This is a genomic window from Limnothrix sp. FACHB-1083 (genome assembly GCF_014696485.1).
Taxonomy (GTDB): Bacteria; Cyanobacteriota; Cyanobacteriia; order CACIAM-69d; family CACIAM-69d; genus CACIAM-69d.
Window position 1 is genome coordinate 1 of record NZ_JACJQD010000013.1, and the last position, 57,671, is coordinate 57,671.

The window sequence follows — 57,671 nt, forward strand, 5'->3', positions numbered from 1 at the left end:
AGTCCGATCAATTGTTTTGTGCATCTGCTCAGTGGGCTGATTGCCTACTGTCATCAGCCCAAGAAACCGTCCCTCGATTTGGCTGCGCTGGGAATTGAGCTGCCTGCTTAAACCGAACTGACGTTAAACTAGGGCGATCGCCAGTCAAAATGCGCTCAGTTCTGCTTAGAATCCCATCTCTTCTGAATGGTGTTAAACCCTTCTAGCTATGTGGAACCTCATTGGCTTATTGATGATTTCCAATATTTTTATGACCTTTGCTTGGTATGGTCATTTAAAAGATTTGAAGACTGCACCCCTGTGGGTTGCAATTGTCGTAAGTTGGCTGATTGCTTTTCTAGAATATTGTTTTCAAGTACCTGCCAATCGCTTGGGCACGCAATACTTTAATCTACCGCAACTCAAGGTTTTGCAGGAGGTTATTACGATGGTGGTGTTTGCTGGATTTAGCGTTTGGTATATGAAAGTTCCCGTGACACGCAATTACTTTCTAGCTGCTATGTTGCTGGCGGGTGCTGCTTATTTGATTTTTAGTGATCAAACCAAATCTTAAGCAAACAAAATCTTAAAATCGTCGCCACCGAAACTTAACCGTTCAAATTTAGCCAATCCCAGTCGCCTAAATCATCATGCCTAATCGCCTTGCTAGTAGCCAGAGTTTATATCTACAAAAACACGCGAATAATCCCATTGACTGGTGGCCTTGGTGTGAGGAAGCCCTTGCCCAAGCGAAACAGGAAAATAAACCGATTTTTTTGTCCATTGGCTATTCCAGTTGCCATTGGTGCACGGTGATGGAGGGTGAAGCCTTTTCAGATCCGGCGATCGCGGATTACCTGAATGCGAATTTCTTGCCCATTAAGGTCGATCGGGAAGAGCGCCCCGACATCGACAGCATCTATATGCAAGCGCTGCAAATGATGATTACCCAAGGGGGCTGGCCGCTGAATATTTGGCTGGATCCCTACGATTTAGTGCCGTTTTATGGGGGAACCTATTTTCCGGTGGAGCCGCGCTATGGCCGGCCAGGATTTTTGCAATTGTTGCAAGCGCTGCGCGATCACTACGACCAACAGCCGGAGCAAGTGGCCCAAATTAAGGGGCAAATTCTGGCGGCCCTGCAACCAACGGTGGATTTAGCTGCGGGGGCCAATTTGTTCGATCGCACCCTGGTTGAGCAAGGTTGGCAGGAAAATGCAGCGGTTTTGGCCGAAGGGCGATCGAGCAATCGATTTCCAATGATTCCCTATGCGGATTTTGTGTTGCGGGGCTATCGGGTCACCAGTCCCGAGCCTTGGAGCGACCAAATTCCAGAAGCCCTGCGCCCCAGTTTGCAACGGGGGGTGGCCCTGGCCCTGGGCGGCATCAACGACCATGTGGGCGGCGGCTTTCATCGCTACACCGTTGATCCCACCTGGACAGTGCCCCATTTTGAAAAAATGCTCTACGACAATGGGCAAATCGTGGAGTTTTTGGCGAATCTGTGGAGTGCGGGGGCCCAAGATCCCTCCCTGCGATCGGGAATTTTTGGGGCGATCGACTGGCTCCGCCGTGAAATGACCAATCCCGATGGCGGCTTCTATGCGGCCCAAGATGCCGACAGCTTCACCGATCCCGCAGCGGCGGAACCGGAAGAAGGTGCATTTTACGTTTGGGGCTGGGATGAGCTGGAATCTTTGCTGGAACCGGAAACCCTCTCGACATTGGTAGAACAGTTCACGGTTTCAGTGCCGGGCAACTTTGAAGGTGTGAATGTGTTGCAGCGGCGATCGGGCGGGACTTTGCCGGATGGGGTGACAGAGGCGCTCGATCGCCTGTTCACGGTGCGTTACGGCCAGCCCCGCGCCCAGTTGGCCCAATTTCCACCCGCCCGCAACGCCACCGAGGCCAAAACCGTCGCTTGGCCCGGTCGCATTCCTGCTGTCACCGACACCAAAGCGATCGCCGCTTGGAATGGTCTGATGATTGCCGGGTTGGCCCGGGTGGCCGCCGTGTTTCAGGACTTGCCCGCCTACCAGTTAGCTGCCGGAGCAGCCCACTTTTTGCAAACTCATCACGGTGCGGGCGATCGCTTCTATCGGCTGAACTACGACGGACAACCGGCGATCGGGGCCCAAGCAGAAGACTACGCCGAAGTGATCCGCAGCCTGCTGGAACTGCACCAGGCTGCAACAGCCCTGATTGCCACGGGGCAAATTACTCCCTCAGAGGCGGATCAGTGGCTAGCCTTGGCGACCCAACTTCAGGCGGAATTTGATCAGCACCTGTGGGATGCCGATCATGGCGGATATTTCAACGCGGACGATCGCCCGGATTTAATCATTCGCGAGCGGAGCATCATCGACAACGCCACCCCCGCCGCCAACGGCACAGCCCTGGGCAACTTGGTGCGCCTGGCCCTGCTCACGGAAAATTTGACCTATCTCGATCGCGCTGAACAGGGCTTCCGCAGTTTCCATCGTTTCTTAGACGAGCACCCCCGCGCTTGTCCCAGCTTGCTGGCAGCCTTCGATCAGTTCCAGCGGCCCGTGCTGGTGCGGGCCAAGGCGGAAACCCTGGCCCTCTTGGCCCAGCAATATTTGCCCACTACGGTTTTGCGGTTGGATCAGCAATTACCGCCAGGGGCGATCGCCCTGGTTTGCAAAGGGCTAACCTGCCTGCCTGCCGCCACGGATCAAGCTCAACTCTGGTCTTTGCTGAAGCAATGCCAGGGGTAGGCTTATGGCGGTTAATCCCGGCCAGAGATGCCAGTGCTACTACAAGCGATCGAACCAGCCCTAGCGATTCAGGTATTTCATCGCCAAGCCCATCAAATCCGACATATCAATATCCCCATCCCCGTCACTATCCAAATAGCCACCGAGGAGCGAATTGCCTTGCTCGTTGGACTTTAAAAAGTTCAGCATCAGGGGCACTGCCATCGGCAAAATCGGTTCGATCGACCCGGCGGGCAGCCCTGTGCGGGTCTCAATTTCCCCCAGCATTTGTTCCACCTGGGGTTGATTCAAAAACGCCTCGATTGCCGCCGCATTGGGTTCCGTGCCGCCCAATTGATCAACCAACGCTTGGGTTTGCTCAAAACCATTGGCCGCCTGGTTAGCCTGCAAGCCCTCTTTCAAATATTTCGCCACAATTCCCATCACCGCTTGGGTGTTCGCCAAGTCCAATCCCCCTTGGCTGCTGATGGCTTGGAAGGTTTGCAACATGGCTCCCAAGTCCCCTGAACCACCGGCCAGGGCAGGATTTCTCAGCAGCGAAGACAACATATCCAACATGGTCGAATCCTCAAGTTTTCCAATCAAGATCGCAAGCAGGCGTTAATTCCCAGGTTTTGATTCCCAGGTTTTAATTCCCAGATTTTAATTTCCAGGCTTTGATTTCCATCAACAGCCGTTGATTAACCCCGTCGCGACAAAAACAAACAAGGGCAAGGTCTGTGGAATCCTTGCCCCTGCTGTTGATTTTATGCGCGCTTTTGCAATGACTCCAGACGGCGCTTCGCCACATCATTTTTGGGATCGGCCGCCAAGGCTGCTTCATAGGCTTCCAAGGCTTGCTTCACCAGTTGTTTTTTCTCGTAGGCAAATCCCAAGTTATTCCAGGCGGTCACGTAGCCGCCGTTGAGTTTGACGGCTTCTTTGTATTGCCGAATGGCCAAATCAAACTGCTCTTGGGCCACGTAGGCAAATCCCAAAGCGTTGTAAACAATGGCCAAGTTATCGGTGGATTCTTCTTCACCTTTCTTGAGCGATCTCTGGAATTGCTCGATCGCCTGGCCATACATTTTTTTATCCATGTAAATACTGCCCAGTTCATAAAACGCCTGAGCACCTGCTTCCCCACTGCTGGCGGCTTTTTGCAAGCGGCTGAGGGTATTTTCTAGGCGACGAGTTTTGAACACCTGACGCAGTACGAAAAAGGCCACGATCGACAGCAGCCCCACCAAAATTGAAATATAGACAATACCAACTGAGCCTTCCATAGGGATTAAAGCAAGAGGATTGAAAGGGGGACTCGTTAATTAAAAAAATTGAAATTGCTAGGGCTTGTCGTTGACCAGCAGCTACATCAATAGCATCGCATCAATAGCAAAGGGCGCGATCGCCCGCGCCCTCACTATCCAGAAGGATCGATGTTGCTATCACGCCTGAGCACCACTGGCCATCGCCATCATTTTGCTGAACGAAGTGCTGAATTAAGCTACACCCATTGGCTGGATTGATTCGCAAAATCAAGCGATCGCACCCTTAGCCCGCAGCTTTTGCCTTGGCAGCTTCGGCCACCTTGCCAAACACTTCAGGATCCAGAACAGCCAACTGGGCCAGCATTTTCCGGTTCAACAGAATATCAGCCTTCTTCAGGTTGCCCACCAATTGGCTATAGCTCGTGCCATTGATCCGAGCAGCAGCGTTGATCCGTGCAATCCACAGGCGACGGAAATCGCGCTTGCGGCGGCGGCGATCACGATAGGCGCTCCGCAGGGCCTTCATTACCTGCTGGTTAGCGGTGCGGAACAGACGCGAGTGGGAACCACGGAAGCCCTTGGCGAGCTTCAGAATCTTTTTGCGGCGTTTGCGAGCAACATTGCCGCGCTTAACACGTGCCATAGGGGTTGACTTTGCTTGAAACTAAAGCAATACAGAAAAAACAGAGGAAAGCGGGGAAGCGCCGATCGAGATAGCGGCAACTAGCATTGACAGGTTCCCCGGGCAAAAGCTGCGAGGATTTTGTCCTTAGAGATAAGGCAACATGAGTTGCACGTTGTCTGCATCGCGCTCGTGCACCAGAGCCGCACCGGCCAAACGACGCTTACGAACAGCGCTCTTCTTTTCTAGAAGGTGGCTACGCAGGGCGCTCCGGCGGGCAAATTTACCGCTACCGGTCTTGCGAAAGCGCTTGGCGGCAGCTTTGCGAGTTTTGAGTTTAGGCATGGACTTACCTCGGGGTTGGGCGCTTGGTTGGCGCGATTTCAAATCCTATCACTGCTAGCCCCATTGCGTAAATGATCGACCTGTGCGGTCAAGGGGGCGCTGGGGGCAATGAAGCCTCCGAGGTCGATCGCGCTAATTGGTTGAAGGGTAACAGGGCCTAGGGTTCGTCGCTGGCCATGTCGTCGTCGTCATCCAGCTCGTAGCCCGTTTCTTCGCCCACGAGCATATCGGCGATTTCTTCGTCGCGCTCGTTGTACTCAAAGTCCCGTTCATCGCGATCGCGCAGCCGACCTGATGATTCCAGCCAGTCCAAGATCGAAGCGTTGGTTTGGGCCGGGATCACGCCCGCACGAGCACGGCGCGGTTCTTCACGCAAAGCAGGAGTGTTCATCAATAGTTTAGGGATAGGTTGCTAGCGATATGGTGGATAGGGGCTTGTGCCTGTTGGGCTGGAAGCGGATCCTAGTGTTTCCACAAGAGGCCTCCCCTGTCAAGTGTGCCACGATCGCTCCGCCGCGTCCTACTGGATTGTTGAATTCATCATGCTGGGAAAATCAGATTTGCTTGCGGCCCTGGTGGGTCAAAACTTGGGTTTAAAAACCACGACCTCTGACAAGGCGGCTATTTTGGCGCTGATTACGCGGCTGGAGGAACGCAACCCAACCCCCAGCCCGATCGAACAGCCGGCCAAGCTCGCGGGCGATTGGCAACTGCTTTACACCACCAGTCGAGAACTATTGGGTATTAATCGCCCCCCGATCGCCAATTTGGGCGCGATTTATCAATGCATTCGCCCCGATCGACAAACGATCTATAACTTGGCGGAACTCAACAACAACTTCCCTTGGCTGGAGGGCTATGTGGCGGTGGCGGCCAGGTTTGAGGCTTTGTCGGCGGTGCGGGTGGCGGTGCGTTTTCAGCGAATTGTGGTGGGTTCCCAGCGGTTAGCAAACTATCGCCAAATTACCGATTGGGTCGATCGGGCTGAACAGGGCGATCGGTTTCGAGCACTGAATTTCACCCTGAACCCCGTCCAGCAACAGGGTTGGTTAGACGTGACCTATTTGGATGATGATTTGCGAATTGGTCGGGGCAACGAAGGGAGTGTGTTTGTGCTGCGGCGAGTCTAGGTTTTTGCCCCAAGGGTTAAGCAACAGCTATTCACTCAAGCGGCTCGATCGCTCCGTGCTGCGCGGATCCAGGGCATCCCGTAGCCCATCGCCCAACAGATTAAAGGACAGCACTGTCAGCACCACCGCGATCGCCGGGGGCCAAACCAACCAAGGCTGCAACGTCAAAATCGAAGCATTGGTTCCCAAAGACAATAGATTGCCCCAGGAAGGATCGGGCTGCTGAATCCCCAGCCCCACCAAGCTCAGCACCGATTCCGCCACAATGAAACTTGGCACGGCCAAAGTTGCGGAAATAATCGTGTAGGTGGCCGTTTGGGGCAACACATGCAACACCACAATCCTGAGGGTCCCTGCCCCCATGGCTCGGGCCGCTTGCACAAAGGGCCGCTCCTTGATGGACAACACTTGGCCGCGAATCACCCGTGCCAGTCCCGACCAACTGATGAATGATGTGATGGCCACAATCAGGAAGAACCGCTGGGCACTGCTCAGGCCGGGGGGCAAGACGGCAGCCAAAGCCACCAACAGGTAAATGCCCGGAATGGTCATCAGCACTTCCGTGAGCCGCATGATTGTGCTGTCAATCCAGCCGCCAAAGTAGCCGGAAATGCCGCCAACCAACAGCCCGATCGGGAAAGAAATCGCAATTCCTACTAGTCCAATGCTGAGGCTGATGCGGCTGCCATAGACCAAGCGACTGAACTGATCGCGCCCTTGCTCATCGGTTCCTAACACATTCCAGCGCCCGGGCCCATCGGTGCCAAATAGATGCCACCGAGCGGGGATCAATCCCCAAAGCCGGTATTCAGGGCCCGTGGTTAGCAGTCGCAGTCGAGAAGGCTGCGATCGATCCACCCGCAAGGGGCGATCGCCCGTCTGCAAATCCGTCGCCCCCAGCGTTGTGGGATAAACATGGGGCCCCAAAAACTGCCCAGCCTGATCCTGCCAATGAATCACCGTGGGTGGCAGCAGGGCCCCCTGCGCTTGGACGCTGTAGGGGTCATAGGGAGCCACAAACTCCGCAAACAGGGCAACGGTGTAAAGCAATCCAAGCACGATCGCGCCCCAGCGTGCCAGCGGACTTCCCTTCAGCTTTTGCCACCATTTCATCGTTACGGAGGCCCCTTAGAATGTTAAGAAATGAATCTGTGCTGACCAATCTTAACTGACCAGCCCCAGCGGGTTTTCCCGGCCGTCCGGCGCTGCCCAGCCTCACCGCCTCGATCGCCCCATTTTTCCTTCCCCTATGACCGCTTCCTCTGACCTCGACCAGCCCCACATCACCCCGCCGGCCATGCCGTCGCCCGAGCCGATCGACCCGATCGACCCCAATGATGAGCTGCCCGATGAAGTGGAAATGTCCCTTTTTGAGCACCTAGAGGAGTTGCGATCGCGCCTCTTTGCGGCCCTGGGGGTGGTGGTGTTGGCGATGGGCGTTTGCTTCGTCTTTGTCCGGCCGATCGTGCGGCTGTTGGAAGCCCCGGCCAATGGGGTGAAGTTCCTGCAACTGACACCCGGTGAATTTTTCTTTGTCTCGATCGAGGTCACTGGCTACTCGGGTTTGCTGCTGGCAACCCCCTATATCCTTTACCAAATTATTCAGTTCGTCCTGCCCGGCCTCACCCGGCGCGAGCGGCGGTTAGTGCTGCCCGCCGTTGTGGGATCCAGCGTCCTGTTCATCATGGGCTTAGTGTTTGGTTACCAAGCCCTTGTGCCAGCGGCCCTCAACTTCTTCGTGAGCTATGGCGGCGATGTGGTCGAACAGGCTTGGTCGATCGAGAAATACTTTAAATTTGTGCTGCTTCTGCTCTTCAGCACGGCCCTCACCTTCCAAATACCCGTTTTGCAAGTGATGCTGGGTTTATTGGGAGTGGTTTCCTCGGGGCAAATGCTGGCGGGGTGGCGCTACGTGCTGTTGGGCGCGGTGATCCTGGGCGCGGTGCTGACTCCCTCCACCGATCCCCTGACCCAGGGACTCTTGAGCGGCGCAGTCCTTGGCTTGTATTTCAGTGGTGTTGGGGTGTTGCGCCTGCTGGGTCGTTAATTGGGTTGTTAATTGGGGTCTTGATTCTACCGAGGCATTTCCCCCGTGCCCCACGTTGAGGGCCGCCCATCCTGCAAGGGGTCTAAAGAAAGCGACCTAAAAAAGCGACCTAAAAAAGCGACCTAAAAAAGCTGATTCACCAAACTTTCCAAGTTCACGTAGGGTTGACCGCCCGATTCTTGTACCGGGTTGCCGCTGCTGAGAACGCGCGTGTTGAACAGTCGCTCCAACACTTCACGGGGATCGTTCGATCGGCGGTTGGTTTGGCTGAGGGTAAAAAGCACGTTGTTGCGATTGCAGCCCGATCGCATGTTGCCCACACTACAAACCACCGTGTGGCTATTCACCCGTCCCACGGTTAAGTAGATATTACTGAGGCGATTACCGTTCTCCCGCAGCACGCCGTTTAACCGGCTGGTGACTTCGCCGCAACGGCGCTGGGGGGTGTAGCCCGCATCGCTAAATTCTTCACTGGTCCAGGCAATGACCGGAGCTGTGCGCCCATTTCGCTGAACCGCCACGGTGGCGTAATAGCCATTGACCTGTTGGCATTGGAAGGAGGCTAAGGATTTAATAGCGCCGGCTCTGGCGGTTTCGGCGGTCATCCAAGGCAGGTTGAGGGCCACCAAACCAGCGATCGCCCATTTCATAGCTGACTTCATCGAAAACTCCTGGGTCTGAAACCCCGTACTTTGAGGATGACTTGGCGTTAAGTTTGACTGTATACCGGGGAATATTCGGGAATTCAAGTCTGCGGAGCGAACAGAAAACCGTAACTCCCGCAATCCTTTGAAATCAGGTCAGCACATTGGAGTAGCTTACGAAGCGCAATGGCTGGGGTCTATGGCCTGAAAGGGGAGCGGATTTCGGCACTATCAAGAACAGCACCACCTGAACGGCATTTCGTTGATAGCTTCTCAGACGTGCTAAACCCCCAAAAAGCTCCCAGGGATCTCTAACCCGGGGTCTCAAAATCCCAAGGACAGGGGCGCATGGTTACTGATCCTCAGGACGATCAACGCTTGCGCAAAGCGAGGCAGCAACTTAATCAAAAGAATCGGCAAAACGCCACAGGGGCGCAATGCCGATCCGAGGGCTGTTCCGTTTGAGCCGTCTATTCGATGATCAGGGCGCGATCGACCACCGATCGCGGCGTTTGACCAGTGGGCGAAGCGGCCGGCTCCGTGGGGGCCAGCGTTGGCGATTGGCTAGACAAGGCTAGGGACTGCTCAGGGGTCGATCGATAGCTCGCCATTTGCCAGCTTGGTTCCTGCCAGCCCGTGCTGATGGAAGCCAAGGCCGCCGTCACCACCGCCGCAATCGCGGAGCCACCAACCCATTGCAGGCGCTGTTTCCGGCGATCGAGCTTGGCCAACACGCCTTGCACCGTTTGCTCGATCGGGGCCGCAGCGGGCACCGGGATCTGAGTGATCGATCGGCTCAAACCACCCATCGTTCTAAAAACCTGTTGCACCGCTGAATCCGTCGCTAACCAGGCCTCAACCTGCTGTCGCTCTTCAGGGGTGACTTCATCATCAAGATAGGCACTGAGCAACTCAAACTGCTCAAGGCCAATGGGGGAACCCGAACCCCAAGATTCCGTAATCGCAGGATCGGAGTTTGGGTCGAGGTAATCCTGCTCTAGGCGATCGCCGTCTAGGTCTTGGTTGAGGCTGCGATCAGAATCCGATGCCGCAACCCGAGACCAGAACGCTTCGGACCAATCAGGGTCTTGTCCATGGGGACGCATTTCAGAAGTCATAGCAGCACCACAGCCCTTAACAAACCAATCACAACAGCACTCGCGACACACCGTTCAATCACACAAGACCTTGGAACCTGCTAATTGGTTCCAGCTTTAGTCTAAATCTTTAGGAACCGAGATTTCTACCCTGAAACTCTTTCAATGATCAGCATTCGATCGCTGATTTCCTGATGACTTCGCTCGGTTTTTTCTTGGGTATTTGGCAAGTTCTCATTGGAACATCCAAGCAACCGGAACTTTACCGATTCAACCCGTTTTTTGGGTATACGGAGTAGCAAATATAACCTCAAACTTCTCCGCAATTCAAACCCCAATTCAAGCCCTAACTCAAGCCCCTATTCAAACCACTGGCTTAGTCCATTGAGATTAATGGCTCAGCACTAGTGATTGAGGTAATTTTGCAGTTGCGTTTGCAAGCGGGCCCGGGCCCGAGCAATTCGCGATTTCACTGTGCCCAATGAAACCCCGGTCATTTCCGCAATTTGCTCGTAGGGCAAATCTTCAATTTCCCGCAGAATGATCGTGGTGCGGAAGGCTTCAGGCAAATCGGCGATCGCCTCTCGCAGCTTCTCGTAGAACTCTTGCGAGGATAGGTTCTCTTCGGGGCTGGGGTCAGGGGAGGCAATTTCCCAATCCAGTTCGCCATCGTCCAGTTGCCGCGTGGCATCTAAGGAGACGGGGGCCCGATCGCGCTTCCGTTTGCGCAATTCGTCATAAAACAAATTGGTGGCAATGCGGCTCAACCATCCCCGGAACTTTTCTGGCTCCTTGAGGCGGTGGAGGTGGCGATAGACCCGCAACCACACCTCCTGCGCGAGGTCTGCCCGATCGGACCAGTCCGGCGCAAGGTGATACAGCACGCGATCCACATGGGGCTGGTAGCGCCGCAGCAGTTCTGAAAAAGCAGCCCGATCGGGCTGCAAGCCTGCTTGGCAACGCAGCACCAAATCAGTGCTTGATAATTTCTGAGGCGGCACAGGCGTTTGGGGCAAGGCGGCCTCGATCTTGGACCAGGGCACGGGCGGGGAGTAGCTCATACGCGCATCTGGGTTGATGGATATCCCATGCTTTCCAGACGCGGGGGTGGTCTTCAGAGTTCCTGGCTTAAGGATTTTGCGATCGCTCGGGTCTAAAATCACCCGTTTTGGCGCAAGCTTTGGCGACTAGCGGCAACCCGTCGCTGGGCTGAGAACCAGCAGCGACGGGCAAAACGAATTGAATAACCGGGGCCTAGCGTTTGGTACTACCGGGCACATCGGCCTCGAAGGCCGGGGCCGAAGATTGCAACAGGGCGCTAACTTGCGAGAGCACATCGCCGCTGGGCTTGCCAAGGGGTTGCCGCTCTGGGAAGAATTCCGGCTTGGATTGGCTGTGAACAATGGCTTCGTTCACCTGGCTGGCAATGAGGTCTTGGAGCTGTTCCTTGGCCCGTTGGCGTTGGTAGTTGGCTCCCTCCTCGGTGGTGGCATAGAGGGGCGGCAAGCGATTGAGGGCATAGGCAGCAATATCGCCCACATCCAAAGCCCGATCGCTGGTGGTTTCAATTTCCGCGACTCGGGTAATGGCCTCCGTGAGCACCAATTCTTCCATGACGTTGATAAATTGCTTGCGCGGCAGCACAACCACTTCACCAGTCAGCAACGCACCCATCAATCGATCGAGAGCCATATACTCCTCGATCGATAACTCGGAAGCTGTATCGCAAATCCGCCCCACTTCCGCTTCCATGGCCGGAGTCAAATAGCCATCGCGTAACGCTTGTTCAACAATTTTTTCGATGCTCATAACTCTGCGTGATACCAGGATTCGAGGTCAGTCGGGGTCAGATTGACGGGACTTATAGACAGGGTAAAGTATGCGCGGAAAGCCAGCGACCTAATCCCTCCCTCAAGACGTAATGATGATTTGACGTAATGATGATTTGGAGGTGCGGTGCGATTTTCTGCCGTAGCCACTCACACCGGTCTAGAAACGGTTTGATCTAGAAATCCAATCTAGAGGCAAACGTTTTCCATCACCATTTTTTTAATCACCATTTTTGGGTGGCCATTCTTTCACAATTTTCCGCTGCTAATTTGACGTTTGCCAACTTAACCCTACGGCCGATGGCTACCCCGCTCCCATTTAACCTTGCTGGTTTCTCCCTCAATCTCAGGGAACGGCAGGCAGGCGATCGCCCGCTAAGTAATTGTAACTAGCTCCTCAAGGCATCAAACCCAGTCATGGCAGTGGTTTTGGAGCAAGTTCCCCGATCGCCACGGGCCACCACCGGAACCGAACCAAACTGAGTTCGGTTGCTGGCTGCTTAACAGTAAGTTACATTTGGTTAAGACTCGGGATCGCCCGAGCCGCATAACAGGCACATAACAGGCATTGATTGAGGGGCAACTCATCAGATGAAATTCTCTTGGAGAGTCGCGCTGCTGTGGACGTTGCCCGTCCTGATCGTAGGGTTTTTCCTATGGCAGGGCGCAGTTTCGGGCCCCACAGCAGACATGGGTAAAAACGCGGCGAATACCCGGATGACCTACGGCCGCTTTTTAGAATATTTGGATGCAGGCCGGATTGTTGAAGTTGACCTGTATGAGGGTGGCCGCACGGCGATTGTCGAGGCTGTCGATCCTGAGCTGGATGGTCGTCTTCAACGTTTGCGGGTTGATTTGCCCGTGGCCGCGCCAGACTTGATTGCCAAGCTGCGCGAAGCTGGGGTGAACCTGGATTCGCACCCGATGCGCAACGATGGGGCCCTGTGGGGTCTCCTGGGGAATTTGGTGTTCCCAATTTTGCTGCTGTCGGGGTTGTTTTTCCTGTTCCGGCGATCGAACAACGTTCCCGGTGGCCCTGGCCAAGCCATGCAATTTGGCAAGTCGCGGGCCCGGTTCCAAATGGAAGCCAAAACCGGCGTGATGTTTGATGATGTGGCCGGCGTGGACGAGGCCAAGGAAGAACTGCAAGAAGTTGTGACCTTCCTGAAGAAGCCGGAACGCTTTACGGCGGTGGGCGCACGAATTCCGAAGGGCGTGTTGTTGGTGGGCCCTCCGGGAACCGGCAAAACCCTGTTGGCCAAGGCGATCGCCGGGGAAGCGGGCGTACCGTTCTTCAGCATCTCCGGTTCGGAATTTGTGGAAATGTTTGTGGGCGTGGGTGCTTCCCGCGTGCGCGACCTGTTCAAAAAAGCTAAGGAAAACGCCCCCTGCATCATCTTCATTGATGAAATTGATGCGGTGGGTCGCCAACGGGGCGCAGGCATCGGCGGCGGTAACGATGAGCGTGAGCAGACCCTGAACCAAATGCTGACCGAAATGGACGGCTTTGAGGGCAACACGGGGATCATTGTGATCGCAGCAACCAACCGCCCGGATGTGTTGGATTCGGCCTTGCTGCGACCGGGCCGGTTCGATCGCCAGGTGACGGTGGATGCGCCGGATGTGAAGGGCCGTGTGGAGATCCTGAATGTCCACGCCCGTAACAAAAAGCTGGCGGATGAAATTTCCCTAGAGGTGATCGCCCGTCGGACTCCTGGCTTTACGGGGGCTGACCTGTCGAACCTGCTGAATGAAGCAGCTATCTTGACGGCTCGCCGCCGCAAGGACGCAATCACGATGCAGGAAATCGATGATGCGGTCGATCGGGTGATTGCTGGGATGGAAGGCACGCCCTTGGTCGATAGCAAGAGCAAGCGCCTGATTGCCTATCACGAGATTGGCCACGCGATCGTGGGGACGCTGATGAAGCACCACGATCCGGTACAGAAGGTGACCCTGATCCCGCGCGGTCAAGCTCGCGGTCTGACCTGGTTCACCCCCAGCGAAGATCAGATGCTGATTTCGCGATCGCAAATCATGGCTCGGATTTCCGGTGCTTTGGGCGGTCGTGCGGCGGAAGATGTGATCTTCGGTGATGCGGAAGTGACCACCGGGGCCGGCGGCGACCTGCAACAGGTGGCCAACATGGCTCGGCAAATGGTGACCCGCTTTGGGATGTCGGACATTGGCCCAATTTCCCTGGAGACCCAATCGTCTGAGGTGTTCCTGGGTCGCGACTGGCTGACCCGATCGGACTATTCCGAAGAAATCGCAGCCCGGGTGGATGCCCAAGTGCGCTCGATCGTGGATCACTGCTATCTGGAAGCCAAGCGGATCGTTCGCGAAAACCGGACAGCGATCGATCGCCTGGTGGATCTGCTGGTGGAAAAGGAAACGATCGATGGTGATGAATTCCGCCAAATTCTGGCCGAATACACCACGATTCCGGACAAGGAGCAGGCCTCAACCCAGTTGGTGTTTTAGGCTAAGCCAACCTTGAGGATGTAAGCCACAATTTCAGTGAAATGACCGGGAGCGATTGACCAACGGGGCGATCGCTCCCGGCTTTTTTGCGGGATCGCCTGCCCGATCGCCCCGAGCAACACCTGGGTGCGATTAACCAACAGGGGCGATCGACTGGATTTTTCAAGCGATCGGGATCAGCAGTGCAGGATCAAAATTCAGCATTGGCAATTAGCCGATCCTGTGCCACAACAATTCTTAATGGATTTTTGATGAGGATTTTGCCAGTCGATCCGGGTTCGGAATTCCAAGGAGCGGATCGCCGATCATCAGGATTCGTGCTTTAATGAGCGCCTAAGGTTGCCCATCCCGTATCTAATCAAGCGGGTCATGGTTTTAGCCCCTCAGCGCGGTTTCCTAACATCGTGATCGCCCATGCTGCAACACCGTTAACGACCATCTTCGCGCGATGCCCAGGGTCTACCTCCGGGGAGTCAGGGAATGATGGAAAACGTTAAATCGGGAACGCGGCACGGATAGAAGCGATGCTTGGACAGATGGTGTGTGTGTGGTGTGACGAGTGAGTTACTGGTTTTGTCGTGGATGCTAAATTTCCAGTTCAAAAATCCTTTGCACTAACCGGCACGCAGCTATTTTTGCTGCTGACGGGTTGCCTGAGCGCTGCCGCAGTGACAATCGATGGCCTGTCTGGGCGATCGCCCTACGGCCTGGAATCGCTCACCTTGCCGCTGGTGACAGCCGCCGCTGTGACCGCTGCGATCGGGTCTTGGGTAGTGCCCCTGTTGCGCCGTCTCAAAACCGGCCAGGTGATTCGAGAAGATGGCCCCCAATCCCACTTTGTGAAAGCGGGAACCCCCACCATGGGCGGCATCTTCTTTGTGCCCACGGCCGTGGTTTTGACCCTACTTTTAGGAATAGGTTGCGGTTGGTCTGGTTCCCAGTGGGCCGATGCACTGGCGGTGGGAGCCTTGACCCTGGCCTATGGTTTCATCGGTTGGATTGACGATTGGCAGGTCTTGCGCCGCAAATCGAATAAAGGCATTACCCCGCGCCAAAAGCTGGCGCTGCAAGTGCTGTTTGGCGGATTGTTTTGCCTCTGGTTGGGGCTGACAAAATCTTGGGATTTAACAACGGTGGCCCTGCCCTTGGGGTTTGCGCTGCCCTTGGGAATTTTGTTTTTCCCGATCGGCTGGTTCACCCTGGTGGCGGAAAGCAACGCTACAAACCTCACCGACGGCTTGGATGGACTGGCGGGCGGCACTGGGGCGATCGCCCTCTTGAGCCTGGGAGCGATTGTTTACCCCACTTCTCCAGCCCTGGGTCTCTTCTGTGCTTGCCTGTCGGGAGCCTGCCTGGGTTTTTTGGCCTATAACCGCAATCCAGCCCGCGTGTTCATGGGCGATACGGGATCTTTGGCCCTCGGCGGTGCGTTGGCTGCCGTGGCCCTGTTGACCCACTCGCTCTGGAGTTTGGCCATTGTTGGCGGGGTGTTCCTGGCTGAAACCCTTTCGGTGGTGTTGCAGGTGAGCTATTACAAAGCCACCAAAGGCCCGGACGGCAAGGGCAAGCGGCTCTTCAAGATGGCCCCGCTGCATCACCATTTTGAGCTTTCTGGCTGGTCAGAATTGCAAGTGGTTTCCACGTTTTATCTGGTGGCTGCGGCCCTTGGTGCTCTGGGACTCTGGTGGCGTTGATCATCCCCTTCGTTGCAGTTGCATATTGATCTGGTTGCTAGCGCAATTCCCTACCATCCAAGACTCAAGCCCTCAGAAACGCCTGAAACGATACCTGAAATAACGCCTGAAATTGCGGGGCCCCGGGCCCCGTTTTTTGTGGGGCAATCATCCCGTGGAATGGCAAACTCAACAGTATCCTGAAGGGGGCAAGCTGCCGGGGCTGTGGCGATCGCCTGACCGATCGAGCCGATGGCCTGGATAAACCAGCGAATTGAGTCAGCGAATTGAGTCAGAGCATCAAGCCCATTGGTTAAGCAGCATGATTTTTGGATGTTCCTTGGCGTTCTAGCAAGCATGGACGATTCTGATCTGGATTCGAGGGAACCGGTGAGCGCAGAGGGGCGATCGACCGTTGCCATGGAGCCGGAGTCTTGGCCCATGGTGTCCGTGATTGTGCCGATTTATAACGGCGAGGCGGACTTGCCTCCCTTGGTTGATTGCCTGTTGGCTCAGGACTATCCCCCCAGCCAAGTGGAATTTATTCTGGTGGACAATCGCAGCGGCGATCGCTCCTGGGATTGGCTGCAGCGGGCCCAGCAAATGGCTAGCGATCGGGGATGGCAACTGCATCCTCTTCAGGAATTGACGATTCAGTCGTCCTATGCGGCGCGGAACCGGGGAATTCGGGTAGCGCGGGGGGAAATTCTGGTGTTTACGGATGCGGACTGTCGCCCTCGGCCGCAATGGCTGCGATCGCTGGTGGGAGATTTTGCTGATCCCGCGATCGGGATGGTGGCTGGGGAAATCACGTCCCTGCCGGGCCATACCCTACTAGAACGCTATGCCGATCGCCAAGAAACCCTCTCGCAAAAACACACGATCGACCATCCCTTTTTGCCCTATGGACAAACGGCGAACCTGGCGGTGCGGCGAGAAGTTTTCCAGGTGATCGGGCTATTTCGTCCTTATCTGACCACCGGAGGCGATGCGGATTTGTGTTGGCGGATGCAACAGGCCACAGACTGGGCGATCGCCTTTGCACCGGGGGCCATTGTGGAACACCGCCATCGGGCCACCTGGCAGGAATTTGCCAGTCAATGGCGGCGCTATGGCCGCTCCAATCGCTACCTACACCAGTTGCATGGTGTGCCGCTGATGCGTCGTCGATCGGCTCGCCAGGAATTGCGCCGTTGGGTGCGCTGGAGCCTGCGAGAGTTGCCCCTGGCTTTTGGGCGCTGGCTGTTTAAGAGAGGCTCCCTACTCGATGCCCTATCAACGCCCATTGAACTGTTGGGCAGTCGTGAACGTTGGCGCGGGCAAGTGCGGGCCAAATTACCCGATCGCGCGGATTGGATTGAGCCATTTGAGGCATTGAAATGAACTGTCGCTGAACCTTTTGGGTTCGCTTCTGAGATAACCAATTAGCTTGTTAACTTGGCTCGGAATTGATGAGCTTAGATTCGATCGAGCACTGCAATACCCAACAAATTCAGCCCCAGTTTCAGGGTGCGCGCCGTGGCATCACAGAGCACTAATCGGGAAGTGCGATCGGGTTCTGCGGCATTCAAAACCGGGCAGCGATCATAGAATTTATTGAATTTTTTGCTCAGTTCAAAAAGATATTCACAGAGACGATTGGGCATCAATTCCGCCGCGATCGCCTCTAGAACTTCATCCAGTCGCAAAAGATGCTTGAGCAATGCCCACTCGCTCTCGTCACTGAGGATGAGTTCGGCACTGTCCAAGTTCTGGAAATCAATTTCACCCTTACGGCTAATGCTTTGAATCCGAGCGTAGGCATAGAGCATATAGGGTGCTGTGTTGCCCTGAAGCGCCAACATTTTGTCGTAGCTAAAGGCATAGCTACTGGTGCGGTTTTGGGACAAGTCCGCATATTTCACCGCGCTGAGGCCCACAATTTGCGCCACCTGCTCAATGAACTCGGGAGTTTCACTGCGCTCTTCTGACTGCAACCGCTGTTCCACGTCGGCCCGCGATCGATCGATCGCCTCCGCCAACAAATCCTTCAGTTTCGGTGTATCTCCCGATCGGGTCTTCAGCTTTTTGCCGTCCTCACCCAGCACCAAACCAAAGGGCACATGCACCAGTTCCACTCCCGCCGGAACCCAGCCTGCCCGCTCGGCCACCTGAAACACCTGGGCAAAGTGGTTTGCTTGCCCCGAATCGGTGACGTAAATGATTCGATCGGCCCGGTCTTGGGTGGTGCGATAGCGAATGGCGGCCAAATCCGTTGTGGCGTAGTTGTAGCCCCCATCGGACTTTTGAACAATCAGGGGCAGCGGGTTCCCGTCCTTATTCACAAAACCGTCCAGGAACACGCAGCGGGCCCCCGCATCCTCCACCAGCAGGCCCGCCGTTTCCAGGGCGCTCACCACCTCCGACAGCAGGGGGTTATAGAACGATTCTCCCCGTTCCGTGAGTTGAATATCGAGCAGGTCGTAGATTTTTTGGAATTCCCGCCGCGATTGATCGCAGAGCAATTGCCAGGCGCGGCGGCTGTCGGGATCGCCGCCCTGCAAGCGCACAACCTCTTGGCGCGATCGCTCTTTGAAATCCTCGTCCTCATCAAACCGCTTTTTCGCTTTTTGATAGAACGCCACCAGATCGCCCAGGTCGATCGCATTGGCGTTGGTGAGGGCTTCCGGGGCCACTTCCCGCAGATGGGTAATCAACATCCCAAACTGCGTGCCCCAATCGCCCACATGGTTCAGCCGCAACACGTCGTGGCCCAAAAACTCCAAAACCCGGGCCAGCACATCGCCAATGATCGTGGAGCGCAAATGGCCCACATGCATTTCCTTGGCAATGTTGGGGCTGGAAAAGTCCACCAAAATGCGCTGCGGTTGCGCTACGGGGTCAATGCCCAGTCGATCGCTCCCTTGGCTGGATCGCAATTGCCCCAACAGGTAGTCGGCCTTGAGGGTCAGGTTAATGAAGCCCGGCCCCGCAATGGTAGGGGATTCGCAGAAATCCTCGATCGCCAAGGCCGCCACGATCGCGCTGGCGACCTCGCGCGGTGGCTTGCCCCACTGTTTCGCTAAGGACAGGGCCACATTGGCTTGGTAATCCCCAAACTTGGGATTGCTGGCCGGAACCAGCATCGGATCCGTGCCAACCAACTCCGGGCCAAAGGCTTTGACCAGGGCGGTTTCCAGGGCTGAACGAAGGCGGGCGATCGCGTCTTTCACCGGCAAAAAGGGGAACGGTTTCCAGAAAAAAATCTCGCCCACAAGATAAGGCGCGGGGCGTTCGGCCGCGGCCAAACGTGGAGTTCCCCGCGCGCGAAGAGCAAAGGGCAATAGAAGATTTTACTGGAATTGGGGGAGAGCGAGGCCGCCCGCAAGCCGGATTCTGTTGGCTAGGTCAGTTGCGATCGGGTTAGCTAGGGCTAATTAGACTGCTGGCCCTAGCGATTCCGGCAGCGCACCCGCTCCAGATCGCCTTCAACGTTGCGGGGAATCCGCCGTAAATCGACACCGGAGCGGTAGAGGGTTGCAGAATCCCAAAGCTTGGCCCCTTCAAGGTTGGCCCCTTCAAAGTTGGTGTTTTCGTCCACGATCGCCCCGCCCAAGTCCACATTGCGCAGATCAGCTCCCCGCAGGTCAGTTCCGCTGAGGTTGGCATCCACAAAATTGGCAAACCGCAGCTTGGTGTTGCGCAGGTTGGCACTGGCCAAGTTGGCGCAGGTGAAGTAGCTGCCCTCAAAGTTGCTGTCGGAAAGATTGGCCAGTTGCAGTTGGGCCTGACGCAGCCGCGCATTGACCCGACTGATGCCGCTGAGGTTGGCTTCCTGAAGATCGCAACCTTGGCAACTGCGGGCGCTGCCGCTGATGAACTGCTGGGGATCGGTGGTGTTTTGGGCCCAGGCCACGCTGGCCAAGCTGCCTGCCAACAGGAAGGTGATCGCGGCGGTCCAAGTTTTGTGGGACGTTTTCATGGGTTGACCTCTCAGCAAATCGGCAAGGATGGACAGGGTACGCGCCTTAGGCAGACATCGGTGAAACGGCTGTAATGGCAGGGAACGATCGCGCTAGGATGCTTATCGGTGTCCCCCAGAGTTCCAACCTATGCGAGTTTTACGCTTGTTCCAACTGTTGTTGGCCTTGGCTGGCTCGATCGTGACCGGTCGTCAATGGGGTTCGGGTCAGGGTCAGCACAGGGAGCACCGCAGGGAACCACAGGGGCGATCGGCGGTGACCGCGATGGGCAACCGGGTGAGTCGCTCTGGGTCAATACAACTCGATCGCCAGTTCGCCCGGATCGCTTGCGGGACAATATTCAAACCGATATCTCAATTCGTAACTGCCCGTTGGCTCCAAGTCCAGGGGAGGCTTGAGTCAGAAGGGGCTGAACGCTTTCAATGGCGGTGCTTGCAGGGAATGGGGCGCAGCTTGGCGATCGGGCTGATGGGATTCCTGATTTGTGCCAGTTGGGCAATTGTGCCAATGCCGAGTTTGGCCGATGAGTTGCCCCTTGAAGCCCGCGTTCAGGCCGCGCGATCGCTCTTTGACCAAGCTTTTGAGGCCACCAATGGCGGGCAATTTGCCCAGGCCGAGCGTTACTGGACGCAAATTTTGGAACTTTTTCCCGACAATGCGGAAATTTGGAGCAACCGGGGCAATGCCCGCGCCAGCCAAAATCGGCTTCAGGAGGCGATCGCGGACTATAACGAAGCGATTAGCCGTGCTCCCAATGCGCCGGATCCCTACCTGAATCGGGGGGCGGCTCGGGAGAATGCGGGCGATTTGACGGGGGCGATCGCGGACTATGACCACGTGTTGGAATTGGATCCCAATGATGCGGCCGCCTACAACAACCGGGGCAACGCGGAGGCGGGCCTTGGCCAATGGGCGATCGCGGTTGACGACTATGCCCAGGCGGAGCGCTTGGCTCCCGATTTTGCGATCGCCCGGGTGAACCATGCCCTCGCCCTGTTCCAGGTAGGCGATCGGGCGGAGGCCTTGCGCCTGTTGCGGAATTTGGTGCGGAAATATCCCACCTTTGCCGATGCGCGGGCGGCCCTGACGGCGGCCCTGTGGGATGCGGGCGATCGCGGCGAGGCCGAAAGCCAGTGGGTCTCGGTAGTGGGTCTCGATCGGCGCTACAAGGATTTGGAGTGGGTGGCGAAGGTGCGCCGTTGGCCGCCCGCCATGGTGACCGCCCTGGAAAAATTCCTCAAGCTTTAACCTCTAGAGCAATCCAGCGGGCAAGAACTGGCATTGTCCAGCCCTGCTGGATTGAGGTGAAGTTGAGCGAGTTGCAGTTGAGCGAACTGGCATTTAGCGAGCGGCTGCCCGATCGCGCTTGAGGCGATCGAGCAACACTTGTGCATCCTTCAACAGTTGAGTGCCCCAGAGGTTGTCCTTCAGGTACTGCAAATCCGCATAGCGCTCATCGGTGTCCAAAGCTTCCTGGGCCAGGGCCAACCCCTTCAGGCAGTTGGGATCTCGGGCTTGGCTTTGGCAACCGGCAGCGGTGTAGGTGGCCGTGGCGATCGCCAGTTTGGGTTCTGCGGCGGTTGGATCCACAGCCAAAGCCGCTTCCCACTCCTTGAGGGCATTGTCCCGATCGCCCAACTCATACAGCGCCAAGCCGATGTTGTTTACCGCTGGCCACATCCGTGCTTCCAGGGTCACCGCTTGCCGAAACTGCTCGATCGCCTGCTGGAACCGGCCCATGGTTAGGTAGACATTCCCCAAGTCAAACCGGCCCGTGGGCGAGTCCTGAAGCTTGAGGCCCGCCTGCAACGTGGTTAGCGCCTCATCCCAGCGCTTCTGTTGCCCGTAAGCCGACCCTAACGCCAACAACACCGATGGATCTTCCGGAGCCAAGGCCCGGGCCGATTCCAGCACCTGAATGCCCCGATCGATTTGCTGAGATTGGAGATATAAACCGCCCATCAATCGCAAAACCTGCGGATTTTTGGGAGCGAGATAGGCCGCCACTCGAATGCGGGCCAGGGCCTCATCGTATTGCTCAAACTGCACCAAACGCGCCGCATCTTGGGCTAGATCCAAAGCCTGCTCAGACCACTGGGGATCAATTGGCGGTGCATAGGGCAGCAACACTTCCGCCCGGGCCGGCATGGATAGCCCCATGCAACCCCAAAGCACAGCCAGAACCTGGAGCGCTCGGATGCTCTGTTGTTTCAAGCTCAGTTTGCCCAGTTTACTCACAGTCCTGTTTATCCAATGCTGCTGACAACGATCGCAAGGCCATCTTAGCAACCTGAATTAATCCGGCGGGCGGTTAATCCGGCGTAGCGGGTGAACAGGGGCACAAAACTGGGTTGGGTTCAGGACTTGATCGCCCAACATCCCTGAAATTCCGCGCGATCGCAGGTGTTGCCAGGGAGGGGATTGGCCCAATTTCAAGATTCCAGACGCTCCTTCAGGTGCTACTTCAACAGTTGCCGCACCGTGTCAATCAGCTCTTCCGGTTGGAAGGGCTTGGCGATGTAAGCATCGGCCCCTTGTTTCATGCCCCAGTAGCGATCGAACTCTTCGCTCTTGCTGGTGCAAAGCACCACGGGCACATCCTTTCGGTTGTTATCCGACTTCATCCAACGACAAAATTCATAGCCATTCATCCGGGGCATCACAATGTCTGTGATCACCAAATCCGGAGCACTGGCCTCAAATTGCACCTGTGCCTCTACCCCATCGCCCGCCAAAACCGTCGTCATGCCGTGTTTTTGGAGGAGTGCGGCAATCATCTCGCGCATCGTTGCGCTGTCATCGACAATTAGCACCTTACTCACGACATCCTCCTTCGCAGTTGGCGGCGGTTGCTGACCGCCATCCCTCGCAATCGGGCGAGTTAACCACCCATGATATGTACCACAACTTCGCGCGTGCGACCGTGCTGTCGATGTTCCCAGAGATAGATTCCCTGCCAAATCCCCAGTCCCAGTTGACCATGCACGATCGGAATTTGTTCAGAAGTGTGGGTCAAGGCGGTGCGAATGTGGGCCGGCATGTCGTCGGGCCCTTCGGCACTGTGTTGGTAGGGAGCCGATTCGGGGACGAGGCCGGCGAGGAAGGCTTCCAGGTCTTGTAACACGTCAGAATCGGCGTTTTCCTGGATCACCAGGCTGGCGGAGGTATGCTGCACAAACAGCGTACAGAGGCCGGTGGTCACTCCCGATCGCGCCACCAGTTCCGCGATCGCGCTGGTGATGTTGTGCAACCGTTTGCCTTGGGTTGAAAGGCGCAGCACCTGTTGCACATGGGTCGTTTGCGATCGCTGGTCGATCGCCCCAACCGAAATGACAGTGGCGGAGGCGCTAGAACGACTCATGGAAACTGGAATAGGGACTGAAAAAGTTCTGCATGGAGCGATCGAAATATTTCAAAAAGCAATTATTCACAAACAACCACGAACAATCACAAACAATTATTCATGGATCCGGATCGGTCGCTCTATTCCGATGCAATGCCGCCATCAAAAATAGGGTTGACATCCTCCCCACCGCAAGCGAACGGGGATTCCCAAACCTCGCGATTTGGGTTTCTGCTTCATCGTGCCAGCCCTCTGAGATTGGTTCTCTTCGGGTCTTGCGGTTGCTCCACAGACTGAAACCGCTAGCCCAGCGGCCACCTGTAATTTAGCATGACCTGAAAGGGCGGGGTTTTAGACCTAAATTTTTCTATAAATCGATTTTTGGCGAGATTTATGGACAGGATTTCCGCCATTGCCCCCGTGGTCTAGTGGTTATTTTGGACGATCGCTCCCCATCGTTCCTAGCGGCAACGGGGCAATGGGAGCCATGAATTTTTGGAATTCGTGCCTGATCGCGCCGATCGCCGTTGGGTCAAGGGAATTCGCCAGCGGCGGAACTCCGCAATCAAAAAGCTCGCCACTGTACGGAAAAATAGAGGCCATTTTCCTGCCAGGTGTCTTGGTCTGGGTTGTCCACCTCCACCAGGGGAATGGCGTAGTCTAGGCGCGCTGTGAATCGATCGCCCTGTTGCCATCGGAGGCCCAACCCGAGACCAACGAGGGTTTGGGGATCGGGATCGGGTCGATCGCCCCGGTTCCAGCCGGTTCCCACATCCAGAAAGGGCACAATTTGCATCACCCCTTTAATTTTGGGCGCGCGGAACAGGGGCAGGCGCAATTCAGCCGACCCAAACAGCCCGTCATCGGTCAGCAGCAAGTCTTGGCGATAGCCCCGAACGCTTTCAAATCCCCCTAGGCCAAACTGCTCCACGGGCAAGAGCGGGCGATCGGCCCATTGGGCCTCACCCCGCACCAGCAGCAGCGTATCGGGCGCAAATTGGCGCACCCACTGGGCCTGGCCACGCCAGGCCAAGAATTGACTATCGGGCGACTCGCGATTGATGGTGGAGTCAAGGGCATCCAGTCCCAAACTTAGTTGCGATCGCAAGGCCAAAACGTAGCTTTCGCTGCGACTGGTCCACTCGTGAAACCACCGCAGGGCGGTGACGCTGGTTTGTCCTTGGTCATCGGCTCCCGGGGAAAGGGGAAAGTCAATGCCGAGCAGACTGGTTTGGCTGTCCAGGTGCGAGAGGGTCAAGCCCGTGACGACTTCATAGTTGGGCTGCTGCACCAGGGGGCGGCGATAGGTCAGTTCGTATTGGTAGGAGTCGGCTTGGATGTCGAGGGGGCCGAAGGGATCTTCAACAATGCTGCTGCCGGTCCATTGGAAACGGGCCCCGATCGTGCTGTTGCGGCTGTCGATCGGGATGGTGTAACTGGCTTCGATCGAGTCGCTGCCGTCGGTGTTGGTGTAGCTGAGGCTGATGCCATCGCCTAGCCCCAGCAGGTTGGCTTGGGTGATGGTGGCGCGTCGCCGGACTGTGCCCACGCTGGGCGATCGCCCATTATCCACCGATAGATCGCCATGGAGGCTGTCGGCTTCCGTGAGGGTGATCCGCAGCAGGTTCGTGCCCGGCTCGGTTCCCGCCGAAAGTTCTGCGGAAACGGTCTCAATGAGCGGGTCAGCCTGCAATAGTTGCAGAGCGGTCAGCAGGCGATCAACCTGAAGCGGCGGCTGGGTGGCCCGTTCAATGCGCCGTTGCACGTAGCTGGGGCGCAGTCGCCGTAACCCCTGCACCTCGATCGCCTCTAGCCGACCTTCCAGCACCCGAATTTCCACAATGCCCTGGGCTGGATCAATTTCCTGGGGCGGCAAAAAGGCTCCAGAGGTCTTGTACCCTTTGTTGACATATTGCTGCGTCACCGCCGATCGCGCTTCCAGCAACTCCGCAAAGGTGAGAGGGCGATTGGTGTAGGGCTGCAGCAGGGTCGCAAATTCACTATCTGTAAAAATCGTGCTGCCCGTGACCCGAAAGGCCTTCACAACAATTTGACCGGGAATCGGCGGCAGGTCAGAAGGCGAGGTAGGCTGCTCGATCGGGGGCGGCTGCAAAGTGGGTGGGGGTTGGTCTGGCTCCGGAATGGTGATCGAATCCGGCAGGCGATCGGGACGGGGCAAAGGGGGAGTTTGGGCGATGGCCGCCACGGCCCCAGCGCCCAAACAGCCCAAGCTCGCCAGCGATCCCAGCAACCACCACCAATGGAGATCCGCACAATGCCTGAAAGCAGGCTTCAAGTCACGGTTCTTATGGTTCAATTCAGGCTTTGAGATGGGGGATCTAAAGACTGGAGATCTGAAGGCCGGAGATCTGAAGGTCAAAGATCTCAAAGCTGGAGGTCTAAGCGCTGGAAATTGCAAAGATAGAAATTGCAAGGCTAGATATCGCAAGGCCATAGGTTAAGAGACTGATCGACCAAACGATCGCACCAACCGTAACAGATCAGGCAATCGGGGTCGAGCCATCTGCAATCCTTGGCCACAACCCGTTTGTGTTCAAAAGTGGGGAACGGGGTTGCTCCAAAACCGTCCATCACAATCATGCTTTGGCGGAAGCTGTCGCTCTAGCGCTTGCATTGCTCAAAACGGGCGATCGCCAGGGCTGTCAGGTCGGCCAATCCCGGGCCTTGGTGGGTACTGGCCGCATTGGGTAGGCTACCGGGCGGAGGCAGGGGTGCGGGAGCCTCCTGGGCCGCCCACTCCTGGGCTAGGCTCGTGGGAGCGGCTATGGTGGCCAGACGAGATTGGGTGCGCAATCCCAACTGACCGTCGCTATAGTCGCTCCAGAGGCGATCGACTTCCAGCAGCAAATCACAGTCCGTCTGCATCAGGCTGTCCACCTGAGCATTAGGAGCCAAAATTTGCCAAGTCAAGACATTGGCCGTTTGCCAATGGCCGCTGGCCAACTGCTCCGCAAGACGGCTGAGGGTCTCGTTGCGAGGCCGCATGACCACCAAGGCCGCAGCCCCGGCCCAAAGCAGGATCGCAATGACCGATAAACGCTTGAAATTCACGGCCGATGTCATGACTGTTCCCGGTTGCCCCTCCATTGCGCCAGGACAATTGGCTGCCTCAGCGGTTGTTAGTGTAGTGGCCGCTGGGCTTGGGTAAGTTGACACGAGTGAATGATGCTGGGGGCTGTTTAACAACATAAGAAGCTCGTCTGCGAGAGAGCCTTGAGCGATCGCTGCTGCTGAGGCTAAGCAACCAATCCCTTCTGTTTATTCATTCTGAGGAAAAATCAGACTATCCGAATAATCTGGCATTCATTTTTGAACCATTTGAATACAGACTTTTCACATTGGAGAAAATTGCTTGATGTCCTTATCATTACCGATTCCTGACTGGTTTGAGGGCGATCGCGTTGGCGAAGTTTGGCGTGTACCCTATGCCCAACTGGCCACCGCAGCTCAACAATGGGCGAAGGCACATCAAATTACACCGGCACAGGAGGATTCGCGACGGATTGCCCTGTTAATGATTGATGTGCAAAATACGTTCTGCATCCCTGATTTTGAGTTGTTCGTGGGCGGGCGATCGGGGCAAGGGGCAGTCGAAGATAATGTCCGCCTATGTCAATTTATTTACCGAAATTTGAGCTTCCTCACGGAACTCATCCCCACATTGGACACCCATGGAATGGCTCAGATTTTCCATCCGATCTTTTGGGTCGATGCCGCAGGAAACCATCCTGCCCCCTTGACTAACATTGAGTGGGAAGCGGTCAAAACCGGCCGTTGGCGACCCAATCCCCAATTACAAGCCAGTTTCCAGCTTCTGCCTGATTCCCTTGGCCAAGGGGCATCGCCCGATCGCTCTCCAGAAGCCGGGAAGGTACATGGCAACTTGGCCACCTACGCCGCCCACTACACCAAAACCCTGGAAGATTTAGGTAAATATCCCCTGACCATTTGGCCCTACCATTCCATGCTGGGTGGTATTGGTCATGCAATGGTTTCGGCCGTTGAAGCCGCCTGTTTCACCCATGCCATTGCACGGCAAATTTCAACACGATTTGAGCTAAAAGGTGGTCATCCCCTAACGGAAAACTATTCGATTCTCAGCCCTGAAATTCTGAGTGATGAACATCAACAACCGATCGCCCAAAAGAATCAGGCTTTGATTCAGCATCTTTTTGAATTTGACGCGGTGATTATTGCCGGGCAAGCAAAGAGTCATTGTGTGGCTTGGACAGTGGCTGACTTTTTGCGGGAGATTCAAACGCAAAAGCCGGAATTTGTCGATCGAGTCTATTTGCTGGAAGATTGCATGTCGCCCGTGGTGGTTCCTGGGGTAATTGACTTCACGGAATTGGCCGATCAAACCTTCCAGGACTTTGCTTCAGCGGGAATGCATTTGGTGCGGTCTACGGATTCGATCGAGCAATGGCCAATGTTTAATCGCTAATCCCCAAAGGCGAAAAATTCAATCCGAGAACCTGCGCTGAAGTCATTTCGACAAAATGGTAAACTAGAAATAGTTTTTCCAAAAAAAGCTCATTCAACTCGCGCTTCTGCCCATGACTGTTCCCACCTCTGCCCTGCCGGAATCCTTGGCTAAATTAGTTCAGCGATTTTCCCGAGTTACCAATCCTAAGCAAGGTTACGAGCAACTCATCTGGTTTTCGAAGCGGCTTCCTGAGCTAGATGAAGCAGATCGTAGCCCTGAAAATAAGGTTCATGGCTGCACTTCGCAGGTGTATGTGGCTTCAGCACTCACCGATGGCAAAGTTTGGTATCGGGGAGATTCTGATTCACAACTGGTGAAAGGCTTGGTGGCATTTTTAGTGGAAGGATTGAATGGTCTAGCGCCGGATGTGATCATTGCTTTGAAGCCAGATTTCATTCAACAAACAAAACTCAATGCTAGCCTGACTCCTTCGCGGGCTAACGGGTTTTTCAATATTTTCAAAAAGATGCAAGATCAGGCGCGATCGCTTCAGTCAGAGTCCCCTGCGGATTTGAATGCTTTGGGTTCATTGTCCTCCCCGCCGAATCTTGAACCTAATCATGAAGCGCCTGAAAAGGTGACTGATTGAACTGTTGATGAACGCTCAATGATTCAAACATGATGATGCAAACAAAGTGGGAATGCAAACAAAGTGGTGATGCAAACACGGTAACGCAAACGCAATGAACCAAGCGCGATGAATCAAGTGCAATGAACCAGACGCGATGACTCAAACGGCTGCCTATATTTATCATGACCCCATTTTGGAATCGGTGACAGAGCCGATCGATTGGGAAATTGATGTGCAAAACCTGTATGTGGACTTGGGCGATCGGCAGGCGTTGGGGCAGCTCATGCAGTTGGTGAATCAGGGAGCAATTCACACGCTTCTCATCCGACAAATTCGCGACTTGGGCGACTCGATCGATTCCATTCTCCATGTTTTGAATCAGTTAGAACATGCCAAAGTGGCGCTGCGGGTGATGCAGGGTGACCTCCCCAAGGGAACCGATCCTAACTGGATTCAACAGTTGCAATGGCTTCAGGAACTGAACCAAGACCAGCACCGACAGGCCATTCAAAAAGGCCATGCTCGTAATCGGTTAGCAGCCTTGCCTCCGCCGGGGCGTGCTCCCTTTGGCTATCGACGGGGCAAAGATCGGTATGTGATCGATCGAGCGGCGGCCAGTATCGTAAAAGATTTTTTTGAAAACTTTTTGCTCTACGGTTCCTTGCGAGGAGCCGTGCGGTTTATTAACCAAAAACATCAAAAGAAAATTTCAATTTCAACGGGTCGTAATTGGCTAACCAATCCTGCTTATCGAGGCGATCTAGCCTATAAAAATGGTGATGTGATTTTGAATACGCACCCCCCGCTGGTGTCTCGCGAAGAAGCGGCCCAGGTCGATCGGCTCTTGCGACGTAATCAGACCTTAGCTCCCAAAACGGCCAGCGCCGCGCGTTCCTTGGCGGGGTTAGTGAGCTGTGCCCAATGCCAAGCAAAATTAGCCATAACTTCCACGCGATCGCGGGGATCCAAAACCCCCAACTATCTTTACTTGCGCCCCAATCCTTGCGGAAAAGGCCCATCAGCCCCCGATCGATGCCCATTAGCGGACTATAACCAGGTTCTGAAGAAAACAATTCAGCGCATTTGTCGAGAATTGCCACAACGAGTGAGTCAAGCGCAGTTGCCCAATATTGAGCAATTAAAGTCCCAAATTCAACAACAACTTCAAGCCCAGGAAGCACGCCTAGCCCAGCTTATTCAGCTTAAGGAAAATGGAATTTTAGATGAAAATACATTGCAAATTCGTTCCTATCAAATTCGGGTCGAAATGGGAACTTTGCAAGATCGGCTCTCGCAATTACCCCCTGCCAGCTTATCGATGATTTCCCGATCGGTGTCAATTCCAGAATTTTGGCAAGATCTATCCGAAGCCGAACGACGTTTTTACTTTCGCGAATTCCTGAAAGGCATCTGGCTAACTTATTCAGCCAAGGGAAAGGGAGAACCGACTTGGCGGGTGCACTCTCTGGATTTTGTTTTTTAAGATATTTTAAAAAATACAGCCTTTACCTAGAATTATTGGCACGCCATATTGCAGATGCCATGAAGCAACGGTTTGGTGGGCAATGCCCACCTTACGGGCAACTGTGCTTAGTAATCGGGGTAAGGGCTGTATTTAAAATCCGGGCTGACGATTAAGGGCATTTTGAAAAATCAAACATTGATATTTTTCTGGTTTCATTGATGAGTGAAAGCAGAGAACTTTCGTCTTTTTTCTATGATTGATTTTCAAGAGAACCTATAAATCTAAAACAGATTTTGAATAGTCTTAGTGTTTTTGGTGGCTACTAATTGGGGGTTTACGCTGCAATTTAAACTGACTTCAAAATCAAATCTTAAATAAATTTTGCGTATTTTTACTTTCTCGTAAAATAAATTGCCCATCTCCACAACCTATAAATCGCTGTCTATAATGTCGCTTATGGGGCAATCTGATCACAGCTTAAAAGCTGATTGTTCAGGCTTTTGATTAGGCTTGAGCTTTAATATTCAATGGCAGTACTAGTGCTTTAGGCGGATCTATGTTTACGTTTTTTCTAATGCTATTGATTGGTGGTGGTGCAGCCTTTGCTGCTTTGAAAAGTGATAATTTACCCGTCCCATTGCCTATTCGATGGGCCGTACGGGGCGGTGGTGGCTTTGTGGCAGTTTTTGTGGCGCTCTATGTCATTAGTCGTTTCGTTGCAAATGTGCCGACGGGAAGCGTTGGTGTGCGCGATTCCTTGGGTAATGTGGAAGAGAGTCCATTGTTGCCCGGGTTGCATTTCAACACACCTTTCTCGCGAGTGGTGATGTTTTCGACACGCTTAAAAAATATTCAAGAAGGTATTGAAGCAACATCCCAAGAAGGTTTGATTTTTGATTTGAATGTTAGCCTCCAATATCGGATTGATCCGCGAAAAGTGTCGCAAGTTTATCGAACCATTGGCACTAGTGAATCAGAAATTGTCGTGTCTCGATTTCGGGCAATTGTTCGCTCAATTACTGCATTACATCCAGCCGAGTCTATTTATTCAACCAAGCGGACAATGATCGCTGAAGAAATGCGCCGACAACTGGCACAACAACTGGAGCCTTTGGGATTTGTGGTGGAAGCGGCTCTGTTGCGAGAAGTGAAACTGCCGGAAACTGTTCAAGCAGCAATTCAACAGAAATTGAAAATCGAGCAAGAAAGCAAGCAAATGGAATTTGTACTGTCAAAAACTCGTCAAGAGGCACAACGAAAACAAATTGAAGCCCAGGCGATCGCCAACTACAATCGAACGGTTGCTCAGGGCTTGACCAATCAGGTCATTCAATTGAAGCAAATTGAAGCCATGCAAAGTCTAGCGGAATCCAAAAATACAAAGGTAATCATTACCAATGGCAATTCACCGATTTTGGTTTCTCCAGGTGGTAATTAGTGCAACGCCAAGAAATCTGTAATTGATTGCTGTTGAGCTGACTCAGTTTGATCGAGCAATCTCTTGAATTGAGTCATGGATTGCGCTAAATCAATTTGCTGAAAAGCTGTGACCCAAAATTACCTATAATCTTGAGACTCTATTGATTAAACATCTGAATTGGCGACGCAAATGTCGGAACCCACCATGGCAGCGGATGAGCGCCACCTCGATCGCCCATTGAATTCAACTTCAGAAGGTGCGGATTTTACGCCTAAGCTGATTGTGATTGTGGGGCCAACAGCTTCGGGCAAGTCTGCCTTAGCGATCGAGCTAGCGCGGTCTTTAAACTCCGTGATCTTGGGAGCAGATTCTCGCCAAATTTATCGCAATTTTGATATTGGAACTGCTAAGCCATCGTTGAGTGATCGCGCGGTGGTTCCCCACGAGTTAATTGATATTTGTGATCCAGTTGAGGTCTTCACGGTTGCTGAATTTCAGACCCAGGCAAATCAACTGATTAATCATTATCATCAACGTCAAATAATTCCCCTATTGGTTGGAGGAACCGGACTTTATATTAAGTCTGTGGTTCGAGGGTTACGCATTCCCCAAGTGCCACCCCAGCCAACCTTGCGATCGCAATTAGAGCAACTGACTCGCCTCGATCGCCGCCAACTTTTGTTGACTGTTGATCCTGTTTCTGCCCAGCAAATCCATGAGCGTGATGATGTGCGAACCATCCGAGCACTGGAAGTTTTTTACGCCACAGGTCAGCCGATTTCTAGCTTGCAAGGGGAAGCTCCCCCCGCTTATCCAATTTTGCAGATTGGTCTAGACTGCCTCGGTACTAAAAGTTTGGATGGCCTAATTGCTAACTCGCGATCGACTACCGATTCAAACGATTCAAAGAGGGCGATCGAACAACCCGATCGTTCCCAAATTCATCCTCAAAATTCTTCTCGTAAGCTACCTAGAAAGCACGGAAAAGAAAAATCAGCCCCAGATGAAAATGATCGGTTATGGCAACGAATTCAACAGCGCACTCGCTCGATGTTTGAGCAAGGGTTTGTGGAGGAGGTTCACCAGTTAGTGGAACTTTACGGTCAAGAGTTGCCCCTATTTCAAACCTTAGGCTATCGCGAAGTGTTGCAAGCAATGAATGGCGAAATAACTTGGACAGAAGCAGAACAGTTAACCGCTGTTCATACTCGCCAATTTGCAAAACGGCAGCGAACTTGGTTTCGGGCAGACCCTAACATTCATTGGTTGGATGCCGATCACCCAAGACTCTTAGAGATGGCTCTAGAATTGGTGCAAAACTTCTTGAGTAATAGTAACAAATCTGATCAAAATTTTTGATTGAGCTGATGTAAAAATAGACTAAAAATGACAAGATGCTCCATCAAATCAACCAAAATTGACTAAGAATCAACCAAGGCTTAACCGAGAATCATATCAATAGCTAATCAAATTTCTGAATTTTTCTTAGGAAGACGATAGCCTTGGTTCTTGAGAAATGGTGTAAGTGGTTTGGATAATTCCTTCAATGTTATTACTTCGATCCAGACTAGTACAGTCAAGGGAACCTGGTGCAAGATGATTGGCTTCTGGATTTTGAGATTCCGGAAGCTCGCTCCAATTTTGAGGTAAAGAAATATGGAAAGTGCTGCCCTTTCCTAGTTCACTGGTAACCCAAATTTGTCCGCCATGCTGCTCCACAATCCGACGACAAAGGGTTAGGCTAACACCCAGTCCGCCGCGCGATCGGGAGTCGGAGGAGTCCACTTGATAGAAGGGTTCAAAGATTTGCTCTAGGTCTGTGGGAGGAATGCCGCAGCCATGGTCAGTGATATGAAAAATCACATCCTGCGGCGAAAGGGTGACCGCAAATCCTAAGACTGAGCCAGGGGATGAAAACTTGATTGCATTATCTAAAATGCGATCGAACAAATCTAAAATGGCATCGGGATCCGCCCAAACAGTTAGATCGTTGGGAATTGAATAAGTAATGGATAAATTTTGAGCTTGTAATCGATTGACCACGCGATCGTAGGCTCGATTGGCCAAATCTTGAACCCAACAGCGTTGTTTGGCCAGGCTTTCGGTAGAGGCTAAATCGGCCAATCGTAACACCACATCAATCGCTTGCCCCAGCCGTTCTGCACTTCGCAGGGCCACCGCAATTAATTGTTGTCCTTGCATGGATTGCAAATCACAACGCCCCGTGGCCAAAAGCTTAATTGCACCCTGCAAAGAGCTGAAGGGGGTGCGTAACTCGTGGCTCACGATCGAGACAAATTCATCCTTCATTCGTTCGATCGCCTTGTATTGGGTAATGTTGCGACACATCAGCCGCACACCATCACCCAACTTGCAGGCATCCACCCGAAACCAACTGTTCAATCGCCGATCGAACACCTCGCGCGATTGGTTGGCTTCCTCCGTCACCACCGGCAGCAACCAGGTAAATAACTCTTGGCTGGCCCTTGCCGCCTGCTCCACTTCCGACTCGCCCATCACCACCGGCTCCGCGCTAAACGGCACGGCCGCCCGTGCTCCCGGATCCGTGCCATGGGCCAGCAAACTACGCTGGGCCAGCACCGCCGCCGAGCAGCCCGTTGCCCGCTCCGCCGCCGGATTCACCAACCGCCACTGGAAATTCACCACCCGATCCCGGTCATCCCGCATCACCTGCAACACCGCGATCGCGTCCGGCGACAGGTTCAGCACATCCATCAAAAATGACTGGGAATCCGCTAGCCGCAACTCCGCCTGTTTCCGTTCGATCGCATAGCGCATCGATCGCACCAACAGCGTGGGCGAAATTTCCCCCTTAATTAAGTAGTCTTGGGCCCCCAACCGCAGGGCATCAACCCCCGCTTGCTCATCACCCGTTGCCGTCAACACCACCACGGGAATCGTAGGTTGGGCGGCCTGAAGTTGGCGCAGCGTCCCCAGCCCCACCGAATCCGGTAACGACAAATCCAGCAACGTCACATCAAAACGCTGCTGTCGAATGCAAACCAGCGCCTCTGCCAAGGTGCCCACCGCCACCAGATCAACCCCCGACAGCAAAAACTCCGCCTTCCGCAGCATGAGTTGCACAAGGCGAACGTCGATCGGGCTGTCTTCAACCAGCAACACTCGGGGCGAAAACAGCGAGGACGATTGGTTGAGCAAGGGATTGCCCTGAGATGCAGAATCAGAAAACGTCATACGCCCGACTGTTTGGGCCTGGTACAGCACTTGCAGAGCCACATAAGTTGCACAGAAGCAGCAGACAACATCGCTACCCGAAAAACTTTTGAATTTTAACTGCGATCGACAGGCTCTCTAGTTCATCTTATGCGTTCCCCTGAATTGTCCCCATCGTTTATTGCCTGACCCGCAATCCGATTCGTGATGAGAGCCACCCGATTCGCAATCGCCGAACCCTGGTTTCACCTTTCTTTCAGATTCAATTTTATTTGCAGAGGGAGATGAGATGCACCTGATCAGAGACGGATTTGAGCGTCTCCTGTCACCCAGCCACAGAGAATTGATTCGGTATTAACAGAGAATTTAACAAAAATCTGATGAATGAAGCAGTTAAATCAAGCACTTTGGTCTGGAGGATAGAGGTAGCTCCAAATAACAAATCGCTCCATGGCAATGTTTGAATTGCAACGGGATCGCGACATGACCATCAAGCCTTCAACTACACCCGCAATTACGACAGTGCAACCGCCATCGTTTATACCATCATTACGCGAAATTCCGTGTTAGTCATCAGGGAAATACTTCGCACGGGGCCCTTGTCGCGACCTGTTATGGGCAGGTCACCCTCAATTTCCCCAAGCAACGGGCGGCTTGTAGAACTTATCCGGTCTTCCCCTCCATTACAGCATTTGAACCCTCCCGCCGCTCGGGATTTGTTCGATCGCCCTGAAGTTCACCATCATCCGCCCCGATCGCTAGTTCAATTACCATCAGTCCATCCCAAAATAGTTTGATTTTTAAATCTCCTTAAATAAATCACTTATAATAAATCCCGTCAGGTATCTAATCGGATGTTTGGCTAATTCTGATCCGTCAGGATCTTGTCTGTATGTTGCTCGCGCTTGGGTCGCAAAATTTGTTCAACAACCTTGGAAACTATCTTGAAAACTATTTGTCATGTAAATTGATCATTATTAAAAGAACTTAACTTGAATTTTTATTCCAAGCATCCCTTTAAATTTGCAACATCAGATCACGATTTTTGATTTGTATCAGCTCTTAGCTCATTCTTGTCAGAAAACTTGCCCAGGATCAAAACTTGATGGAGTGCTATCAATTCATTCTTGATTGATTTTGAGTACGTCCGCTTTTGTGAGCTTTTTCCAAAAAAGATTGAAAATCATATCTTTTCAAGAAATTTTTAACAATAAATATCAAAACAAAGTTTGAAAAATCGCAAAAATATTCAAAATAATTTCATGTTCTGAATCAAACATTGATCGAAATTGCTTGATAAAGGTAAAGAGAACTTGAGGTGTTCAGTTAATCTAAAAAATGCCTCATATACCTATGAAATTTTGTGCAATTCTCGACTTTTTCACCTTTTCTGCCTAGTCTGGCATTGAACAGCGGTGGATCCACGATACCTACTAGAGCGAGTTTGGATAATGTTTCTCATTTCTGACTCAGAGTTATCGCCCAGGGCGATCGACTTACCCGAACCAAACCCATTCGATTCCCCTTCCCCCGCTCTTGCAACGGCCTCCTTGCCCGCCCACGCACCCGCTAACCTACCCGCTAATTTGTCTGCAAATTTGCCCCCAAATTTGCCCCAAAGTTTACCCACAAGCAATCACCTCAATGCCAAAGATCATCTGAAAACTACCGCTAACACAAACAGCAATACCAACATCAACACCAACAGCAACACCAGCGTTTCTCTGGGGTACGAATTGCGGGCTTCCCTCGCCTCAATTCACGGGGCCCTGCGACTGCTCACCAGGGATCAAGACTCGGTGACCGACCCCAACGCACGGCGGCTGTTGCGAATTGCCATGTCTAACACGCATCGGTTGCTGAGTTTGGCCGTTGCGATCGAGGGCGAAACCCAACAACCCAACGTCCTGACAACCGCCGCGATCGAACGCCTAAGGCTGGCCAACGAACTGCAAGGGGCGGCTGAGCGGGGAGAATTTGTGCTGGTTTACCAACCTGTGATTTGCTTGGGCAGCGGGCGCACCGTGGGTTTGGAAGCGTTGGTGCGCTGGGAACATCCCTCCCGAGGATTGATGCAGCCCAATAGTTTCATCGCGATCGCCGAAAGTAGCGGTTTCATTGCTGAATTGGGCCTGTGGGCCATTCGGGAAGCCTGCACCCAGCTTCGTCACTGGCAGCGAACGGGGATGATTGACTCAAATCTGTGGGTTAGCGTGAACCTCTCCCCCTGCCAACTGTTGGAACCGAACCTGCTGGGGCAGTGCGAAGCCATCTTGCGCGAAACGGAATTACCCCCCCATTGCTTGCACCTGGAGCTAACGGAATCCGTTGCTTTGGACTTGGGCATGGATGTACTGGCAATTTTGCAAGGATTCCGGCAACTGGGCATTGCGATCTATGTGGATGACTTCGGCACGGGCTATTCCTCCTTGGCCCGACTCCATGAGTTCCCGATCGATGCGCTGAAGATTGATCGCTCATTCATCCTGCGGGAGCAGTGGGAAATCGTGCGCATGATTGCCCTCCTGGCCGAGCACCTGGGAATTCAAATTGTGGCCGAGGGGATTGAGTCGGTACACCACCTGCACACACTCCAAGGCTTGGGGTGTCAGATGGCCCAAGGATTTTTAATCTCGCGCCCTTTGGATGCGTCGGCGGTGGTCAGCTTCATCCAAGACATAGACTCCTAAAAAATCGCGATTTGATGAATTGAGTCCCTCAGTAGCTCATTTAACGATCAACACATGTAACCAGATTTGCCCAAAAACCGAATAACCAGCAGCGGCTACTGATCCATGGGGGCATTCTTTAGCTGTTGCTGGCAAGTTCACCAGTTACAAATTCACGGATTATGAGTTTATCATTCGCGGCTGTCGGCTTGGAGGCATAAACACAGCCCCAGCAGCTATTACAAACCTAATTATTGAAACTGTGCACTAGATCACATCCACGATCGTCACTTAGCTCCTAATATAGCTACCGTTTATGGAATTGGTGTTCAGCCCTGCTGTAACGATGAAGGTGCAACTATTGTCTAACGCATCACTCTCTGATTGGGCATTATTGCTCTCTATGATCTTCACTACCGGGCTACTTCCCAATCTCTTAAGAGTTTTGCATCAAGTCTGAACACCAACCGAGTCACTGCTCAGCCGAGAGATTAATCCAGAATTCAAGCCGAAAACTCTATTGGACAAGAGTCAAAATTGGTTTGAATTCAGTATTAACACTTAATGATCGAGAGTTGAAATGATCGCTCTTGGCATAAACCTGGCTGAGTCATAGGCTCCGTAGCTGATGGGTGTTAATTGTCACATGCTGGCGTTCAATTAGTTGAACGATCGATCATCCTTTCCGAGTTTTTCACAATTTTTTCCTAAAATTTTGTGCGTAACTTGGGGGTGTTCCTGCCAAATTGACCATGCTTCTAATCAACTCTAAATGAGGAGATGAAGTTGATTAATGAATGCCTGAAAATGCCTAAAAATGCCTGAAAACCATGTAATCATTTACCAAATCTTAAAGAATGGGAATGCAAATCAACTACTGAGTTAGTTTCAAGATTGATCGTAAGAGTAAATCCATTAGCTGTAAATAAGCTCTGAGAAATTCTGAGAAATTCTGGAATTGCTCTGGCGATTGATAGACCAAGAGGGATGCGCATTACTGAAATCACCTAAGATCTTCAGTTGCCTTTCCCCGGATGCAAGTCACTTCTATGAACACAGGCGCAGTTGCGAGGCACGCTATGTCAAACCAAGTTGTCGGTCTGCTATCCCTCGCGCGGGCCATCGCCCAGGTGAACCACAATCAGGTGTCTGGAACATTGATGGTTCGGCAGGGCCAAATCCATTGGCGGCTGGAGTTTCATCAGGGCAAGTTGGTTTGCACTACAGGCAGCGATCATCGGGTGCGGCGTTGGCGGCGTGCTCTGATGGGGCAACAGATTGAGCCGGCGGAATTAACGACGGGACAGCCTCCGACTTCTTACGATCCTTGGGAATATGCGCTGTTGAGTCGGGCGGTGATGGCAGGCCGGCTAGATAGCGGTAAGGCGGAGCAGGTGTTGGCGGCGCTGACCCTGGAGGCGCTGACGCAAATTGCGACCGATACGGCGATTCGGGTGACTTGGGAGGCACGATCGAACCGGTTGCTAGACTGTGCGGCGGTTGGTTCGGGACTGCATTTGCCGGGCGATCGCCTGCAACAATTACTGAAAGATGCGCGGGACTTGAGCCAACTGTTGCCGAGCGACCGGCCGGCCCAAGCTTGGATCGATCGGGGGCTGTCGTTGGATGCCGGCATTGAGCTGGATGATAGCCGTCAGCACACTACCCTGAGCTTGCAACCGCTGTTTAATGGCCGGCGCACCTTTTGGGATTTGGCCCTGAAGTTAAACCAATCCCCTGCCATGACGGCTCGGATGCTGGGTTACTTTTTTCGGCAGCAGTTGCTGACCTTTCAGGTGTTGCCGGATTTGGAGTTTCACCCCATGCTCTCATCCACGGGTTCCGCAGCGGGTTCCGCCACCCCGGCGACTAAAGCCGAACCGCCTTTGGTGGTTTGCATTGATGACAGCATGGTGGTGCTGCAACGGCTGGAACGAATTGTGACCCAGGCGGGCTATCGGTTCTGTGGAATGCGGGATTCGGTGCAAGCGCTGACGCAGTTGATTGAGCTAAAGCCGGATTTGATCCTGCTGGATGTGGTGATGCCGGTGGTGAATGGCTACGAGATTTGTGCGCAAATTCGCCGGGTGAAGGCCCTGGAGCATACCCCGATCGTGATTTTGACCGGGCACGATGGCACGATCGATCGGGTACGGGCCAAGTTGGCGCGGGCTTCCGAGTTTCTCTCGAAGGTTTCGGATAGTGGGCGAATTCTGGCGACGTTGGAACGGCACTTGCCGAGCCATAATTCCACCCGCCCACATCCACCCCATCCAGATCCGTCCCTGTCCGGTCGCACTGCCAATGGGCAAGATCAGGGGGCTGGCTTCAACCTGAATCCACCCCCCAGCGCGTTCAAGTCTGCTTTGGCCTGAGAGAATCTTGAAGAGGATGGCGAAAAAGCCAAACTTGCATCAGCCCCATAGACCAATCTTCATGCCAGATCCATCCCAGCCAGATCCATCGCAGTATGAATCCGGCGGGTGAGCAGTTTCTGTTGCGCCCGAATTTGCCAAGATGCGCCCAAAGTGGCTCCTCGATGTTGTTGCTGGGGGTAGTTGCTGGGAGTATGATTCCGGCATCGGTGGCCGTCAGGATTAGTGATCAGTGAGCGATCGACTAGCCATTCATGAAACCTCATGAGCCATCAGCCGTCATTCAACAAGTCATTTAACGCCCGTCCCTTGTCTCATCATCTGCCCCATCATTTGATTTTGTATAGCAAGCCCGGTTGCCATCTCTGTGAGGGATTGCAGGAAAAGTTGGAAATGGTGAACCTGTCGAGCGATCTGCGCCTCACGATCGAGCTGCGGGACATTACCACCAACGATCGCTGGTTTGCCGCGTTTCAATACGAAATTCCGGTGTTGCGTTGGCTGGCGGATGGGGAATCTGAATTGCCGATTCCGCGGCCGTCGCCCCGCTGTTCGGTGGTTCAGCTCGAACAACACCTCCGGAAAGCCTTTGCCACAATTGAGCCATCCTAGGAGAGGCAACCGCCCATGGAACCCATGACTTTGCGCGAACTGCTGGCCAGCGTCTCCACAGAACTGGTGATTCTCGACCATCCGGCACTCGATCGCCCAGTGAAGGGGCTGACGACCAATTCCCAGGCTTGCCAACCGGGCGACCTGTTCATTGGTCTGCCGGGGACTCGGGTTGATGGCGGTGAATTTTGGCCCAATGCGATCGAGTCGGGGGCGATCGCGGCGGTGGTGTCGCCGGCCATTGCAGCCGCCCAACCAATCCAGCCGGCCGGGCCCTGCCTGATTGGGGCCATGGACGTGGTGGGGGCTTGCGCAGATTTGGCGGCGGCGTTCCATGGCCACCCAACCCAGCAGTTGCAATTGGTGGGGGTGACGGGTACCAATGGCAAAACTACCACCACTCAGTTGATTGAGTTTTTATTAAAAACGGCCGATCGCCCCACGGCACTGCTGGGCACGTTGGTGGTGCGTTGGCCGGGCTTTGAGCAAACGGCGATTCATACCACGCCCTTTGCGGTGGAGTTGCAGGAACAGTTGGCCAATGCCCGATCGGCCGGGGCGGACTATGCCGTGATGGAAGTTAGCTCCCATGCCCTGGCCCAACGACGGGTGCAAGGTTGTGAATTTCAGGTGGCGGTTTTCACCAACCTGACGCAGGATCACCTGGACTTCCACAACACGATGGAAGAGTATTTTGCGGCGAAGGCCCTGCTCTTCCAGCCCAATTATTTGCGAGGCCGGGCGATCGTCAACTTTGATGATCCCTATGGAGCGGCCCTCGCAGCTCAGCTCGATCATGATCGTTGCTGGTGCTATAGCATTGACGACTCCGAAGCCGATTTTTATCTGAGTGATTTGAGCTATGGCCTCGATGGGGTCAGCGGCACGCTGCACACGCCGGCTGGCGCGATCGCGTTTCGATCGCCCCTCGTGGGTCAATTCAACCTGCAAAACTGGCTGGCCGCCGCCGCCACCGGGTTGCACTTGGGTTTGGATCTCTCGGCCATGGTGCAGGCCCTGGCCCAGTTCCCCGGTGTACCCGGTCGAATGCAGCTAGTCCAAGTGACCGATGGGCCCTTGCCCCAGGACATTAGCGCGATCGTGGACTATGCCCACACGCCCGACAGCTTGGACAATGCCCTGCGGGCGGCCCGTCCGTTTGTGCAAGGGCGCTTGATTTGTGTGTTTGGTTGTGGGGGCGATCGCGATCGCACCAAACGGCCCATCATGGGCGGCATTGCGGCCCAGGAGTCCGACTGGGCGATCGTCACTTCCGACAACCCCCGCACCGAAAATCCCCAGCGAATTTTGAATGATGTGGTGGCCGGGATTCCTGTCGCTGCGAACTACACCGTGGAGGGCGATCGCGCCAAGGCCATCCAACGGGCCATCCTGGAAGCCCAACCCGGCGACTGCGTCTTAATTGCGGGCAAAGGCCACGAAGACTACCAAATCCTAGGTACCGAAAAAGTGCATTTTGACGATCGGGAACAGGCCGAAGCAGCCCTGCGCCTGCGATTGCAAGCAACCATGGCAATTAATGCAAATTAATGCAAGTTGCAGCAGGTTGAAGCGTCTGGATCGGACTCCATGGGATTCAGCGATCGAAAAATCAGGGGCGCATCCCAAGCTCCGACCCCGCCCGCCCGCGATCCATGGGTCAGGTCTGTTAAAAACTGTTAAATCTCATCCCGGAGCGCCCCCGTTTGGATTTGCCCATGATTCTGTGGAAGATTGATACCGTTTCTGCGAAGTTGCGTGAGATTCCTGTTAGTTGAAGATGACCCAGCCATTTCCCACACGCTCGGCGCAGCCCTGGCGGAGCAGTTCTATGTAGTGGATGTGGCTGAGGATGGGCAAGAGGGACTGGACTACACCCGATCGTTTACCTATGACCTGATTATTCTGGATGTGACCCTGCCCCGGCTGGATGGCCTGAGTCTTTGTCGCCATCTGCGGCGGGAAAAGTATACGGGCCCCATCTTGCTGTTGACCGCCAAGGGCGAAACCGAAGACAAGGTAAAGGGTCTAGATGCCGGGGCCGATGATTATGTGGTCAAGCCTTGCACCGTCCAAGAACTGATGGCGCGGGTGCGGGCCCTGTTGCGCCGCCAGCGATCGACCGATGCGCCCGTGTTGGAATGGGGCCCCCTGCGTTTGGATCCGAGCGCCGGTCAAGTGACCTATAGCAATCGCCCCATCAACCTCAGCCCCAAGGAATACAGCCTCCTGGAATTGTTTTTGCGCCATCCCCGGCGGTTATTTTCCCGCAACGCCATCCTCGAGCACCTGTGGTCTGTGGGCGATTTTCCCGGTGAAGAAACCGTCAAAGCCCACATCAAAGGCGTGCGGCGTAAGTTGGCCCTGGTGGGAGCGCGGGATCTCATTGAAACGGTTTATGGCATGGGCTACCGGCTGCGGCCCGGGAGCGCTCAGGTACCGGAACCCCAGGATGGGGATGTGTCCCTGCGGTTACGATCGGCGCTCGATCGCGCCTGGGAACGCTTTGAAGGGATGATCTATGAGCGACTGGAATCCCTGGAGCGAGTAACAGCAGGCATTGGGGCCGATCGCCTCTGCGAAGCCGATCGCCTGCGGGCCCTGGAAGATGCCCATAAACTAATCGGCTCCTTGGGGCCGTTTGGCTTAGTGCGTGGTTCCCAACTGGCCCGCGCCATTGAAGAACAGCTACAACAACTGCAACCCTACGCCCAGGATCCCCACAGCCCTCCTGACCCCAACAGCTTTGGTTTCGCCGCCAATTCGGCCGCCACGAGTCCAACGGCCACCAATCGCCACAGCGTCCTGCAACTGGCCCACCAAACCCTGATTTCCCTGGTGGGTGACCTGCGCCGCGAAATTCAAAGCCGCCAGCAAATCGAACACAATCGCCTACGGCTGGTTTATTTGGGTAATAACAGCCGCTGGTCTCAGGCCCTGGCCGCCGCCATCGCCCAAGAAGGGGCCCTGATTGACCTGGCGCTGCCCAGTTCTCCCACCACTTGGCTCACACAACCTGCCACCGCCTTGCCCAGTGTGGTAATTATGGATTGGAGCGATTCGGAGCGGGCCGATTTTCTGGCGGTATTGCCCAGCTTGCGCCAGCGCCAACCATCCCTGATCACGATCGCCCTGATGGAGCAGTTTGACCCCAATGATCTGCTGCAATTTGCGAACGAAGGCTGGGACACCGATTGGGCAGTCGATCGCCCGATCACGCCCCTGATCCAAGCCCTCAGTCAGTACCAAACCGAACAACGCATTGGGGGCAATCTGCGAATTCTGGCCATTGGCCTGTCTAACAACGCCAACAACCTGGTAAGGCGCTGTTGCCAGCAACAACAATGGACGCTGGCCGCCGTTTCCCAACCCCAACGAGTCAGCGCCAGCATGGCAGCCAGCCGGCCGGATCTCATTTTGCTGGCGGCCGATAGCAGTCCCTGGGGAGGCGTTTTATGGACGAGGGCCCTCCGCAGCGAGGGATTTGGCGGGCGGCGAATCCCGGTGATTGTTTTTGCCTCCGAAGCCTCGCCCCAAACCCTCGATCGACTCTACCAAGCCGGGGCAACTGCCTGTATCCTAGAGCTTCCAAGTGCTGAGGAATTGGCGGATAGTTTGCGACAGCAGCTCATCCGAGCCAGTCGATCAGAATTGTTCAATGGCCGAGCCACCAAACCAATCAGTAAATATTAATTGGCTTTAATTGGCTTTAATTGGCTTGATGAACTGGAATAATTAACTGGAATGAATTAGATTCATGGGCTTGACTCAACTTAACTGAATTTAACCCATTCAATCAACTGGTTGTACTCAATTAATCAATCGGTAAATTGAGCTAATGAACTCGATCAACTCAATTTGATTAAATTCATTAATTTGATTCATTAGTTGAATGACTTGGTTAAATTAATCGATTGAGTTTGTTCGGTGAAACTGATAACCCAATTAATTAAACTGATGAACAAGGCTGATGGTGCTGCTGGCACTCCCTAAGCCAGTTAGACTGCTTGACTGAATCCGATGGCACTTGATTGAATTCCTGGACTGGCCATGGCTCTTGGGTGCATACGAAAAAAGTCCACAATTCATATTTTCTGCAATTTTTCCGCAATTCATATTTTCCTCTCCATCTCCCATGACTAAACAAGTGCTTGTTATTGATGATGAACCAGACATGCGAGAAATTGCGCGCATTGGCCTGGAGGTTTGTAATGGCTGGCAGGTATTGTTGGCGGCTTCCGGTGCTGAAGGAATTGCCATGGCTGCGGCCCAACAACCTGACGCAATTTTGTTGGATGTGATGATGCCACAAATGGATGGCACGGCAACCTTGGAAGCATTGCAAAAAAATCCCTCCACCAGTCATATTCCTGTCATTTTGTTGACCGCCAAGGTGCAAGCGGCCGATCGCCAACGCTATGCCCATTTGAAGGCGGCCGCAGTGGTTACCAAGCCATTTGATCCCTTGGTGTTGGGAGATTCCATTTGTCAGATTTTGGGCTGGTCTTCCTGATAATTTCTAATACGGCCTTTACCTAAAATAATCGGCACGTCATATCGTAAATGCCATGAAGCAACGGTTCGGTGGGCACTGCCCACCCTACGGGCGACTACGGGCAACTGTACTTAGTAATTAAGGCAAGGGCTGCAATTCGGTTGAAATAATCAGGATCTAATTGGATCCAGCGGCTCGATTTCTAATTCAAAGGTCATGTGGGCCGAGGCCGATCGCCCGCGAAACGTGCCCGGCATGGGGGCCGTGTTTTGAGGAAAAGCGCTGGCAGCCAGGGGAATATGCCGATCGGCCGTGACCAGCCCTTGGGTGGGGTCATAGCCTCGCCACCCAGCCCCCGGCAAAAAGACTTCAACCCAGGCGTGCAGGTGCTTTTCGGGCAATTTGGGGTCACCCGCCTCATAGCCGCTGACAAACCGCACCGCCAGGCCCACCACCCGGCAAACCTCCATAAACAACACCGACAAATCACGACAGGAGCCAGTTTTGCGCCGCCAAGTCATGCCCGGTGGCATTGGGTCACCGGTTTCTCGCTGCTGATAGCAACAGTGGTTATAGACCGTTTGGTTCAAGTCGCCCAAAAAGTCCAGGGTGTTGCCATGGTTTTTGTAAAGCAACCCTTGGGCCAACTCCCAAATGGCGGGATCGAGTCGATCGCCCCCCAACCGTTGATCGCTCAGGTAAGGTCGCACTTGGGCCAGCGTTGAGGCGGGATAGTCAAAGGGGAGCGACAGGGCCCAAGGTTCCAGCAAAAAGTTAAACGGGTTCGATCGCAGGGTTTCCACAATGCTGGTGGCCTTCACATGCAAGGACTCTACCAGATCTCGGTTAAACCAACTTTGAATGACCGTGTTGCCTTCCAGGTCAAAAATATCGGCTAAACCCAGGGGGTGCGGTGACACCTGAAGCTGAAAATCGTGCAAGACCTGGGATCCATCGCAGCGGGGCCGCAATCGCAGGGTGTGGGGGCCAAGTTCGACGGGTTGGCTATAGGTGTAATGAATTGCGTGATGGATGCGATAGCGCATGGCCCGGCCTAACGAACGATGGGGATTCCATGGCCATTTTAAGGAAGTCGCCCTTGGAAGTGGGTTTTCCGAGGCGGCTCACGATCGCGCCGATCGCCCCCGACGTTTGGCCGGGCGACTTCGGGGCGATCGAGCAGTGGATTCACCCCTGGCCGCCGAGGCTGGCTGGGAAGATTGGGCGATCGCCCGCAGGCTGGCTAGTTCCGTTGCGGTCAGGAAGCGCCACTGGCCCGGCTCCAACCCCGCCAAGGTGAGCGACCCGATCGCCACTCGCACCAAGCGCAAGGTGGGATGGCCCACGGCCGCCGTCATCCGTCGCACCTGGCGATTGCGGCCTTCGGTGAGGGTTAACTCCAACCAGGCGGTGGGCACGGATTTCCGGAACCGAATGGGCGGATTGCGAGGCGGCAGGGTTGGCTCCTCGGGCAACAGACGCACCTGAGCGGGGCGGGTTCGGTAGTCTTGAATGGTCACGCCCCGTTGCAGTTGGGCAATCGCCTGATCCGAGGGAATCTGTTCCACCTGGGCCCAGTAGGTGCGGGGATGGCCCCAGCGGGGATCGCTTAACCGGTGTTGCAGCGGCCCATCGTCTGATAGCAGCATTAACCCTTCGCTGTCCCAATCCAACCGCCCGATCGGGTAGATCTCCGGCACATCAATAAAGTCCTTCAGGGTGGCCTTGCCCTCGGAGGGGCTAAATTGGCTCATCACCTGAAAGGGCTTATAAAACAGGACGTAGCGGGCCATGGTCGGGCGGAAAAAAGGGGCAAGGGGCAGCGCGGTGTTGCAGTGCGGTGTTTTAGTATTGGCTGCCCGATCGCCGGTGGTGAACCGCCGTGACTCCTGTGGTGTCGAGCACTTTGCCGCTGTTGGCAGTGGCATAAACCACCCAGTGATCGCCACATTCCATGCGACTGCGCACGGTGCATTCCAGAAAAGCCAGAGCATCGGTTAACACCGGGCAACCATTGCTGGCGGTTTCCACCTGTAACCCCTCGAACCGATCGGCCCCTGGCGGGAAGTTTTTCATGAAGTGCCGCCGCAGTTGTTTGCCTTCCGCCAACACGTTCAGGACAAACTGCGAACCCTCATGCATCAGGGACTCGATCGCCCGTTCCTTGGCCACGGCGATCGTCACCCCCGGTGGCTTGAAGGTGGCTTGGGAGACCCAGGAGGCCAGCATGGCGGTTTGCACATCATCCTGGCTGGCGGTGACCACACACAGGGAACCCACCACGCGCCCAACGGCCTGGGCCGTGCGATCGGCCGTACCGGCGGCCGGTTTGGGAGCGCGGCGCTTGTTGGCCCGTTGCAGGGCCTGGGCAAAGTCCGTGCCCGCCTCTTCGCACTGTTGCAAGACCGCTTGGGTGGGGGCAAATTTGACTCGAATCGTGGGCATGGCAAATTGGTAGCCCCCGTCCTGGAGTTTGTTTTCCAACAGGTCGATCGCCTCGCCGCTCCAACCAAAAGAGCCGAACACCCCGGCGGGTTTGCTCTTGTCAGCACTGTTCAGGACAATGCCCAGGGCCGTTTGGATTTGGGTGGGAGCATGGCCGCCCAAGGTGGGGGAGCCGATGATGAAACCGGCGCATTTCTCGATCGCCCCTTTAATTTCCTCTGGATCCAAATATTCACAGTTGATCGACTCCACCGCCACGCCGGCCTTGGTGATGCCTCGGGCAATGCTTTGGGCCACGGCGGCCGTGTTGCCATAGGCCGAGGCGAAAATCAGGGCCACGGAAAGTTCCTTTTCTGTCTGCTGTTGCGTCCAGTGGCGATAGGCGTGGCGCAGTTCCGCAAAGCCATAGCGCACGATCGGCCCGTGGCCCGGCGCGTAGGTGGCGGCGGGCAGGTCGTCTAATTTATCGAGGGCGGTGCTGACCTGTTTGGGCTGGGAAGCGTGCAAGCAGTCATAATAAAACCGTCGATCGTCCTCGTAGATCTGCCAGCCCTCATCAAAAATCTGATCGCCGCAAACATGGGCCCCGTAAAGCTTGTCGGTGAAGGCAATTTGGCTGGCGGGGTCGTAGGTAACCATGCCATCGGGCCAACGGGGCGTTGGAATCGGGATGAATTTCAGCAGGTGGCCTTGGCCCAGGTCAAAGGTTTCTTCACTACGCACCACCTCGATCGTCAAGTCCCGATCGGGAAAGAGCGATCGCAGGGTGATGGCCGCCGGGTTGGAGCAAATGAAGCGGGGGGGCTGGCTGGCTTCCAGGAGTCTTTCAATGGTGGCGGCCCGGTTGGCGTTCAGGTGACCCAAAATAACGTAGTCGATCGCCCGATCGCCCAACCGCTGCGCCAATTTGTTCAAAAATACATCGGTGAAGGTTTGCCCCGGCGGGTCAATCAGGGCCACCTGATCGCCTTGAATCAGATAGGCATTGGCGGTAGTGCCTTTTTTGAGGGAATATTCAATCTCAAATTTCAGGCGTTCCCAGGTGCGCGATCGCAACACGGTGGTGCCAGGGCCGATCGGCATCACTTGCACGTCGCGGGGTTTGGCCGTTGGGGGGGTTGCTGTGGCGATCGTCATTGCTGTGGCTCCGTGGTTCAAGCCTGATCCCTATAGTTGCCATCCTAGCGGGATCGTGGGCGCAATCAACGGGCGATCGCTTTGCAAAATGTAATCGGCTGGTTAATCAAATCTGAGAGGGGAGCTGAACAGAGCCTTGAAGTCTTGGCCCAGCACCCCTGGTTTTGGGCGCAAGGGGCTGAAGCCCCTTGTCTTTGCGGATCGGGAGGGATCGGGAGGAATCGGGAGGATCGCCGGTTCTAGCCCATACCCAGCAATTTTTTAATCAGGCCGACCTTTTGGGCATAGGGGGCATAGCGCCAATCTAAATCGAGCCAAGTGGCCTTTTTCAAAACGCTGCGATGGTGCGAGAAGGTGTCAAAGCTGGCCTTGCCGTGATAGCTGCCGATGCCGCTGTCGCCCACCCCGCCAAAGGGCAGCGACGGACAACCCACATGCATCACCGTTTCATTGATGCAAGCGCCGCCGGAACTGGTGCGATCGAGCAAGTAGCGTTGGGTTTGGGTATTTTCCGAAAACACATACAGCGCCAGGGGTTTGGGGCGGCTGTTCACTTGGGCGATCGCCTGATCCAGTTGGTCGTAGGGCAACACCGGCAGAATGGGCCCAAAGATTTCATCGGCCATCACGGGGCTGTCCCAATCCACATCGGTGAGGATGGTGGGGGCAATGTAGCGATCGGCCCGGTTGTGTTGGCCGCCCAAGAACGGTTTCCCAGACTCCAGCAACGCAGCCAGGCGATCGAACTGGCGATCGTTAATAATTCGCCCAAAATCCCCACTCTGGGCCGGATCGGTTCCATAAAATGCCGTGACCGCCCCGCGCAATTGGGCCAGCAACTCCGGCATCACCGCCCGATCGACCAAAAGATAATCCGGTGCGATGCAAGTTTGGCCAGCGTTGAGAAATTTACCCCAAGCGATCCGCTTCGCCGCGATCGCCAAATTGGCATCCGCCGTCACAAAGCAAGGACTCTTGCCCCCCAACTCCAGGGTGACCGGCGTGAGGTGCTGGGCCGCCGCTGCCATCACAATGCGCCCAATGGCCGTCCCACCCGTGAAGAAAATATGGTCAAACTTGTTGGCCAACAGGGCTTGGCTGGTGGCAGCATCCCCTTCAAACACCGCCACAAAAGCCGGGTCAAAGGTTTCCCGAATCAGGGTTGCCACCACTGCCGCCGTGGCCGGAGCCACTTCCGAGGGTTTCACGATCGCGCAATTTCCCGCCGCGATCGCCCCCACCAACGGTGAAATCGCCAAAGAAAAAGGATAGTTCCAGGGGCCAATAATCAGCGCCACCCCCAGGGGTTGCGGTTCAATCCAAGCGGAACCCGGCCATTGATCGATCGACAACTTGACCTTTTGGGGCTTGGCCCATTGGGTTAAATTTTTCAGGGCCCCGTCAACTTCTGCGATCGAAGCCAATTCAAAATAGGCCTCATATTCCGGTCGGCCCAAGTCCTGTTGCACCGCTGCCACGATCGCGTCCTGCTTGGCCTGAATCGCTTGGCGCAGCTTGGTTAATTGGTCGCGCCGAAATTCCAAATCGCGGGTGCGGCCGGTGGCAAAAAACTGTCGTTGGCGATCGAGGGTTTCCCGAATTTGGGTCTCAAGATCCCAATGAGCCGAATTGGTCGGTTGCGTGGCGATCACCATAGCTGTTGATTAACCCTTGAATTAACCCTCGAATGACTCGAAAGGGAGTTGTCCCGCAAGTGTGCGCTAATCACTAATCTACTGAAAAATTCTGATTCCAGCTTCGGAACGGTAAGCAGGATCTAGCATCCGTTCAGTCAAGCTCAATGGGCACTGGAAGGCTGGTTTTTTCAACCGATCTGCCCCAGGCAAGGGAATCAAGCACCTTGTCTTCGATCGCGCGATGATGGAATTAGGCACTTGGACAGATGCTCAGCAGCATTAGCTAGCCTTAGGCCGTGTCGTCAAATCGTCCGAAACCTTGATTCCGCCGTTGGCAGATCGTGGGGGACAAGGGGCTTAAGCCCCTTGTTACAACGACTGGGATACGGAAAATCAATCATTTCCGCCTGATCCTAGGAAATGACGACAGGCCTTAGGCCGAGGTGGGCAAATCTTGCACAAAATCGAGGGTGAAAGCCTTGCGATAATCAAGTGTTTTGGGATAGACCCCATACTCAACCATGTTTTCAAAAAATTCCTGCCAGCGGGCTTCGGTCATGTAGCCAATGCCATTAGTAATCGCATCGCCCGAAAGCACAATGCCATATTCCTTGAGCTTCCCGAGACCATAGGTCAAGCGATCGTCTGTCATTTCCGGATAGTCTTTTTTAATCAAGGCATTGCCAGGCGCTGGATCGGCTAAATAGCTATACCAACCCTTGGCAGAAGCCTGCACAAAACGTTTCACCACATCGGGCTTTTCGGCAATCATTTGGGATGTGGTGTCGATGGTGGTGGCGTATGGTTTATAACCCACATCAGCCAGCAGAAAAACACTGGGTTTGAAGCCGCCTTCTTTCTCGATGGTGTAGGGTTCTGAGGTGACAAATCCCTGTTGAGCGGAAGTTTTATCAGCCAAAAAGGGTGCGGGGTTAAAGTTATAAACCCGGCGCTGACTATCCGTAAATCCGTATTTTTTAGCCAACAGTCCCCAAAAATCTGAAACGGCTTGGGGCGTGACAAACAGGGGCTTGCCCTTCAGTTCCGACAAATCTTTTACACCGGGATGGGCCACAATGCAGCGGGGATCCTTTTGGAAATAGGCGGCGACGGTGATTTTGGGAACGCCTTCTGCGACGGCATTCAGGGCGATCGTGCTGTTGCTCATGGCAAAGTCCACCACTTTCCCAAACAGCAGTTGTGTGCCCGTGGCCGCCTGGGGGCCGCCCATCCGAATTTTTACATCCAGGCCATATTCCTGATAAATGCCGGTGGCCAGGGCTTGGTAAAAGCCGCCATGTTCCGCTTGGGCAACCCAGTCTGTGGCGAGGGTGACCCGATCAAGGCCCTTTTCACCGGTTGGGCTGGGTTCGCTGCTGGTGTTGTTGCCACAGGCGGTGACCAAGCCGGAACCGAGGGCGATCGCCCCGTATTGCAGCAACCGACGACGGGTGAAGGCGGAATCGTTCAACGGAGACATAGGGTTAATTGTCGGGAAAATTGAGGATTTTGAGTTCAACGGCTCGATCGGTCAGCCCTGATTAGCCCTGCCCCTTGAATTCTAAACTTCCCATGCCTTGCGCCGTCATTTTCAAGCTTCGTTGCCAAACTTCGTTGCCAAACTTCGTTTCTCAGCCGCGTTTCCAGGTCTTATCACTGAATTTGCGCTCAATCTGTCCTGAATCTGCGCTGAATCTGTGGGATGCCAGCAATTTCTAAATCGGTTTCTAAATTAGCGAGATCGCAGCAAGCCCACGCTTGCTTTCGATGGCAGCGTGGGCTTTTGGATTTTGGAATTCGTTTTGCGATTTCGGGCCGGTTGGGTGCGGCTCCTGGCTGTCCAGAGCGAGACCTTCGCCAGACTCTTTGCCAGATTGGGGGGAACCGATCGCCTAGCTGGTGAGGCTGCGGCGGCGGGATTGGGCTTCGTAGCTGGAGCCAATGTCGGTGCGAACGCGACTCAGTTCCCAACCTCGTTCCAGGCGATCGCGATAGGTATCCAGGCCTTCTTCATCGGCCGCGCGATCGAGCACTTCTCGATAGATGCGGTGAATCGCCACCTGTGCTTCGGCACTGTTGGCAATAGCCCAGCGCACTTTGCGCACTGACCAACCCTGTTCGAGCGCCCGAGCGTAGGTGCGCAGCCCGGCCAAATCTGCCGGACGACCCAGAACGGATTGATAGAGACGATCGACCTCGGCCGCATGGCCAGGATCGATGCCCGTTGCCAACAGCGACTCATCCCAAGCGCCGGCCACACTCACGTACTGCGCGCCGGACTCCAGACAGAGGGACTGTTGGCGATCGCCCACGCAAAGGCTGCTGGCCTGGCTGGGCAGGGCGATCGCGCTGGCGGCGAGGGTGGTAGCCAGCACGGTACTGAGCGATCGACGGGGCGATCGGCTCGGGAGCATTTGGAGCATCTCGTTGAGCTTCAGCATCAGATGCCAACCTAGGTTGCAAAGTCGGGTAGCAACGGCAAAGTTGTCTCCCCATTCTAAGGGGAAAGTTCCGAACCTCAAAAGGGATCCGGCACTTGTTCACGAAACTTTCACAGAGGTTGAATGGCGGGAATTGGATTGCCCAAAGACTCCGCGACAGAAACCCGACTTGAGCTAGGTGGGGGAAGGGGCGTGGGCGCAAGAGGGCCCGCACTAAATCTGGGCGCTAGGTCAAAAGACTTAGAAAAAACCCTAGAGAAAAAACTGAGGGCAAAAACTTAGAGAAAAACGGCCAGTTTTGAACCTTCAGCGGTTTTTTGCACTTCAATGCGGGCGGTGAATGCCTCCTTGAGTTGGGGAATGTGGGTGACCGTGAGGATGCAACCAAAATCTGGGGCGATCGCATTAATGGCTGCCACCAGTCGATCGCGCCCCGCATCATCCTGGGTGCCAAATCCTTCATCAATGATCAGGAGTTGCAACGCCGTTCCCGATCGCTGGGCTAACAGTCGCGACAGGGCAAGCCGAATTGCAAAATTAATCCGAAAAGATTCGCCCCCGGAATAGGTTTCATAGGGACGAGTGCCTTGAGCATCGGCAATTTGAATCTCTAGGGTTTCGATGGTGGCGCTGGCTAAATCGGTTGCCTTCTGTCGCTTAGTTGCGGTTTTTTTGAGGCGTTGAGTCACAAAATTAATGTGCAGTTGGTTGGCACTTAATTGGGACAAAATTCGATTGGCTTCCGCTTCCAATTGAGGCAAGAGGGTTTCGATCGCCAAGGCTTGAATTCCGTTTTTGCCAAAGGCCTTGGCTAACTCATCGTAAACGCGCTGGTGATGATGTTTTTGCTGAAGCTGTTGTCGATCGCGCCCGATTTGCTCCGCCAGTTGTTGCAAAAATTCCTGCTGTTGGGAAAGTTGGGCTTGCTTGGCCACCGTTGATTCGATCGCTCGTTGCAGATCATTGAGTTGTGCATCGAGCTGTTGTAAATCCTGGCTCGGATCCGGTTGGTTAGCCAGTTGCGATTGCACCTCTGCCCACTGTTTTGCGAGTTGATTTTGGGTTTCGGCTTGGCTCTGTTGGGCTTGGGCGAGCTGACGTTGCCGATCGAGCAGTTGGGGCGCTTCCTGTTGGCATTGACGCAGGGTTTCTGCTCGAGCTAACCACCCCTGAGCCGATCGCAATTTTGCCCGTACTTGTTCATGGTGATCGGGTTGATAATTTAGCGCTGTCAGTTGTTGGTTAATTAGGGCTAATTGAGCGGTTAATGAGGTGGGTTCGGCCGGGTCTAAGTGACTAGTTAAGGTTTTTTGAAGTCGATCGCGCTCTGCCAATAAATCTGGTCGGCGTTGTTGCAATTGCTCTAGCTTGCGTTGGGCTTGGTTCAGCTCATGTTGCTTCAGTTCCACCCATCGCCAGCGATCGACCTCAGCCCGCGCCAAAGCCAGGTTTCGATCGTCAAAATTCAAGGCCGTTAGGCGATCGTCCAACTCAGCTAGCTCATGCCGCAAATCTGGGAGCGATCGCCCCAATTCTGGTAACGGTTCGGGGACTGATCCGCCCCGATCAAACCAATCCAAAGTCGCTGTGAGCTGGGCGATTGTGGCCTCCTGAGCCGCCAAAGAAATTTGTTCTTGCTCCAGGGTTTGCAGTTGTTCTTGCAGCTTGCCCCGTTCTTCAATCAAACTATTGAGGGGCTGCAATTCCTGTTTGAGGTCTCGATATTCCTGGCGCAAAATCTGAATTTCACGTTCTGTCAAAGCCAACTGCTCTTGAAGCACCCACAGGCGATCGCGCAGTTCCGTTTCTTCGAGTTTTTGCTTGGCTTGCACTCGCTCCAGATGATGTTGATCCAAGGGTTGGTCGCACAGGGGACAAGCACCATAGTCCTTTAAGATTGCGTGAATTTCCTGGTTTTGACTCTTTTGAATCGCTGGTTGCTCTGCCAATAGGGTCATTTTTTCGGTCAGTTTTGCAAGCTGATTTTCTAAATCCACCCGCATTCCTGTTAAGCGATCAATAAACCCTTTTCGTTCAGTGCCTTTCTCTTGCACCCGATCTTGATAAACTTTGCGATTTTCAAGGGCTTGAATTCGCTGATCAATCTGTTCCCATTGCTGAATGAGTTGGGGACGACGCGCCACGGAAGCCATCGCTCGTTGCTGCAAATTTTGCAATTCCTCCAAGCGAGCTACCAAGCGAGATCGCACCCGATCGCCCTCTTGAAGAAGCTGTTGCCGCCGTTGCACCAAGGGAGCTGCTTGGGTTTGCATTTGCTCCAATTGGTTTAAATGGTGGCGTGCAGTTTGCCACTGAGTGGCCGCCGACTCCACCTCCGATCGCTGATTCAGAATGCTGTGTAATTCCTGTTCCTGTTGTGCCAAATCTTGCAAGCGATTCTGCAATGTGCGCTGCTCATTTTCCAATCGGTTCACTTCCCGATCGAGCGCTTGTTGTTGCCGGTTTCGCTCCGTTGTCCATTGATGATATTGCTGGGATTTTTGACCCAAAAGCTCATCTTCCCGTTGCCATTGCTGAAGCTGCTGAATTCCCGCTTCAATTTCCGTTTGGGCGGCCAGGGTGCGATCGATTTCTGCTTGTCGCTGGGCCAGCCGTTGGCCTTCCTGGGCTAACCGTTCCAGCTCTTGGTGAACGGTTTGTTGCTGCTGCTGAATCCATTGCAATTGTTGTTGCTGGGTTTGGCGTTGCACTGCAATCGATCGCAATTGCTCCAGTCGGGTTTCTACCTTTTGCCGATCGCCCCGTAACGTCTTGAGCTGCTGCTCAACGGTGGCTAATTCTTGGGACAAACTCGTTCGATCGGCTAGCTTTTGCTCCTGCGATTGAATCGACTCCTCCAGTTGCTTGGCTTCACCCTTCAGCAGCTTTGAGCGTTCCCTCGCCTGTTCTGCCAAATCATCGTATTGCCCCAGCTTCAACAAATCTGCCAAAATATCCTTGCGATCGGCCGGTGTTTTCAACATGAATTCATCGGCTCGTCCCTGACGCAAATAGGCGGAATTAACAAAAGTGTCATAGTCCAGCCGCAAGCGCTGCAAAATAGCGGCTTGGGTCGCCCTTGACCCCCGTTCCGTCAGGCTGCGAAAGGCCCATTGATCGGGATCGCCCTCATCGATCGCCATCTGAAATTCCAAAGCAGTGGTTTGGCCCAATCGGCGTGTTCGGATCACCCGATAAACCTCATGGCCAAACCGAAAGGTAAAGTTAACGGTTGCTTCCGTTTCGCCCGCGAAAATCACATCATCTTCAGTGGAAGCGCGACTTTTACCCCAAATTGCCCAAGCCATGGCTTCTAGGAGTGATGACTTCCCTGCACCATTGGCTCCACAAATGCAAGCCGTTTGTAGCCCCCCAAAGTGTAGGGTTGCTTCTCGATAACTAAGGAAATTTTTGAGGATGAGCTGTTCGGGGATCACGGTTAACCTCTGCCCTGCCTCTCCCAACCCACTGCCGATGAATGAGCTGGATTAATCTTGCTGAATGAGTTACTTTTCAGGCTCATTTTGACATTTTTGGTACGTCTTTTGGGTGCTCATTCAAAAACAGGCTATAACCAGAAACGGCAGCCCCCGTATGGGGGGCGATCGCCCAAGCCCTGGCTACGGTGCGACCCGGGCAACGATCCAGCCCCCTCCAATGCCTACCCTTCTCAACCACTGATCGTCTATTTTTTAGGCTCTCTGAACCATGGCAAAAATTGGTTATTTGGTTAACCGCCGCAGCGGCAAAAAAATTCGGGTTGGCGCTTGTGTCAAATCCACAAGCAAGCCGCCGAGATTTAGTCTGTTTCAGTCAAAACTTGGTGCTGATCAGTTACCCAGCCGCGTTGATTTGCGTCAATACATGACCCCCGTTGAAGATCAATCCACCGTGGGCAGTTGCACCGCCAACGCGATCGCCGGAGCCTATGAATATTTAGCGCAGCGGGCCCACGGAGAAGCGGGCGACATCAGCCGCTTGTTTATCTACTACAACACGCGGCGCGCGGAAGGAACCGTGGGCGACGGTGGCAGTTCCATCAGCGGCAGCATTCAAGTGCTCGAAGAAGTTGGCGCTTGCACCGAAGAAACCTGGCCCTATGTTCCTGAAGACTTTGACACGGAACCTTCCCCCGAAGCTTACGAGGAAGCACAGAACTTTTTGGTGGATGAAGCCCGTGAAATTCCCATTGATTTAGCAGCCATGAAAGGTTGTTTAGCAGAGGGTTATCCCTTTGCCTTTGGCTTGATTCTCTACGATTCTTTTAATCAAGCGGGAAAAGGCGGCCGCGTTCCGTTGCCCAGCCGCAATGAACAAGTTCGCGAAACCCACGGGGCCCACGCCATGCTCTGTGTGGGTTATTCCGATCGCAATGAAGCCTTTATTGTACGCAATTCTTGGGGATCGGATTGGGGTGATCAAGGCTATTGTTATATCCCCTATGACTACATGACCAACACGGATTTGTGTTTCGATTGTTGGGCAATTCAACAAGTTTCGGATCTAGATTTTTCGGCTGGTATTGACAGCGAAGATGACGAAGAATTTGCCAGTGACTACAACTCTGAGGACGATGAGAGTGATTATGACTACTCAGAGGAAGAGGACGAAGAAATCAGCGTCTCAGTAGACTACGACGGCGAGGAAAGCGACGAGGAAGAAGAGGAAGGCGACGAGGAAGAAGAATACGACGAAGAAGATTACGAAGATTCAGAAGAAGAGGAAGAGGAGGAATATGATGATGAAGAAGTAGAAGAGGATTACGAGGAAGAAGAGGAATATGATGAAGAGGAGGAAGAAGAGGAATATGATGAAGAGGAGGAAGAAGAAGAGTAAGTTGCTGATTGGGCATTCGCTCGATCGAACCTTTGGCTTTTCTCGGTTCTCCAGTAATTAATCAACACATCGGCTGATCGAGGATTGACCGATCGAGGATTGACCGATCGGCTGATCGACCATCTCGGGCAGGGGGCTTCAGCCCCTTGTCTGAAGCGGTGTCAAGGCTTTTTGGTCATGGGCTTTGCCACAGCCATTGGCTAGCCTCAATGTTGCAAAAGTTGGCGGGGACTCATGCAGGGCGATCGGGTCACGCGACACTAAGGGATGGTTCTTGTTCCCAGCGCCATGCAATCCACCGAGTTTTTGCCCCAACCCCCCCCCAGCACCGCGCCCGAGGCCGCCCAGGCGACCCAAAATCGCAAAGCCGACCACCTGCGAGCCTGCTTGCAAGACGATGTGCAGTTCCGGCAGGTGGGCAGCGGCTTGGATCGCTACCGATTTGAGCATTGCTGTTTGCCGGAACTGGATCGATCGACCATTGATCCCAGCACTCAATTTCTGGGCAAACCGCTGCGGGCCCCGTTGCTCATTTCCTCCATGACGGGCGGCACAGACCAGGCAGAACAAATCAATATGCGGTTGGCGGCGGCGGCCCAGCGCTGGGGCTTAGCCATGGGCGTTGGCTCACAGCGGGTGGCGGTGGAGCGGCCGGAGGTGCGCCGAACCTTTGCGGTGCGATCGGTCGCTCCAGACATTCCATTGTTTGCCAACCTGGGGGCGGTG

At 54.3% G+C, this 57,671-nt stretch carries 48 protein-coding genes (1 of these 48 running past the window's edge); 21 read left to right on the forward strand and 27 right to left on the reverse strand.

Annotated features, from left to right (window positions below; translation table 11 throughout):
• Positions 1-208 precede the first annotated feature (208 nt).
• Together H6F46_RS15505 and H6F46_RS15510 are read left to right on the forward strand one after the other, a co-directional pair.
• Positions 209-553, forward strand: coding sequence for a DMT family protein (locus H6F46_RS15505; RefSeq protein WP_190355617.1), 345 nt, complete (start codon positions 209-211; stop codon positions 551-553).
• A gap of 76 nt (positions 554-629) precedes the next feature.
• On the forward strand, positions 630-2,717 hold the full coding sequence (locus tag H6F46_RS15510) for a thioredoxin domain-containing protein (protein ID WP_190355618.1): 2,088 nt from the start codon (positions 630-632) through the stop codon (positions 2,715-2,717).
• Positions 2,718-2,777: 60 nt separating this feature from the next.
• On the opposite strand, the gene H6F46_RS15515 is transcribed toward H6F46_RS15510, so the two are convergent.
• The 5 genes from H6F46_RS15515 to H6F46_RS15535 all read right to left on the reverse strand — a co-directional run bounded on the left by H6F46_RS15515 (position 2,778) and on the right by H6F46_RS15535 (position 5,322).
• Positions 2,778-3,275, reverse strand: a complete 498-nt coding sequence (locus tag H6F46_RS15515; RefSeq protein WP_190355619.1) for a hypothetical protein — start codon at positions 3,273-3,275, stop codon at positions 2,778-2,780.
• 188 nt (positions 3,276-3,463) lie between these two features.
• Positions 3,464-3,982 carry a tetratricopeptide repeat protein gene (locus H6F46_RS15520; RefSeq protein WP_099534981.1) on the reverse strand — a complete coding sequence of 173 codons (519 nt, stop codon included), beginning with the start codon at positions 3,980-3,982 and terminating at the stop codon, positions 3,464-3,466.
• 265 nt (positions 3,983-4,247) lie between these two features.
• Complete coding sequence (rplT, locus tag H6F46_RS15525; RefSeq protein ID WP_099534980.1) at positions 4,248-4,607, reverse strand: 50S ribosomal protein L20; 360 nt, start codon at positions 4,605-4,607, stop codon at positions 4,248-4,250.
• A gap of 126 nt (positions 4,608-4,733) precedes the next feature.
• Positions 4,734-4,931, reverse strand: coding sequence for a 50S ribosomal protein L35 (gene rpmI, locus H6F46_RS15530; protein ID WP_099534979.1), 198 nt, complete (start codon positions 4,929-4,931; stop codon positions 4,734-4,736).
• Positions 4,932-5,088: 157 nt separating this feature from the next.
• The gene (locus H6F46_RS15535) at positions 5,089-5,322 is read right to left on the reverse strand and encodes a DUF3134 domain-containing protein (RefSeq protein ID WP_234407086.1); all 234 of its coding nucleotides are present in this window, start codon (positions 5,320-5,322) and stop codon (positions 5,089-5,091) included.
• Positions 5,323-5,473: 151 nt separating this feature from the next.
• On the opposite strand from H6F46_RS15535, the gene H6F46_RS15540 reads away from it, so the two are divergent.
• Complete coding sequence (locus H6F46_RS15540) at positions 5,474-6,061, forward strand: PAP/fibrillin family protein (RefSeq protein ID WP_099535004.1); 588 nt, start codon at positions 5,474-5,476, stop codon at positions 6,059-6,061.
• Between the two features lie 27 nt (positions 6,062-6,088).
• Here the strand turns inward: H6F46_RS15540 and H6F46_RS15545 are convergent, their stop codons facing one another.
• A complete protein-coding gene (locus H6F46_RS15545) occupies positions 6,089-7,174 on the reverse strand; it encodes an ABC transporter permease (RefSeq protein ID WP_099534977.1) in 1,086 nt (361 codons plus the stop codon).
• Between the two features lie 136 nt (positions 7,175-7,310).
• Between H6F46_RS15545 and tatC the strand changes: the two genes are divergently transcribed.
• Complete coding sequence (gene tatC / locus H6F46_RS15550; protein WP_099534976.1) at positions 7,311-8,108, forward strand: twin-arginine translocase subunit TatC; 798 nt, start codon at positions 7,311-7,313, stop codon at positions 8,106-8,108.
• 122 nt (positions 8,109-8,230) lie between these two features.
• Here tatC and H6F46_RS15555 read toward each other — a convergent pair whose 3' ends face one another.
• The 4 genes from H6F46_RS15555 to H6F46_RS15570 form a co-directional block, all read right to left on the reverse strand.
• Complete coding sequence (locus H6F46_RS15555) at positions 8,231-8,770, reverse strand: COP23 domain-containing protein (protein ID WP_099534975.1); 540 nt, start codon at positions 8,768-8,770, stop codon at positions 8,231-8,233.
• A gap of 452 nt (positions 8,771-9,222) precedes the next feature.
• Positions 9,223-9,870, reverse strand: coding sequence for an anti-sigma factor (locus H6F46_RS15560; protein WP_190355620.1), 648 nt, complete (start codon positions 9,868-9,870; stop codon positions 9,223-9,225).
• A gap of 383 nt (positions 9,871-10,253) precedes the next feature.
• The gene (locus H6F46_RS15565) at positions 10,254-10,910 is read right to left on the reverse strand and encodes a sigma-70 family RNA polymerase sigma factor (RefSeq protein WP_190355621.1); all 657 of its coding nucleotides are present in this window, start codon (positions 10,908-10,910) and stop codon (positions 10,254-10,256) included.
• A gap of 193 nt (positions 10,911-11,103) precedes the next feature.
• Positions 11,104-11,658 carry a late competence development ComFB family protein gene (locus H6F46_RS15570; protein WP_099534972.1) on the reverse strand — a complete coding sequence of 185 codons (555 nt, stop codon included), beginning with the start codon at positions 11,656-11,658 and terminating at the stop codon, positions 11,104-11,106.
• A 611-nt stretch (positions 11,659-12,269) separates the two neighbouring features.
• On the opposite strand from H6F46_RS15570, the gene ftsH2 reads away from it, so the two are divergent.
• Positions 12,270-14,162: an ATP-dependent zinc metalloprotease FtsH2 gene (gene ftsH2 / locus H6F46_RS15575; protein ID WP_099534971.1), complete on the forward strand. Its 1,893-nt coding sequence runs from the start codon at positions 12,270-12,272 to the stop codon at positions 14,160-14,162.
• On the opposite strand, the gene H6F46_RS15580 is transcribed toward ftsH2, so the two are convergent.
• A complete protein-coding gene (locus H6F46_RS15580; protein ID WP_190355622.1) occupies positions 14,159-14,302 on the reverse strand; it encodes a hypothetical protein in 144 nt (47 codons plus the stop codon). The two genes, ftsH2 and H6F46_RS15580, sit on opposite strands and share 4 nt — an antisense overlap.
• Positions 14,303-14,740: 438 nt before the next feature.
• On the opposite strand from H6F46_RS15580, the gene mraY reads away from it, so the two are divergent.
• Positions 14,741-15,856, forward strand: a complete 1,116-nt coding sequence (mraY, locus tag H6F46_RS15585) for a phospho-N-acetylmuramoyl-pentapeptide-transferase (RefSeq protein WP_190355623.1) — start codon at positions 14,741-14,743, stop codon at positions 15,854-15,856.
• A 399-nt stretch (positions 15,857-16,255) separates the two neighbouring features.
• Positions 16,256-17,218, forward strand: a complete 963-nt coding sequence (locus H6F46_RS15590; RefSeq protein WP_190355680.1) for a glycosyltransferase — start codon at positions 16,256-16,258, stop codon at positions 17,216-17,218.
• Positions 17,219-17,292: 74 nt separating this feature from the next.
• Here the strand turns inward: H6F46_RS15590 and argS are convergent, their stop codons facing one another.
• Positions 17,293-19,047, reverse strand: a complete 1,755-nt coding sequence (gene argS, locus H6F46_RS15595) for an arginine--tRNA ligase (RefSeq protein WP_190355681.1) — start codon at positions 19,045-19,047, stop codon at positions 17,293-17,295.
• A gap of 218 nt (positions 19,048-19,265) precedes the next feature.
• Complete coding sequence (locus tag H6F46_RS15600) at positions 19,266-19,796, reverse strand: pentapeptide repeat-containing protein (protein WP_099534969.1); 531 nt, start codon at positions 19,794-19,796, stop codon at positions 19,266-19,268.
• 508 nt (positions 19,797-20,304) lie between these two features.
• On the opposite strand from H6F46_RS15600, the gene H6F46_RS15605 reads away from it, so the two are divergent.
• Positions 20,305-21,045: a tetratricopeptide repeat protein gene (locus H6F46_RS15605; protein ID WP_347278345.1), complete on the forward strand. Its 741-nt coding sequence runs from the start codon at positions 20,305-20,307 to the stop codon at positions 21,043-21,045.
• Positions 21,046-21,138: 93 nt separating this feature from the next.
• Here the strand turns inward: H6F46_RS15605 and H6F46_RS15610 are convergent, their stop codons facing one another.
• The 6 genes from H6F46_RS15610 to H6F46_RS15630 form a co-directional block, all read right to left on the reverse strand.
• On the reverse strand, positions 21,139-22,035 hold the full coding sequence (locus H6F46_RS15610) for a tetratricopeptide repeat protein (RefSeq protein WP_199291608.1): 897 nt from the start codon (positions 22,033-22,035) through the stop codon (positions 21,139-21,141).
• A gap of 57 nt (positions 22,036-22,092) precedes the next feature.
• Entirely contained in the window at positions 22,093-22,227 is a 135-nt protein-coding gene (locus tag H6F46_RS19610) for a hypothetical protein (protein ID WP_255509009.1), read from the reverse strand.
• Between the two features lie 29 nt (positions 22,228-22,256).
• A complete protein-coding gene (locus H6F46_RS15615) occupies positions 22,257-22,619 on the reverse strand; it encodes a response regulator transcription factor (RefSeq protein ID WP_099534967.1) in 363 nt (120 codons plus the stop codon).
• Positions 22,620-22,678: 59 nt separating this feature from the next.
• Positions 22,679-23,158 carry a secondary thiamine-phosphate synthase enzyme YjbQ gene (locus H6F46_RS15620; RefSeq protein WP_099534966.1) on the reverse strand — a complete coding sequence of 160 codons (480 nt, stop codon included), beginning with the start codon at positions 23,156-23,158 and terminating at the stop codon, positions 22,679-22,681.
• Positions 23,159-23,705: 547 nt separating this feature from the next.
• Positions 23,706-25,391 carry a ShlB/FhaC/HecB family hemolysin secretion/activation protein gene (locus H6F46_RS15625; RefSeq protein ID WP_242027993.1) on the reverse strand — a complete coding sequence of 562 codons (1,686 nt, stop codon included), beginning with the start codon at positions 25,389-25,391 and terminating at the stop codon, positions 23,706-23,708.
• Positions 25,392-25,762: 371 nt separating this feature from the next.
• A complete protein-coding gene (locus H6F46_RS15630) occupies positions 25,763-26,224 on the reverse strand; it encodes a hypothetical protein (protein ID WP_190355625.1) in 462 nt (153 codons plus the stop codon).
• 292 nt (positions 26,225-26,516) lie between these two features.
• On the opposite strand from H6F46_RS15630, the gene H6F46_RS15635 reads away from it, so the two are divergent.
• The 5 genes from H6F46_RS15635 (at position 26,517) to miaA (ending at position 32,462) form a co-directional block, all read left to right on the forward strand.
• A complete protein-coding gene (locus tag H6F46_RS15635; RefSeq protein ID WP_190355626.1) occupies positions 26,517-27,605 on the forward strand; it encodes an isochorismatase in 1,089 nt (362 codons plus the stop codon).
• 112 nt (positions 27,606-27,717) lie between these two features.
• Positions 27,718-28,236, forward strand: coding sequence for a SufE family protein (locus H6F46_RS15640; RefSeq protein WP_190355627.1), 519 nt, complete (start codon positions 27,718-27,720; stop codon positions 28,234-28,236).
• A gap of 136 nt (positions 28,237-28,372) precedes the next feature.
• Entirely contained in the window at positions 28,373-29,701 is a 1,329-nt protein-coding gene (locus tag H6F46_RS15645) for a recombinase family protein (RefSeq protein ID WP_190355628.1), read from the forward strand.
• Between the two features lie 538 nt (positions 29,702-30,239).
• Complete coding sequence (locus H6F46_RS15650; protein ID WP_190355629.1) at positions 30,240-31,121, forward strand: prohibitin family protein; 882 nt, start codon at positions 30,240-30,242, stop codon at positions 31,119-31,121.
• A gap of 159 nt (positions 31,122-31,280) precedes the next feature.
• Positions 31,281-32,462 (forward strand): tRNA (adenosine(37)-N6)-dimethylallyltransferase MiaA, encoded by a 1,182-nt coding sequence (miaA, locus tag H6F46_RS15655; RefSeq protein WP_190355630.1) that lies wholly within the window; start codon positions 31,281-31,283, stop codon positions 32,460-32,462.
• 126 nt (positions 32,463-32,588) lie between these two features.
• Here the strand turns inward: miaA and H6F46_RS19615 are convergent, their stop codons facing one another.
• A complete protein-coding gene (locus tag H6F46_RS19615; RefSeq protein WP_099534958.1) occupies positions 32,589-34,319 on the reverse strand; it encodes an ATP-binding protein in 1,731 nt (576 codons plus the stop codon).
• A gap of 1,430 nt (positions 34,320-35,749) precedes the next feature.
• Between H6F46_RS19615 and H6F46_RS15665 the strand changes: the two genes are divergently transcribed.
• The 6 genes from H6F46_RS15665 to H6F46_RS15690 all read left to right on the forward strand — a co-directional run bounded on the left by H6F46_RS15665 (position 35,750) and on the right by H6F46_RS15690 (position 44,467).
• Entirely contained in the window at positions 35,750-36,988 is a 1,239-nt protein-coding gene (locus H6F46_RS15665; RefSeq protein WP_190355631.1) for an EAL domain-containing protein, read from the forward strand.
• A gap of 1,058 nt (positions 36,989-38,046) precedes the next feature.
• Positions 38,047-39,342, forward strand: coding sequence for a response regulator (locus tag H6F46_RS15670; protein ID WP_190355632.1), 1,296 nt, complete (start codon positions 38,047-38,049; stop codon positions 39,340-39,342).
• 309 nt (positions 39,343-39,651) lie between these two features.
• On the forward strand, positions 39,652-39,954 hold the full coding sequence (locus H6F46_RS15675) for a glutaredoxin family protein (protein WP_234407082.1): 303 nt from the start codon (positions 39,652-39,654) through the stop codon (positions 39,952-39,954).
• A 24-nt stretch (positions 39,955-39,978) separates the two neighbouring features.
• Entirely contained in the window at positions 39,979-41,505 is a 1,527-nt protein-coding gene (locus H6F46_RS15680; RefSeq protein ID WP_190355692.1) for a UDP-N-acetylmuramoyl-L-alanyl-D-glutamate--2,6-diaminopimelate ligase, read from the forward strand.
• A 207-nt stretch (positions 41,506-41,712) separates the two neighbouring features.
• Positions 41,713-43,647 carry a response regulator transcription factor gene (locus tag H6F46_RS15685; RefSeq protein ID WP_190355633.1) on the forward strand — a complete coding sequence of 645 codons (1,935 nt, stop codon included), beginning with the start codon at positions 41,713-41,715 and terminating at the stop codon, positions 43,645-43,647.
• A 442-nt stretch (positions 43,648-44,089) separates the two neighbouring features.
• Positions 44,090-44,467, forward strand: a complete 378-nt coding sequence (locus H6F46_RS15690) for a response regulator (RefSeq protein ID WP_099534953.1) — start codon at positions 44,090-44,092, stop codon at positions 44,465-44,467.
• A gap of 152 nt (positions 44,468-44,619) precedes the next feature.
• Here the strand turns inward: H6F46_RS15690 and H6F46_RS15695 are convergent, their stop codons facing one another.
• From H6F46_RS15695 to H6F46_RS15725, 7 genes are all read right to left on the reverse strand, one after another.
• Positions 44,620-45,495 carry a transglutaminase family protein gene (locus H6F46_RS15695; protein WP_190355634.1) on the reverse strand — a complete coding sequence of 292 codons (876 nt, stop codon included), beginning with the start codon at positions 45,493-45,495 and terminating at the stop codon, positions 44,620-44,622.
• 78 nt (positions 45,496-45,573) lie between these two features.
• Entirely contained in the window at positions 45,574-46,242 is a 669-nt protein-coding gene (locus tag H6F46_RS15700) for a pseudouridine synthase (protein ID WP_190355635.1), read from the reverse strand.
• 52 nt (positions 46,243-46,294) lie between these two features.
• Entirely contained in the window at positions 46,295-48,031 is a 1,737-nt protein-coding gene (locus H6F46_RS15705; RefSeq protein ID WP_190355636.1) for a diflavin flavoprotein, read from the reverse strand.
• A 239-nt stretch (positions 48,032-48,270) separates the two neighbouring features.
• Entirely contained in the window at positions 48,271-49,686 is a 1,416-nt protein-coding gene (locus H6F46_RS15710) for an aldehyde dehydrogenase (RefSeq protein WP_190355637.1), read from the reverse strand.
• Between the two features lie 415 nt (positions 49,687-50,101).
• Entirely contained in the window at positions 50,102-51,148 is a 1,047-nt protein-coding gene (locus H6F46_RS15715) for an ABC transporter substrate-binding protein (protein ID WP_099534947.1), read from the reverse strand.
• 412 nt (positions 51,149-51,560) lie between these two features.
• The gene (locus H6F46_RS15720) at positions 51,561-52,109 is read right to left on the reverse strand and encodes a DUF4214 domain-containing protein (RefSeq protein ID WP_099534946.1); all 549 of its coding nucleotides are present in this window, start codon (positions 52,107-52,109) and stop codon (positions 51,561-51,563) included.
• Between the two features lie 278 nt (positions 52,110-52,387).
• Entirely contained in the window at positions 52,388-55,546 is a 3,159-nt protein-coding gene (locus H6F46_RS15725; RefSeq protein ID WP_190355638.1) for an AAA family ATPase, read from the reverse strand.
• Between the two features lie 271 nt (positions 55,547-55,817).
• Between H6F46_RS15725 and H6F46_RS15730 the strand changes: the two genes are divergently transcribed.
• The gene (locus tag H6F46_RS15730) at positions 55,818-56,945 is read left to right on the forward strand and encodes a C1 family peptidase (protein ID WP_190355639.1); all 1,128 of its coding nucleotides are present in this window, start codon (positions 55,818-55,820) and stop codon (positions 56,943-56,945) included.
• A gap of 288 nt (positions 56,946-57,233) precedes the next feature.
• On the forward strand, positions 57,234-57,671 hold the 5' end (the start) of the coding sequence (fni, locus tag H6F46_RS15735; RefSeq protein ID WP_190355640.1) for a type 2 isopentenyl-diphosphate Delta-isomerase. 642 nt of this gene lie beyond the right edge of the window; only the first 438 of its 1,080 coding nucleotides appear in the window; the start codon lies at positions 57,234-57,236; the stop codon falls past the right edge of the window.

What these genes read in the sequence shown, in the direction of transcription:
- H6F46_RS15505 (WP_190355617.1), top strand. Translation starts at nt 209, where the DNA reads ATGTGGAACCTCATTGGCTTATTGATGATTTCCAATATTTTTATGACC.
- H6F46_RS15510 (WP_190355618.1), top strand. Translation starts at nt 630, where the DNA reads ATGCCTAATCGCCTTGCTAGTAGCCAGAGTTTATATCTACAAAAACAC.
- H6F46_RS15515 (WP_190355619.1), bottom strand. Translation starts at nt 3,275, where the DNA reads ATGTTGGATATGTTGTCTTCGCTGCTGAGAAATCCTGCCCTGGCCGGT.
- H6F46_RS15520 (WP_099534981.1), bottom strand. Translation starts at nt 3,982, where the DNA reads ATGGAAGGCTCAGTTGGTATTGTCTATATTTCAATTTTGGTGGGGCTG.
- rplT (WP_099534980.1), bottom strand. Translation starts at nt 4,607, where the DNA reads ATGGCACGTGTTAAGCGCGGCAATGTTGCTCGCAAACGCCGCAAAAAG.
- rpmI (WP_099534979.1), bottom strand. Translation starts at nt 4,931, where the DNA reads ATGCCTAAACTCAAAACTCGCAAAGCTGCCGCCAAGCGCTTTCGCAAG.
- H6F46_RS15535 (WP_234407086.1), bottom strand. Translation starts at nt 5,322, where the DNA reads ATGAACACTCCTGCTTTGCGTGAAGAACCGCGCCGTGCTCGTGCGGGC.
- H6F46_RS15540 (WP_099535004.1), top strand. Translation starts at nt 5,474, where the DNA reads ATGCTGGGAAAATCAGATTTGCTTGCGGCCCTGGTGGGTCAAAACTTG.
- H6F46_RS15545 (WP_099534977.1), bottom strand. Translation starts at nt 7,174, where the DNA reads ATGAAATGGTGGCAAAAGCTGAAGGGAAGTCCGCTGGCACGCTGGGGC.
- tatC (WP_099534976.1), top strand. Translation starts at nt 7,311, where the DNA reads ATGACCGCTTCCTCTGACCTCGACCAGCCCCACATCACCCCGCCGGCC.
- H6F46_RS15555 (WP_099534975.1), bottom strand. Translation starts at nt 8,770, where the DNA reads ATGAAGTCAGCTATGAAATGGGCGATCGCTGGTTTGGTGGCCCTCAAC.
- H6F46_RS15560 (WP_190355620.1), bottom strand. Translation starts at nt 9,870, where the DNA reads ATGACTTCTGAAATGCGTCCCCATGGACAAGACCCTGATTGGTCCGAA.
- H6F46_RS15565 (WP_190355621.1), bottom strand. Translation starts at nt 10,910, where the DNA reads ATGAGCTACTCCCCGCCCGTGCCCTGGTCCAAGATCGAGGCCGCCTTG.
- H6F46_RS15570 (WP_099534972.1), bottom strand. Translation starts at nt 11,658, where the DNA reads ATGAGCATCGAAAAAATTGTTGAACAAGCGTTACGCGATGGCTATTTG.
- ftsH2 (WP_099534971.1), top strand. Translation starts at nt 12,270, where the DNA reads ATGAAATTCTCTTGGAGAGTCGCGCTGCTGTGGACGTTGCCCGTCCTG.
- H6F46_RS15590 (WP_190355680.1), top strand. Translation starts at nt 16,256, where the DNA reads ATGGAGCCGGAGTCTTGGCCCATGGTGTCCGTGATTGTGCCGATTTAT.
- H6F46_RS15600 (WP_099534969.1), bottom strand. Translation starts at nt 19,796, where the DNA reads ATGAAAACGTCCCACAAAACTTGGACCGCCGCGATCACCTTCCTGTTG.
- H6F46_RS15605 (WP_347278345.1), top strand. Translation starts at nt 20,305, where the DNA reads ATGCCGAGTTTGGCCGATGAGTTGCCCCTTGAAGCCCGCGTTCAGGCC.
- H6F46_RS15620 (WP_099534966.1), bottom strand. Translation starts at nt 23,158, where the DNA reads ATGAGTCGTTCTAGCGCCTCCGCCACTGTCATTTCGGTTGGGGCGATC.
- H6F46_RS15630 (WP_190355625.1), bottom strand. Translation starts at nt 26,224, where the DNA reads ATGACATCGGCCGTGAATTTCAAGCGTTTATCGGTCATTGCGATCCTG.
- H6F46_RS15635 (WP_190355626.1), top strand. Translation starts at nt 26,517, where the DNA reads ATGTCCTTATCATTACCGATTCCTGACTGGTTTGAGGGCGATCGCGTT.
- H6F46_RS15640 (WP_190355627.1), top strand. Translation starts at nt 27,718, where the DNA reads ATGACTGTTCCCACCTCTGCCCTGCCGGAATCCTTGGCTAAATTAGTT.
- H6F46_RS15645 (WP_190355628.1), top strand. Translation starts at nt 28,373, where the DNA reads ATGACTCAAACGGCTGCCTATATTTATCATGACCCCATTTTGGAATCG.
- H6F46_RS15650 (WP_190355629.1), top strand. Translation starts at nt 30,240, where the DNA reads ATGTTTACGTTTTTTCTAATGCTATTGATTGGTGGTGGTGCAGCCTTT.
- H6F46_RS19615 (WP_099534958.1), bottom strand. Translation starts at nt 34,319, where the DNA reads ATGACGTTTTCTGATTCTGCATCTCAGGGCAATCCCTTGCTCAACCAA.
- H6F46_RS15665 (WP_190355631.1), top strand. Translation starts at nt 35,750, where the DNA reads ATGTTTCTCATTTCTGACTCAGAGTTATCGCCCAGGGCGATCGACTTA.
- H6F46_RS15670 (WP_190355632.1), top strand. Translation starts at nt 38,047, where the DNA reads ATGTCAAACCAAGTTGTCGGTCTGCTATCCCTCGCGCGGGCCATCGCC.
- H6F46_RS15680 (WP_190355692.1), top strand. Translation starts at nt 39,979, where the DNA reads ATGACTTTGCGCGAACTGCTGGCCAGCGTCTCCACAGAACTGGTGATT.
- H6F46_RS15690 (WP_099534953.1), top strand. Translation starts at nt 44,090, where the DNA reads ATGACTAAACAAGTGCTTGTTATTGATGATGAACCAGACATGCGAGAA.
- H6F46_RS15695 (WP_190355634.1), bottom strand. Translation starts at nt 45,495, where the DNA reads ATGCGCTATCGCATCCATCACGCAATTCATTACACCTATAGCCAACCC.
- H6F46_RS15700 (WP_190355635.1), bottom strand. Translation starts at nt 46,242, where the DNA reads ATGGCCCGCTACGTCCTGTTTTATAAGCCCTTTCAGGTGATGAGCCAA.
- H6F46_RS15705 (WP_190355636.1), bottom strand. Translation starts at nt 48,031, where the DNA reads ATGACGATCGCCACAGCAACCCCCCCAACGGCCAAACCCCGCGACGTG.
- H6F46_RS15710 (WP_190355637.1), bottom strand. Translation starts at nt 49,686, where the DNA reads ATGGTGATCGCCACGCAACCGACCAATTCGGCTCATTGGGATCTTGAG.
- H6F46_RS15715 (WP_099534947.1), bottom strand. Translation starts at nt 51,148, where the DNA reads ATGTCTCCGTTGAACGATTCCGCCTTCACCCGTCGTCGGTTGCTGCAA.
- H6F46_RS15720 (WP_099534946.1), bottom strand. Translation starts at nt 52,109, where the DNA reads ATGCTGAAGCTCAACGAGATGCTCCAAATGCTCCCGAGCCGATCGCCC.
- H6F46_RS15730 (WP_190355639.1), top strand. Translation starts at nt 55,818, where the DNA reads ATGGCAAAAATTGGTTATTTGGTTAACCGCCGCAGCGGCAAAAAAATT.